The organism is Sphingomonas sp. RS6 (assembly GCF_054489705.1).
The window spans coordinates 339,186-394,013 of sequence record NZ_JBTMWM010000002.1 but is presented as its reverse complement, the minus strand read 5'-3'; the positions used below and the strand labels follow the sequence as shown (position 1 = coordinate 394,013).

The following is a 54,828-nucleotide window of genomic DNA, read 5'->3' as shown; positions in this document are numbered from 1 at the left end:
ACCCCCTTCACGCCCAATGGCTGGGGGATCATCGGCGTCGGCGGCGCCGCGGCGTCGATCTTCTTCGCCTATGTCGGCTTCGACGCGGTCTCGACCGCGGCCGAGGAGACCAAGAATCCGCAGCGCAACGTGCCGATCGGCCTGATCGGCAGCCTTGCGATCTGCACCATCTTCTACCTGCTGGTCGCCGCCGGCGCGATCGGCATGATCGGGGCGACCCCGGTCACCGGCGTCGACGGCCAGGTGCTAGCGCCGGGTTCGAGCGAACTCGCCGCGCGCTGCGCCGAAATCGTCAGCGGCGGCGCCACGCTGCCGCTCGCCTGCTCGAAGGAAGCGCTGGCGCATGTGCTCAAGGTCGGCGGTTATGACTGGGCGGGCTATTTCATGGGCCTCGCCGCCGGTCTGGCGCTGCCCTCGGTCATCCTGATGATGCTGTTCGGCCAGACGCGCATCTTCTTCGTGATGGCGCGCGACGGCCTACTTCCCGAAAAGCTGGCGGCGATCCACCCGAAGTGGAAGACCCCGCACGTCGTCACCTTCATCACCGGCGTGTTCGTCGCCGTCGCCGCGGCGTTCCTGCCGGTCGGCAAGCTGGCGGACGTGTCGAACTCGGGTACGCTGTTCGCCTTCTTCATGGTCGCGGTCGCGGTGCTGATCCTGCGCCGCACCGATCCCAACCGCCACCGGCCGTTCCGCACGCCGCTCGTCTACATCATCGCGCCGGTCGCGATCATCGGCTGCGTCAGCCTCTATCTGCTGCTGCCCTTCGATGCGAAGATGGTGCTGCCGATCTGGGGCGGCATCGGCCTGGTGATCTATTTCGCCTATGGCTATCGCCGCAGCCATGTCGGCCGCGGCCTCACCGAGGCGCATGAGGCCGATGACGATGTGCCGCCGCAGCCGGTGCCGCCGATCGGCACCGCCCATACGCCGGGCAACAAGGACGCCTGATCGCCGCCCGCTCGGCAAACGGCAAAAGGGGCCGGAGGATCGATCCTCCGGCCCCTTTTTCGTGGCTTGCAATGTAGGGGGTCGGCTGCTGCGATGCGCCTGTTCCCGGCTCGCCGGGGCCGCTCTTTCGCATCGCGATCGATTGCCCGCCCGCGCCTGCCGGGCAGTGTGAAGTTCACACGCGCATGAGTGTGAACTTCACAAACTTACGCGCCGGATGTCAGCCGATCTTGGCGGCGGCCAGTGCCTTCAGGTCCTTCTCGGCACGGGCGCCATAATGCTGGATGATCTCGGCTGCGCAGATCGCGCCGAGCTTCAACGACTCTTCCAGCCCCTTGCCCTGCGCCTGGCCGTGCAGGAAGCCGGCGGCAAACATGTCGCCCGCGCCCGTGGTGTCGACCAGCGCCGCGATCGGCTCGGCCGGAACCTCGACCCGCTGGTCGCCCTGGAGCGCCATCGCCCCCTTCTCGCTGCGGGTGACGACGAGTAGCGGCACCTTGCCATGAATGTGCTGCACCGCCGCCTCGAACGCCTCATGCGCGCACAGCGCCAGCAGCTCGGCCTCGTTGGCGAACAGGATGTCGATCAGGCCATCCTCGATCAGCTTGCGAAAATCGTCGCCGTGGCGCGAGATGCAGAACACGTCGGACAGGGTGAAGGCCACCTTGCGGCCTGCCGCCCGGGCGATGTCGATCGCCTTGCGCATCGCCGCGCGGGGCTCTTCCGGATCCCACAGATAGCCTTCGAGATACAGGATCGCGCCATTCGCGATCAGCGTCTCGTCGAGCGCGCTAGCGGGCAGGAACTGCGACGCGCCGAGAAAGGTGTTCATCGTCCGCTGGCCGTCGGGCGTGACGAAGATCAGGCAGCGCGCGGTGGTGGGCTGGCCGGGGCGGACCTCGGTGTCGAAATGGACGCCGGCGGCGCGGATGTCGTGCGCGAAGACGGTGCCGAGCTGGTCGTCGGCCACCTGGCCGATGAACGCCGCCTTGCCGCCCAGCGCCGCGATCCCGGCGACCGTGTTCGCCGCCGATCCGCCCGACACTTCACGGCCCGGCCCCATCTTGGCATAGAGCGCGTCCGCCTCCTCGGGGGAGAACATCAGCTGCATCGATCCCTTGGCGACGCCGATTTCTTCGATGAAGCTGTCTTCGGCCTGGGCGAGGATGTCGACGATGGCATTGCCGATCGCGACCACGTCAAAGCTGGGGCTGGTCAAGTTTCAGGGCTCCAATTGGGTAAGCCAACGCCCTAGAGAGGGGGCCACCCAAGTGCAACCAAGGGAAAAGACTTTGGCCGTTTCGCCTGTATCTCGCCGCGTACCCCTGTTGCTGTTGCCGCTGCTGCTTGCCGGCTGCGGCGGCGCGATCCCCGCCGCCCGGCCCGCGTCGGGCTATGCCCCGGCCCCCGCCGCTGCCTCGTCGGCCCAGCCGGCCAATCTCGCGGCGATCCGGGGTCGGGATGCCGCGCATCTGATCGCCCGGTTCGGCAAGCCGCATCTCGATCTGGCCGAAGGGCGCGGCCGCAAGCTCCAGTTCGCCGGCCCGATCTGCGTGCTCGACGCCTATCTCTATCCCCCGGCCTCGGGCCGCGGCGCCGCAGTCGTCACCTGGATCGACGCCCGCCAGCGCGACGGCAGCGCGATCGATCAGGCCAGCTGCGTCGCCGCGCTCACCCGGCGACGTTGAGCGGGGTCAAGGCACCAGGATCGTCGATCCGGTGGTCGTGCCCGCCTCGATCGCCCGGTGCGCCTCGGCCGCCTCGGAAAGTGCGAACCGCTGGCCGATCGCCGGCTTGATCGCGCCCTGCTCGATCAGCTCGAACAGCCGCGCGGCACCGGCGGCGCGCTCGTCGGGGCTGGTGTAGTAATCGTACAGCTTGGGCCGCGTGACGAACAGCGAGCCATGCTGGTTGAGCGTGGCGAGTTTGACGTCCGCCACCGGGCCGCTGGCATTGCCATAGCTGACGATCAGCCCGCGCCGCGAACAACTGGCCAGCGACGCTTCCCACGTCGCCTTGCCCACCCCGTCGAGCACCACCGGCACGCCCTCGCCGCCGGTGATTTCCCGGACGCGGCCGGCAATGTCGTCATTGCGGGAATGCAGCACATGGTCGACGCCCGCCGCCCTGGCGATTTCCACCTTCTCGTCGCTGCCCACCGTCCCGATCACCGTTGCGCCGATCGCCTTGAGCCACGCCGCCGCGATCTGCCCCACACCGCCGGCCGCTGCATGGAGCAGCACGGTCCAGCCGGGCCGGACGCGGGCGCATCGCTCGATCAGGAATTCGGCGGTGCAGCCCTTGAGCAGCACGGCGGCGGCATCCTCGGCGCCGATCGCGTCGGGCAGCTTGAACAGCGCGTCCGCGGGCAGCACCCGCGCCGTGGCATAGGCGCCCAGCGCGGGGCCATAGGTCGCCACCCGGTCGCCGACCGCGAACCGCTCCACCCCCGGCCCTACCGCCTCGATCACGCCGGCGCCTTCCAGCCCCAGCCCGCTCGGCAACGTCACCGGGTACAGGCCGGTGCGGTGATAGGTGTCGATGAAGTTGAGGCCCGCCGCCTGCGTCCGCATGCGGACTTCGCCCTCGCCCGGCTCGGCAAGCTCGGTCGCCACCCATTCGATCACCTCGGGCCCGCCGGTCCGCTCGATCCTCGCCGCATGTTCCATGTGATGCTCCTCGTGGCGGCTCAATGCACCGGCCATGTCCACAGAATCAATGGCGTGCCGGCCATCAGCACCAGCAGCGAAAGGGGCGCGCCGAGCCGGGCATAGTCGCCGAACTTGTAGCCGCCCGGCCCCATCACCAGCGTGTTGCACTGGTGGCCGATCGGCGTCAGGAAGTCGCAGCCCGCGCCCACGGCGGTCGCCATCAGGAACGCCTCGGGCCGATAGCCGAGCTGGCCGGCGAAGGTCGCGGCGATCGGCGCCATCACCAGCACCGTGGCGGCATTGTTGAGGAACGGCGTCACCGCCATCGCCGCCGCCATGATCAGCGCCACCGCCCCCCAGACCGGCAGGCTGGCGGCGACATGGCCCAGCCAGTCGCCGATCAGCACGGTGGTGCCGGTAGTACGCAGCGAATCGCTCACCGGGATCAGCGCACCGAGCATCACCAGGATCGGCCATTCGATATGGTCATAGGCTTCGCGGACCGGCAGCGCCCCGACCAGGATCGTCAATGCCGCCGCGGCGAAAAACGCCACCGCCACCGGCACCTGGCCCGTCGCGGTCGCCGCCATTGCCACGCCCAGGATCGCCAGCGGCAACAGCCCCTTGCGCGCGCTGCCCAGCCGCAGCTCGCGCTGCGCCAGCGGCAGGCAGCCCAGCTCGCCCAGGCGCTCGAACAGCAGCTCGGTCGGCCCCTGCAGCACGATGACGTCGCCGGCGCGCAGTTCGATGTCGCCCAGCCGGCGCGACAGCCGTTCGCCCTGCCGCGACACCGCGATCAGGTTCACGCCGAAGCGTTCGTGCAGCCCCAGCCGGCCGGCGGTACGACCCATCAGCGGCGAATCGGTTCCCACCACCGCTTCGAGCACGCCCATCTCGCCCGTCGCGCCCGCCGGCCGTTCGCGGGCCTGACCCTCCAGCTCGAAACTGTCCGAGGAGATCACGCGCTCCAGCGAGTCCGGCGCACCGGCCAGGATCAGCACGTCGTCGGCGCGCAGCCGGTTGTCAGGGAACGGCATGCTGCGAATGCCGCCGCGCAGGATCGCCGTCACCGACACGGCATGGTCGTGCCGTTCGCGAAACGCCGAGACGGTCTCGCCCACCGCCGGCGATTCGGCCGGAATCGCCGCTTCGGTGACATAATCCTCGATGTCCATCGCCTCGCCCAATGTCGGCGCAGCGCGGCGATCACGGGGAATGAGGCGATAGGCGAAGCGCAGGAACACCAGCCCGATCAGCGTGAGCCCCAGCCCCACCGGCGCATAATCGAACATGCCGAACGGCTGCCCGGTCATCTCCGCCCGCACGCGGCTGACGATGATGTTGGGCGAGGTGCCGATCAGCGTGATCAGCCCGCCGAGCAGCGATGCGAACGACATCGGCATCAGGAACACCGCCGGCGATGCGTTCGAGCGCTTGGCCATCTGGAACGCCACCGGCATCATCATCGCCAGCGCGCCGATATTCTTCACCAGCGCCGATGCGAAGCCGACGCTGGCACTCAGCAGCAACAACTGCGAACGGATCCGCGTCACCCGCCGCTGGAGCAGCAGCATCGCCCGCTCGATCACGCCCGATCGCTGCACCGCCGCCGAGAGCACGAGCGCCGACGCGACGATAATGACGATGTCGTCGGAGAAGCCGGTAAAGGCGTCGGCCGGCTTGACCACCCCCGTCGCCAGCGCCGCGAGCAGCGCCGCCACCGCGACGAGATCGTAGCGCAGCCTGCCCCAGATGAAGAGCAGCATCATGCCGACCAGCACGCCGACGGAGAGAAGTTGTGGTGTCGTCAAGCGCGCCTCACAGCTATGGTGCGCGCGGACAACTCCCGCCTGTTCGTTTGTGTCCGGCCGGACCCGGAAGATTGTGCCGGCGCGCGCGATTTGTGCCGCTTACCCGGGCGTCAGTGAACCGTGCCCAGCGCGCGCGAGACCGACAGTAGCAGCACCAGCCGCTCGATCTGGCGCCAGCGGCAGAAGTGAATATGGTTGCCCACATCGCGGCTGCGATCGGCGCGTGCCGCCGCTTCGTTTCCGGCATCCTCGCCGAACAAGCGGATCAGGTCGGCCGCGTCGGCGACTTCGCGGCGGTCGCCGAGATAGGGATAGAAGTCCATCGTCACTCCATGCGCGCCGGCGATCGGCCGGCAATCGCATCGTTACGCGAAGATGATTGTGCCGGAATGGACGATGGTGGTGAACGCCGCCGCAACCATGCCGGGTGGCGCAATGCCGCAATTCGTGGCAAGGGGGCGCGCATGGCGCAATCCGCAACCCGCACACCGATGGCCGGCGGCTTTCTGATGGGCATCAGCATCCTCGTCGGCGCGATCGTCGGCGCGACGCGCGGAGAGGCGTCGATGGGCGTGCTGATCGGTACAGGGATCGGGATTACGTTCGCGCTGTTTGTCTGGCTGATCGATCGCGCACGGCGCTGAGCGCTCAGCCAACCCCCAGGCTTGTCGCGCGCCGCGTGGCATCCCATCTAAAAGGTCCGCATGTCTATTACTAACCTTCCGCCGCGTCTCGCAGAGGCGCTCGGCCAGCGTGGCTATTCCACGCTCACGCCCGTCCAGTCCGCCGTGCTCGAGCCCGACGCGCTCGGCCGCGACCTCATCGTCTCGGCACAGACCGGATCGGGCAAGACCGTCGCGTTCGGCCTGGCCATGTCCGCCGAACTGCTCGCCGGCGAGGACCAGCTGCCGCCCGCCGGCACCCCGCTCGCGCTGATCATCGCGCCGACGCGCGAGTTGGCGCTTCAGGTCAGCCGCGAGCTGATCTGGCTCTATTCGCCCGCCGGTGCCCGGATCGCCACCTGCGTCGGCGGCATGGACGCATCGAAGGAGCGCCGCTCGCTCAACCACGGCGCACACATCGTCGTCGGCACGCCGGGCCGGCTGCGCGATCATCTCGAACGCGGCGCGCTCGACCTTTCGGCGCTGCGCGTCGCGGTGCTCGACGAAGCCGACGAGATGCTCGACATGGGCTTCCGCGAGGAGCTCGAGGCGATCCTCGACGCCACGCCGGACGATCGCCGCACGCTGCTCTTCTCGGCCACCATGCCGCGTCCGATCGTCGCGCTGGCGCGCCGCTATCAGAACTATGCGTTCCAGATCACGACCAAGGGCGAGGATCGCGGGCATGGCGACATCAGCTATCAGGCGGTCACCGTCGCACCGGCCGATATCGAGCATGTCGTCGTCAACCTGCTGCGGCTGCACGAGGCCGAAACCGCGATCCTGTTCTGCGCCACGCGCGAGAATGTCCGCCATCTCCACGCCAGCCTGATCGAGCGCGGCTTCGCGGCGGTGGCGCTCTCGGGCGAACATTCGCAGTCGGAGCGCAACCACGCGCTTCAGGCGCTGCGCGATCGCCGCGCGCGCGTCTGCGTCGCCACCGACGTCGCAGCGCGCGGCATCGATCTGCCGACGCTCACGCTCGTGATCCATGTCGAGCTGCCGCGCGATGCCGAGACGCTCCAGCATCGCTCGGGCCGCACCGGTCGCGCCGGCAAGAAGGGAACGGCGGTGCTGATCGTTCCCTATCCGCGCCGCCGCCGCGTCGAACAGGTGCTGAAGGGCGCGCGCATTCCCGCCGAATGGATCGAGGCGCCGACCGCCGAGGACATCCGCGCCGCTGATCGCGATCGCCTGCTCGCCGCGCTGTTGCAGCCGGTCGAGACCGATGAGGAAGATCAGGCGCTCGCCGAGCGGCTGCTTGCTGAAAAGACGCCGGCCGAAATCGCCGCCGCGCTGGTCCGCGCGCATCGTGCGGCGCTGCCCGCGCCCGAGGAGCTGATCGAGGCCACGCCCGAGGCGCGCCGCGCCGCGCAGCAGGAGCGCCACCGGCCGGGCTTCGAGGATACCGTCTGGTTCCGCATGGACATCGGCCGTCGCCAGAATGCCGATCCGCGCTGGGTGCTGCCGCTGATCTGCCGTCGCGGGCATGTTACTCGCAACGAGGTCGGCGCGATCCGCATCTCGGCGAACGAGACGCATTTCCAGATCCCGAAGCAGCTTGCGACCAAATTTGCCGCCGCGGTCGAAAAGTTCGCGCGCACCGCGGGCGACGATGACGACGGCATCCGCATCGAGCCGGTGCGCGATGGTCCGCCGCCAGCGGCACGCGGATCGAACGACGGCCCCGCCCGTCGCGGCCCGCCGCATCGCCCGGGCAACCGCCCGCCCCATCGCAAGGGGCCGCCGCGCGGGCGCTGACGCCCGGCTATTCCCACTCCCGCGCGACGTCGGGGTCGGTTTCCGCTGCGAGCCACCCCGCACGCTCGGCCTGCCATCGCGCCGGATCGAGCCGCGCCAGCGCCCATATGGCCGCCCCGCGCACCACCGGCGCAGGGTCGTCGATCAGCCGCGCAACTGCCGCGATCAGCGCGGGTTCGCCGCTGTTGCCGGCGGCGATCAGGCAGTTGCGCATCATCCGGTCGCGGCCGATCCGCTTGATCGGCGAACCGGCAAACACCGCGCGAAACGCCGTATCGTCGAGCGCCAGCAGATCGGCCAGCGCGGGCGCGGTCAGCTCGGCGCGGGGCTGGAAGGCCAGGTTCGCCTGCGCCGCCGCGGCAAATTTGTTCCAGGGGCAGACGGCCAGGCAATCGTCGCAGCCATAGATGCGATTGCCGATCGCGGGGCGCAGTTCGGCCGGAATCGGCCCCTTGGCCTCGATCGTCAGATAGGAGATGCAGCGCCGCGCATCGAGCCGGTAGGGCGCGGGAAAGGCGTCGGTCGGGCACGCCACCTGACACGCATCGCAGCTGCCGCACCCGCCCCGCCCCGGCCCGTCGGGCGCCAGATCGAGCGTGGTATAGATCGCGCCGAGGAACAGCCAGCTGCCGTGGCTGCGGCTGACCAGATTGGTATGCTTGCCCTGCCAGCCCAGACCGGCGGCTTCGGAAAGCGGCTTTTCCATCACCGGGGCGGTATCGACGAACACCTTGACGTCGGCGCCCGGTGCTTCCGCGACGATCCAGCGCGCAAGCTCCTTCAGCCTGCGCTTGACGACATCGTGATAATCGCCGCCCTGCGCATAGACCGAAATCCGCCCCACCTCGCCACGATCGGCCAGCGCCAGCGGGTCGGCGGCGGGCGCATAGCTCATGCCCAGCGCGATCACCGATCGTACCTCGGGCCACAGTCCCTGCGGGCTGCCGCGCTGCTCGGCACGCGCCTCCATCCACAGCATTTCGCCATGCGCGCCGGCGTCGAGCCATTCGCGCAGCCGCGCCGCGGCCTGCGGCGTCGCATCGGCACGCGCGATGCCGCACGCGGCAAAACCGATTTCGGTCGCTTTGGCCTTCAGCCGCGATTCGATGGGCTTGTCTTGTCGCACATCCCCCCGCTACCACGTTTGTCGATCAGGCAAGGGGGCCAATTTGCAGCAGAATCTTGCCGTCAGCGCGACGGCGCTCGTCAAACGCTTCGGCGACAAGCGCGCCGTGGACGGCGTCGGCATCGCCGTGCCCCGTGGCGACATTTACGGCGTGCTCGGCCCCAATGGCGCCGGCAAGACCACCACGCTCCGAATGCTGCTCGGCATCATCGAGCCCGATTCGGGCGAACGCACGTTGCTCGGCAGCGACGCGCCCCAGACGATGAGCGATCATGTCGGCTATCTGCCCGAAGAGCGCGGCCTTTATCCCGGTATGAAGTGCCGCGAGGCGATCGCCTTCATGGGCGCGCTGCGCGGCCTGCCCTGGTCCACCGGGCGCAAGCGCGCCGGCGAACTACTCGAAGGCGCCGGCCTCGGCCACGCGGTCGACGAAAAGATCCGCAAGCTTTCCAAGGGCATGGCACAGATCGTCCAGCTGCTCGGATCGGTCGTTCACCAGCCCGACCTGCTCGTACTCGACGAACCCTTTTCCGGGCTCGATCCGGTCAATCAGGAACGGCTCGAACAGCTGATCCGGGCCGAGCGCGATCGCGGCGCCACCGTGCTCTTCTCCACCCATGTGATGGCCCATGCCGAGCGGCTTTGCGAGCGCATCTCGATCATCGCCGGCGGCCAGGTGCGGTTCCAGGGCACGGTCGACGAAGCGCGCGCCACGCTGCCGCTGCGCGCCCGCTATACGCCGCATCACGACGCGATCGGCGTCGCGGCGATGCTTCCCGGCGATGCCGTTCGCGACAATGGCAGCTGGCGCTTCACCGTGCCTGACGAAGGGATCGAGGCGCTGCTCGTCCGGCTGATCGAGGCGGGCCATGGCATTTCGGGCCTGTCGATCGAGCGCCCGGGGCTGCACGACGCCTTTGTCCGCATCGTCGGCGCCGATGCCCAGCCCGCCGCCGAAGGGGAGCTTGCCGCATGACCCGGTTCCAGCGATTCGCCCGACAGGCGCTCACCATCGCCCGCCGCGATTTCACCGCCACGGTGGTGACGCCCACCTTCCTCCTGTTCCTGCTCAGCCCGCTGCTGATGATCGGCTTCGGCCTCGTCGGCAGCATGACGGCGCAGACCGCGACCGGCGCGGCGGAGGACAAGGCGCGCATGGTGATCATCGCGCCGCGTGCGCAGGCCCCGACGATCCACGCGGTCGACGCCGAGTTGCGCCAGCTCTTCTCGCGCGATTCGGCGCGTCCCGAGCTGCATGTCGAGCCGCCCGCCGCCGATCCCGCCGCCCAGGCCCGCGCCCTGCTCGCCACCGACGATTTTGACGTGACGGCCGTTCTCTATGGTCCGCTCACCCGGCCGCACATCCTGCGGGGTGCGACGGGTACGGCAGAGGGGCGCTATCTCGCCGCGCTTGCCGAACAGGTGCTGCGCGCCGATCGGGCCGGCGGCACCACCGCGCTCAGCGTCCCGCAATTCGAAACCGTGCGTCGCGAAACGCCCACCAACACCGGCCGGGGTGCCGCCGGCTATTTCGCCGCGCTCGGCGTGTTCTTCCTCACCCTGCTGCTCTCCGGCCAGGTCGTCGGCGCGATGGCCGAAGAGCGTTCGAACAAGGTGATCGAGGTGCTTGCCGCCGCAGTCCCGCTCGAAAGCGTGTTCTTCGGCAAGCTGCTTGGCGCGTTCGGATCGGCGCTGCTGTTCGTCGGCTTCTGGGGCACGCTGCTGGCGAACCTGCCCAAGCTGCTGCCGGGCCAGGCGGATGCGGTGTTCGCCGAACTGGGCGGCGCGGTCGGGCCGTTCTTCCCGCTGTTGTTCCTGCTCTATTTCACGATGGCCTATATGCTGCAAAGCGCGGTGTTCCTCGGCCTCGGCGCGCTCGCCTCCAGCCAGCGCGAGATCCAGATGCTGTCGCTGCCGATCACCATCTTTCAGTTCGCGATGCTCGGGCTCGGCTCCTATGCCGCCGGGCACCCGGACAGTTGGGTGATGTTGGTCGCCGAACTCTTCCCGTTCAGTTCGCCGCTGGCGATGGCGGCGCGGGCGGCGACCTCGTCGGTCCTCTGGCCGCATGTGCTGGCGCTGGCATGGCAGGCGCTGTGGGTCGCGATCATCGTCACCGTCGCGGCGCGGCTGTTCCGTCGCGGCGTGCTCAAATCGGGCGGGCGGCGTCGGCGCAGACCCGCCGCCGCGGCCTGATCGTCCGGCCGCAAGATTGTTGACACTGATGTAAGCATATGGCCTCTTTCCCGAACATACCGGGAGAGGATCGATGGCCACGTGCGTGACCGGGGGCATATCGGATCGCATCGTCGACCCGCTCGACGTCAGCCGCCCCGAACTCTATCGCGACGATAGTTGGCACGCGCCCTTCCGCGAACTGCGGCAGTGCAGCCCGGTCCGCCACACGCCCGAAAGCGCGTTCGGCGCCTATTGGTCGGTCTCCGCCTATCATCCGATCGTCGAGGTCGAATCGCGCCCCGATCTCTATTCGAGCGAGGCGGGCGGCATCACCATCGCCGATCTGCTCGAAGGCGATCTGAAGATGCCGATGTTCATCGCGATGGATCGGCCGCGTCATACCGGCCAGCGCCGCACCGTCGCCCCCGCCTTCACGCCCAGCGAGATGGTGCGGATGAGCGACGATATCCGGCGCCGCACCGGGGAAGTACTCGATCGGCTGCCGCTCGGCGAAACGTTCGACTGGGTCGATCGCGTCTCGATCGAACTCACCACCCAGATGCTGGCGATCCTGTTCGACTTTCCTTGGGAGGAACGCCGCCTGCTCACCCATTGGTCGGACTGGGCGGGCGATATCGAGATCGCCAACGATCCCGCGCGCAAGCAGCAGCGGCGGGACATATTGATGGAATGCGCCGCCTATTTCGGCACGCTATGGCAGGCGAAACTCGGAAAGCCCGCCACCCCCGATCTGATCTCGATGATGATCCATTCGGACGCGATGGCGCAGATGGACAAGATGGAGTTCCTCGGCAATCTCGTCCTGCTGATCGTCGGCGGCAACGATACGACGCGCAATTCGATGACCGCTTTCGCGTTCGGGCTCGACCGATTTCCCGACGAGCGCGCGAAGCTCGAAGCCGATCCGTCGCTCATTCCCAACGCGGTTCAGGAAATCATCCGCTGGCAGACGCCGCTCGCCCATATGCGGCGCACCGCCACCTGCGACACGATGCTGGAAGGGCAATCGGTCCGCGCCGGCGACAAGCTGATTCTCTGGTATCTATCCGCCAATCGCGACCAGCGCGTCTTTCCCGATGGCGATCGGATCATCGTCGATCGCCCGAATGCGCGGCGCCATCTCGCCTTCGGCCACGGCATCCATCGCTGCGTCGGTGCGCGGCTTGCCGAACTTCAGGTCGGCATCCTGATGGAGGAAATGGGCCGGCGGCGGCTGCGCGCGAACGTGGCCGGCCCGCCGCAGCGCGTCGCCGCATGCTTCGTCCACGGCTATCGCAGCCTGCCGGTCGAACTCAACCGCTACTGATTGCGCGCTCGCACGCCTGCGCCGTGCAACCTTTCGCCCCGGTCTTGCGAACCTATATCGTCACCGATGTCAGAAAGGGTCGCCATGACGCTCGATCGCCGCCAGTTGCTCGCCGCCGCCGGGCTGGGTCTTGCCGGGCTGCCGCTGTTCGCGTGCAGCAGCGCGCCCGCCGCCGCTGCGGGCGATTTTCCGTTCAAGCTCAGCGATGCCGAATGGAAGAAGCGGCTCAGCCCGGCCGCCTATAATGTGCTGCGGCGGGGCGGGACCGAATATCCGTTCACCAGCCCGCTCAACAAGGAGCATCGCGCCGGCCGGTTCGACTGTGCCGGCTGCGCGCTCCCGCTCTTTTCCTCGACGACGAAGTTCGACAGCGGCACCGGCTGGCCGAGCTTCTATGCGCCGCTGCCCAACGCCGTGCTCGAACGGGCCGACAACAGCCTGGGAATGCGCCGCACCGAGATCCTGTGCCGCCGCTGCGGGGGGCATCTGGGCCATGTCTTCGACGATGGCCCGCCGCCGACCGGCAAACGCTATTGCATGAACGGGGTGGCGCTACGCTTCACGCCTAGGGCGTAAGCGGCGCGATCAGTTGATCGAGGCGAGTTGGTCGAGCTGCGGAAGATCGAGCCGCGCCATCTGCACCGGCACCGATGCCCAGTCGTCGGCGGCCGGGGCTTCAGGATAGATGAAGCCGTTGACCGGATAGGTCGAGGTGCCGAGCCCGCCCACCGGCGCATACCACACACGCACTTCGCTCCAGTCGCCATTGGGCGACACGTCGACCGCGCGCACGTCCCGCTCGACGCCGCCGCGACGCGACCAGTTGGCATGGGTGAGCAGCACTTCGCGATCGCTGATGACCTGCGAAACCATCGCGACATGGCCCAGCGGCATCCGCGAGGTGCGCTGGAACGACATCACCGCGCCGACCTTGGGCGCATGGCCGCGGGCATATTGACCCTCGGCCTGGTTCCACCAGGTCCAGGCATTGCCGTGGATTTCGACGCCCGAAACCGAGCGGGCAAAGGTAACGCACTGCCAGAAGGTACCGCGCGCCTGAGCGGGAACGGTGGTCATCAGGGCGCACGCGGCCATCAGCGCAAAACGCGCTGCAAATCGTGTGAAACTCATGGACCCCCCGGTCAGGAAAGCGTTGGTGTGAGTGTTTGCTAGCCAGACTATAGGCGGGTCGTACACCCCTGCGGTCGGTCGATCCGACGAACCGTTGGATTGCGCAGGCGAGACGCGGTGAACCGCCGATGAACCCGGGAACCGCCCTTAAGCACATCCCCTGATGTGCTGCGCTGCGCCGCCGCTTGACCCCGCAAACCCGTCGCAAAGCCGTGCAGCATGGCCCCATTGTTGCGCGAATCCCGGGTTGTGAACAAGTTTCATGCCGAACGCTCGACTGGTCGCAAACCAATGTTGCATCGCAGCAGATTTTGCGTTCCAATGCCGGAGGGATACGGGGGGGTCATTAAGGTCCGCGTTAACCAATGCGGCGCATGATCGCTCCAAGGGTCGAATGATCGAGCGGGAGACGAGCAATGGCTGCACGTATGAGACCGGCGGAAGGCGCGATGACGCTGGCGGAAATGAAGGAATTTGCGGGCTTCACCGCAGCGACGCAGCGCTATGTGCGCCGTTCGCTCGACGTGGGCCTCGAACGCGAGGACGCGCTGACCCGCTGGTCGCGCGACGTCGTCGAAGCCGCCAGCATCCGCGCCCAGGCCCGCATCTACGAACGCCTGCCCGAAGTTCGCACGCTGATGCCCAACGACAGCGATCTCGGCGCGATCGAGCCATTCATGGCGCCGCTCGTCACGCTTTCGGCGTTCGATCTCGGCCAGGGCCGGCTCACCAGCTTCTCGGCCTATCGCTTCCTCTATGAGCGCCTGCTCGGCGCCGAGGTGCGGCCGTGGCTGCCCTCTGCCTTCTGCTCGGCGTCGGCGCTGCCGCATCTCCACCCGGATCTGCGCCGCAAGCTGCTCCAGTCGATCAGCGAAGCCGCGGCAACCGCCTCGGGCTGGTCGAACCGCCAGCCGTCCTTCTTCCCGCAATGGGTCGAAAAGATCGACACCAAGGCACTGCCGAACTGACCCCCCCGCCGCGTCAGCGGCAACTCCGCCACCCCATCTCGCCCCGAGCAGCCTGGTCGAGATGGAGGTGGTCGCGGTGCGCTTCATTGTAATCCGGCGACAGCACCGTCGAGAACAGCCGGCACGCGCCGTCGCGCACGCTGCGCAGGAAGGCACGCTCGTCCCCCTCGCCACCCCAGCCGTCCAGCACCGAAATCCGCCGGCCATCGGCAAGGACGAACGCCGCGATGTCGACGGCGTCGGCGGTCGCATGCTCGCTCCAGTCGCCCGCGCTGCGCCCGTACATGCGGCGGCACGAATAGCTGCCGAAATGCTCGATTCGCGCGACGCGGCTGCCAAACCGCGCCAGCGCCGCCGGCTGCACCACATGCCATTCCCACAGCGCCAGCGCCGCCGCGACCGGGCACGCCGTGCCCAGTTGCGGGCTGAACGCGATCGTTCGCGATCCCCCCGCCTCCAGCCGAACCGCGTCCTCATAGCCGCACGGCCCATCGCGCCGCACCGGCGGCAGCGCCTGGTATCGCACCCCGGCCTTGTCGAGCAGCGCGCGGCACTGCGCGGCGTCTTCGGTCAGCCCGGCAAGCTTGCGGCCGGTGAACGCGCCGATCGGCTGCGACAGGTCGAGCGGCGTCCACGGCACGTCCTGCGGCCGGTTGCGCGCCATCATCACCAGCAGGAACGTGACGCCCGCGATCAGGCAAAACGCGATCAGCACGACCAGCGTCTGGCGCAGCGCCTTCATCCGCGGCGCACGCTGTCCATCGGCTCCGCAGTCACGGGATAGCCGGCGTCTTCGGGGATGCAGAGATGCTCGATACCGTCACGTCGCTCGATCCAGGGGGTGATGGGCCGTACCGGATGGGCCTCGGCGTCGGCCAGTGCATCCTCGAAACTGGCGAAGCGCGCGAGTCGTTCCAGGTTGCGGCGCGTGGGATAGATCAGCCGCGCCGCGCCTGACGACGCCGCATCGAGCATGTCGGCCGCGCGCGCCCAGATCAGCCGCACATTCTCGCCACCGTCGACGGCCGGCTCGGCATCGCGCGGTGCGCGGGCCAGATAGAATCGGGTGTCGAACACACGGTGCGGCAGCCCGTGCGGCAGCCAGCGCGCGAACGGCACCAGCGACTCGAGATCGAGCCGCCCGGCAACCCGCTCCAGCAGCGCCCCCATCGTATCGCCCCGGTGGAGCCCGCGGCGCAGAGCCGCCAGCCGCTCCGGCGCCAGATCGAGCCCGATGGCAACGCCCGCCTCTTCGATCGTCTCGCGGATCGCCGCGATTCTTGCGGCGGTTTCGTCACGGTCGCCGTGCATCGCCGCCGCCAGCGCATGATCGCCGGGATCGACCCGCCCGCCCGGAAACACCATCGCCCCCGCCGCGAATCGCATCGCGCCCGCGCGTTCGACCATCAGCAGTTCGGGCGCGCCGCCACTGGTCTCGCGCATCACCACGATGGTTGCGGCGGGAATGACGGGCGGCGTGTCGGGCATGCCCCGCTCTTACGCGCAAGCATGCGCCGGGGCGAGCGGGGCGTTACGTGCCGCTGATGATCGGATGCACCACGCCCTCCAGCGCGGTTCGCCGGGCGATCGTCAACTGGGCGAGCAGGCTCGGCTCGGCGCGGATCTGCCCGGGGGTATAGCCCGTGAAGTGCTTGATCTCGCGGATCAGGTGCGACTGGTCGTAAAAGCCGCGGCTGACGACATCGTCGATCGATGCCCCTTCCGAAACCAGCGAAACGGCGGCGCGCAGCGCCCGGTATTTGCGCGCCAGTCCCTTGGGGCTTGCACCATACAGGGTCTTGCATTTCCGCTCGATCTGGCGGGCGGACATGCCGGCGGCGGCCACCAGCGACTCGATCTCGGGTGAGGCATCGTCGCTCAGCCACGCATCGACCATGTGGATGAAATCCACCTCGCGCGATCGCCGCACCCGCACCAGCCGCCGCACGATCGATTCGCCACACGCCACCATCTCGTCGAGCTCGGTAAGGCGGGCCATTTCCGCGACGCCCTCGTCGATCGTATCGCCGAACAGATCGGCCAGGTCGACGACGCGGTTCACCAGCGACGACGCATCGGAACCGATCAGCGCCATCCAGCCGAGCGGCGTGATGCCCGCGCCGAACAGCAGCACCGGCCCTTCCACCCGCACCCGGAACGCGCCCGTGGTCGGCCCGACGACATGGGCGGCGCCGGGCGTCTGCACATTGCCGTCGGCGAATCGATATTCGCCCGCCCCCGGCGTCAGGCGAAAGCGGATCTGCGCATGATCGGCGCGCTCGACATCCTCGAAAATCGGAACATTCGCCCGGAAGCGATAGAAAAGCGTCAGCAAATCTTCCGATTCATTGCCCGGAACCGCATAGTCCAGCTGAATATCCACCTTGAGCCCCTCTCTCCGGTGCAGATGGACACCTTCATACAGGGCATGAATTACTGAGGTAAGATGATCGTGCCGGCGCCGTGCTTTACTCGGCGCTTTTTAGTCGCAGGCGAACAACCATGTCGCTCGAGGTGATGAACAGCGTCTTGCCGTCCTCGCCGAAGCAGCAATTGGCGGCGGCCTTGCCGGTGGAAATCAGGCCGAGGCGGCGGCCGTCCGGGGCGATGACGTGGATGCCGCCCGGGCCGCTTGCGAACAGATGGCCGCTCCGCGCGACCTTCATCCCGTCGGGCAGCCCCGGCAGCTTGCGGGCGATGCCGGGGCGGAAGTCTGCGAAGATGCGGCGCGTCCCCGCCATGCCGTCGGCACCGAGCGGATAGGCGTGGATATAGGGCGCCTTTTCGTCGGAGACGGAGACGTAAAGGGTGCGCTCGTCGGGCGAGAGGCCGATGCCGTTCGGCCGGGTCAGCTGCTTGTCGATCAGCAAGACCGTGCCGTCAGGCGCAAGGCGATAGACGCCGTTGAACGCCAGTTCCTTGAGAGGGGACTGGTCGCCCTCGCTCAGGCCATAGGGCGGATCGGTGAAGTAGATCGCGCCGTCATTCGCCTGCACCAGATCGTTGCAGCTGTTGAAGCGCTTGCCCCCGAAACGGCTGGCCAGGATCGTCTTGTCCTTGCTGTCCAGGTCGATCGCGGCGATCGCGCGGGTGCCGCTGTCGGCGATCAGCAGTTCGCCGTGCCGCCCCTGGATCATCCCGTTCGCGCCCGCCTCGCGCACGCCGGCGGGGATCGGCCCCGCCAGCCCCGAAGGCTTCAGGAAGACACGCTTGTCCTCGCCGTCCCAGCGATAGGCGATGTTCGCCGGCGGATCGGAAAACAGCAGATAGCTGCGATCGAACGCGCCTGCCTGCCCGGACGAATCGGCGGGCACCACCGCCGCGTCGCGGATCCACACCGGCCCTTCGGCCCATTGGATGCCGGTGCAGATCACCTCGATCGGCGTGTCGACGTCGAGCAGTTGGTCGAGCTCGGGATCGAGCCGGGTGATTCCGCCGACCGTCTCGGCACGCGCAAGGCGCGGCAGCAGCGGCAACGTGGCGAAGCCGGCAATCACGGCGCGGCGGGTGGTGGCGATCTGCACGAACATCTCCCTCAAACAAACGGCCAAAGCATCAGCGCGATGGCGAAACTGGTGCCCCCGGCGATCGTCGCGCCCAGCGTCCAGCTGCGGAAGGTCTGTGCTTCCGTCAGCCCGAGATACTGTTTCACCAGCCAGAAGCCAGTGTCGTTGACATGGCTCGCGATCGTCGCGCCCGATCCGATCGCCACGGTGACGAGCGCGATCCGGTCCGGCCCCAGCCCAGCGGCGCCGATCAGCGGCGCGGCAAGGCCCGCCGCCGTCACCATCGCGACGGTCGCCGATCCCTGCGCGACGCGGACGAACGCGGCGAGCAGAAAGGCAAAGACCGGGATCGAGACCTGCGCCGCCTGCACCGCCTGGGTGATCTGCTGGCCCGCGCCCGACTGGATCAGCACTTCCTTGTACGCCGCGCCTGCCCCGACGATCAGCACCATCAGTCCGGCCGGCTCGAGCGCGCGGGTGCTGACCTTCGACAGCGTTTCGAACGGCGCGCCCGCCACCAGCCGCAGCCACAACATCGCGCCGACCACTGCGATCACCAGTGCGGCAAAGGGGTGGCCCACGAACATCAGCGTCGAACGCAGCGTGCCCGGCGCCATCGCCTCGCCCGCGATCGTGCCGATCAGGATCAGCCCCAGCGGCAGCAGCATCGCGGCAAGCGCGGGCGCAAAGCCGATCGCCCGGGTCTGCGGCGCGCCTTCGTCGAGCATCGGCGGTGCGCCGATCGCGCCGTAACCGGGCGCACCATGCGCCAGCCGGGCGAACACCGGCCCGGCCAGGATCGCCGCCGGAATGCCGCAGATCAGGCCAAAGATCGCCATCCGCCCATAATCGGTGCCAAGCAGTTCGGCGACCGCGACCGGGCCCGGGTGGGGCGGCAACAGCGCGTGCATCGTCATCAGGCCCGCGAGCAGCGGCAGCGCGAAATAGGTGATCCGCCGCTCGGCGCGCAGCGCCAGCGTTGTCAGCAGCGGCGCCAGGATGATGAAGGCGACGTCGAAGAACAGCGGCACGCCGACGACGATGCCGATCGCGGTCAGCGCCCAGGGCGCGCGCTTTTCCCCAAACAGGTCGAGCAGCCGTCTCGCGATCGCTTGGACGCCGCCCGACGCCTCGAGCATTCCGCCCAGCACCGCGCCGAGCCCGATCACCACCGCGACGAAGCCCAGCGCCTCGCCGGTGCCCTTGCGGATCGCGGCGATCACCGCCTGCGGGTCGCCGCCGAACACCAGCCCCGTCACCAGTGCGACGAGCAGCAGCGCGACGAACGGCTGGAGCTTGAGCCGCAGCACGAGCAGGATGACCGCGGCGATGCTGCCGGCGACGATCGCCAGCGTGGACCCGGGCTCTCCCATCAGCCGAGGGCGATCGCGCGGTGTTCGCGGGCCGAACGATAGATCGCCTCGATCAGCCGCATGTCGCGCAGCCCCTCCTCGCCCGGCACGATCGGCGTGCGCCCGGTCATCACGCACTCCGCCAGGTGATCGAGCTGGCGGACGAACTGGCTTTTGGCCGGCGCGGCCAGCTGCACCGCCTCGCGCTCGCCGCCGATCCGCTGCCACATCGCCTGCCCCTGATAGGAGGTTGCCGGCTCCAGCCCCACCCATCCCTTCGTGCCGGTGACGCGATAGGCATTGTGCGACGAGCTGTAGCTCGACACGCAGTTCGCGATCAGACCGCTGGGGAAGCGCAGCTGGAAGTCGATCCGGTCCTCCACCGTCTTGAACCGCGGATCGCGCCGGTCGGTATAGTCCATCGCGCTCACCTCGACCGGCTCCTCGCCCGACAGGTAGCGCGCGGCGTTGAGGCTATAGATGCCGATGTCCATCAGCGATCCGCCGCCCGACATCGCCCTGTCGAGCCGCCACTGGTCCGGCGCGATCGGAAAGCCATGTTCGGCAAAGATCAGCGTCGGGCGGCCGAGCGCGCCCGAACGCACCGTCTCGATCGCCTTCAGATTGTGCGGCTCGAACCGGCTGCGATACCCGATCATCAGCCTCTTGCCGGCCGTGCGGGCGGCGGCGATCATCGCCTCGCATTCGGCGGCGGAAACCGCCATCGGCTTTTCGCACAGCACATGCTTGCCGGCGCGGCTCGCCCGGATCGAATATTCGGCATGCATGCTGTTGGGAAGGACGACATAGACCAGGTCGATGTCGGGATTGTCGCGCATGCTGTCGTACGTCTGGTAATTGTACCAATGGCTGCGCGGCACGCCATATTGCGCGCCATAGCGTTCCAGCTTGGCCGGCGTGCCGCTGACGAGCGCGCGCAGTTCGGCGAATTCGCATTCCTTCAGGCGCGGCAGGATCTGGTTCGTGGCATAATTGCCCAGCCCGACCACGGCATAGCCCAGCTTGCGCTTTTCCGCCGCGCAGGCGGAGGACGACAGCGCCCCGGCCACCAGCCCCGCGCCGATCCCGCCCAGCAGTTCGCGTCGCGTTCGCATGATTCCTCTCCCCAGCACCGGCCTTTCCGCCGCGTTGCTGGTATCGCTATCAACAAACGCCCGTCCGGGCCAGCGAAACGCATCGCTTTCCGGTCCAAGTGACTGGCGTCAAAGCGGAAGCGTCACAATCGCCTTCAGCCCGCGGGTCGCCCGGTTCTCCAGCCTGATGTCGCCGCCATGCGCGCGCGCGGTGGCGCGGGCGCTCGCCAGCCCCAGCCCCATGCCGCCGGTATCGCGGTTGCGCGATCGCTCGCCGCGAAAGAACGGATCGAACACCAGGTCGAGCTGTTCGTCGGGAATGCCCGGACCCTGGTCGCGCACCGTCAGCACCGCCTCGTCATCGCGCCGCTCCAGCACCACCTCGGCACCGCCGGCATATTTGACCGCATTGCCGATCAGGTTGCCGAGCATCGCCTTCAGCGCGACCGGATCGGCCTCGATGACGAGCGGTTCGCCCGGCTCCAGCGACACGGCCTCGCCGCGATCGGCAGCATCGTCGATCACGGTTTCGGCAAGCGAGCGCAGGTCGAGCGGGCGGCGCACCCCCAGCTGGCTGGTATCGCGGACATAGCCCATCACCGCGGAAATCATCGCCTGCATCTCACGGACGTCGTTCTCGCAGTTGATCCGCGTCGTCGCGTCGGCGCTTTCGAGCCGCAGCCCCAGCCGCATCAGCGGCGTGCGCAGATCGTGCGCCAGCGCCGCCACCATCGTCGCGCGATCGTCGACATAGCGGTGCAGCCGCGCCTGCATCTGGTTGAACGCGCGCGCGGCATCGGCGATTTCGGGCGGCCCGCTCAGGTTGAGCGGATGCGCGCGCGGGTCGCGCCCCAGCCGCTCCGCCGCCGCCGCGAACGCGGCGATCGGCCGGGCGAAGCGCTGCGCCAGCGCCAGGGCGAACGGCGTCACCGCCAGGACGGAGAGCGCCAGCCAGCCGAACACGAACCAGCGCCACGGCTCGATCCCCTTGTTCGGCTTCACCGTCAGCCACTCGCCATTGGCGAGCCGGCGCGAGGCGATGAAGTCGCCGACGATCACGATGTCGTCGGCCTCGGCGACGCTCGCGGGATGCGGGATCGGCGGCACGCTCGATCGGTCGAACGTCTGTTCGCGCTGCAGGAACCCGGGGTCGAAGCTGACGACGATCTGGCCCGGATCGACGCCCAGCGAGGTCGCGATGCCGATGCTGATTCGTTCGGCGCGCGGGTTCCACGGCGGAATATGCACCTTCGCCACGCGCCGCACGCTGAAATCGCCCTTGCCCCCACCCGGCTGCCGCATCGCGCTGGCGACCTGCCCGACGGTGTAGAGCTTGGCGGTCGGTGCCTGCACCGCGATCAGCAACAGCAGGTTGAGCAGCTGGACCACGCCGACGCACGCCAGCATCAACAGAAAGATGCGGACGAACAGCGGCGACCGGACCGCCGCGCCGCGCAGCATCACGCGCGCGCGACTCGGGGTACGAACAGATAGCCTTCGTTGCGGACGGTGCGGATGATGTCGTCGCCGCCCGCCCGCAGCTTGCGGCGCAGGCGGCTCACCTGGACGTCGATCGCGCGATCATAGGCGTCCGAATCCGGCCCCCGCGCCGCCGCCAGCAGTGCTTCACGCGAAAGCACCCGGCGCGGCCGCTCGATGAACACGCGCAGCACCGCGAATTCGCCGTCGGTCAGGCCGACCAGCACGCCGTTGGGATCGAACAACTCGTGACTGCCGAGATCGATCCGCCATCCTTCGAACGCGAACACCTCGCCCTCGGTCGGCGCCGGGGCACCGCGCTTGCGCAGCGCCGCGCGCACCGTCGCCAGGATCTCGCGCGGGCTGCACGGCTTGGGCAGATAATGGCTCGCGCCCACCTCCAGCCCCAATATCCGGTCCTGTTCCTCGCCCAGCGCGCTCAGCAGGATCACCTCGGGGCCATCCGCCGTCGCGATCCGGCGGCAGGCGGACAGGCCGTCCTCGCCCGGCATCATGATGTCAAGGATCACCAGGTCGACCGGCATCGTCTCGAGGATCTGGTCCATGTCGCGCGCGTTCGCCGCCGTCTCGACGCGATAGCCGCGCGCGCCCAGGCTGTTCGCCAGGAGCAGCCGAATGTCGCGATCGTCGTCCACCACCAGCAGGGTGGCGGGGTCGTCCGGGATGGCATTGGTGGCGAGCATGGCGTTTACGACTCTATTGCGTTGAGGCTGACACCCGTTAGCGTCTTCTATGAACCCGGCGGGGCCGCCGTTCAATCGTTAGCGGCCGGGCGACCCGCGCCGGCCGAAGGTGACGAGGCTTTCCGCGCCGTCGGCGCCCAGCGCGGAGACGCCGACGAAATTGTCGTCGACGATGATCCCCTCCAGCGTCGCCGATGTCCTGTCGCCCGCGACATCGACATGGCGGGTCCAGCGATCGGCATCGGCGGGACGCCAATAGACGCGGTACTTCGCCGCCCCTGCCACCGCCGGCCATGATACATTGGTATCGGTGGCGAGCGCGCCGCCGATCGTCACCGCTTCGGGCGCGGCCGGCGCGCTCGCCAGACGGCGCAGCGTGGCGACGTTGAGTGCGGTGACCTTCGCCAGATAGGGAAAATCCACCCGATCCACCGTGTCGCCATAGACCTTGCCGTCCTCGGTCCGCAGATCCTGATGCTGCGCGTCGTAATTCTCGACGCCGACCGAGAAGCGCACCGCCGGATAGCCGAGCGCGAGGAAGGGCGAATGATCGCCGCCGCGCCCGAACCGATCGGGGCGACGCACCATCAGCACATTGAGCCCGCCCGGAATCGTGCCGGCGACACCCCGGATCGCCTTGGCGAGCGCGCGGCTGGGGCCGTCATCCTCGCCGCCGTCGGCGCGCCGCGCCTTGGCCTCGGCCAGCGTTTCCGAATCGGCGATGCCCTCGGAAAAGACGCGCACCCGATCGGCGACGCGGCGGCCGTCCTGCCCGATCGTGTTGCCGACAATGTCGTTGTTGAGCACCGCCGATACGGTCCAGCCGCGCGCCTTCGCCGTCTCGGCCAGCAGCTGCCCGCCATAGAGCCCCTGCTCCTCGCCCGAGAGTGCGGCATAGACGATGGTAGCGCGGAATTTCTGCTTCGACAGGATACGCGCAGCCTCCAGCACCAGCGCGACGCCCGAGGCATCGTCATTGGCGCCGGGCGCATCGGCGGTGGCGTTCATCACGTCGCTCACGCGGCTGTCGATATGGCCCATCACGATCACGACGCGGTTCGGATCGCTGCCGCGCTGGATGCCGAGCACGTCGACGATGTTCACCCCGTCGGGCGCGCGCGGCCCCTTGAACATGCGCGCGACCTCGCTCGTCTCGATGCAGCCGCCGCACGCCGAGCCGATCTTCGCCAGCTCGCCGCCGAACCAGCGCCGCGCCGCGCCGATGCCGCGCGTCGGATTGTGGGGATCGGACAGGGTGTGGCGGGTGCCGAAGCCGACCAGCGTCTCGACGCTCGCCTTCAGCCGGGCGGGATCGGGCCTGTCCTGCGCCGATGCGGGCAGGGCAAGCAGGGCGAGCGGAAAAAGAACGAGGGTGCGCATGCGCTTATGCTGGCCCGCCGGCCCCCTCGGGTCAATCGGATCAGCTCAGCCGGTCGATCGCTTCCATGTCGAGCGAGCCGGGGATGATCATCACCGGCACCGTCAGCTTGCCCGCATCGGCGCCGGTAAAATGGGCGACCAGCTTGCCCGGTGCGCCCGCCGGCGCGGCGCCCAGCACCAGCGCGGCGATGTCGCCATTCGCCTCGATCATCTCGCGGACCACCTTCGCCCCGTCGCCTTCGCGCACCGTGATCGACGGCGTCAGGCCGGATTCGGTGAACAGCGTGCCCGCCGCACGCGCCACCAGCGCCTCGGCACGCTCGCGCGCTTCTTCCTCGATCGTCGCCATCACGCCGCCCCATTGGACGAACTCGGGCGGCGGAATCAGCGCCAGAATTTCGACGTTGCCGCCGGTTTTCACCGCCCGCCGCGCGGCAAAGCGCAGCGCGATTTCCGCCTCGGGCTTGTCGTCGATCACCACCAGATAGGTGCGCATGGGTGCCTTCCTGCCGCTCGCGCGTTAGGTGGACCGTCGTCGCGCGAAGCGCAAGGCCGGGGCTTGACCCTTGGGAGCGTGGCGGCAAAGGAGGGGCCAGCCACCCCCAGGACCAACGACGGGAACCTTCATGGGAATCGAAATCAAGATGCCGGCACTTTCTCCCACCATGGAGGAGGGCACGCTTGCCAAGTGGCTCGTCAAGGAAGGCGACACGGTGAAATCCGGCGACCTGCTTGCCGAGATCGAAACCGACAAGGCGACGATGGAATTCGAAGCGGTCGACGAAGGCGTGATCGGGAAGATCCTGGTCGCCGAAGGGACCGATAACGTAAAGGTCGGCACCGTGATCGCGGTGATCGCCGGCGAAGGCGAGGACGTTTCCTCGACCGCCGCAGCGCCCGCGCCGAGCCCGACCCCTGCCCCCGCACCGGCACCGGCCGCGAGTGCGCCGGCGCCTGCGCCAACTCCGGCCCCTGCCCCGGCGCAGCCCGCCGCCGCATCGGGCTCGCGCGTCAAGGCGAGCCCGCTCGCCCGCCGCATCGCCGCAGACAAGGGCGTCGACCTGGCGGCCGTGAGCGGCTCCGGCCCGAACGGCCGCATCGTCAAGGCCGATGTCGAAGGCGCCAAGCCCGGTGCAGCCGCCGCCAAGCCCGTCGCCGCCCAGTCCGAAGCGGCTGCGCCCGCCGCGGTGTCGGCACCGGCTGCCGCCGCCGAAGCCAAGCCGGTCTGGTACGACGACTCGATCCCGCACGAGGAAGAGAAGCTCTCGAACATCCGCAAGACGATCGCGCGTCGCCTAACCGAGTCGAAGCAGACCGTCCCGCACATTTACCTCACGGTCGATATCCGCCTCGATGCGCTGCTCAAGCTGCGCGGCGAGCTCAACAAGGCGCTGGAGCCGCGCGGCGTGAAGCTGTCGGTCAACGATCTGCTGATCAAGGCGCTGGGCGTCGCACTTGCGCGCGCGCCGAAGTGCAACGTCACCTTCACCGGCGACAAGCTGATCAAGTATAGCCGCGCCGACGTGTCGGTCGCGGTGTCGACCCCGACCGGCCTGATCACCCCGATCATCAAGGACGCGGCGAACAAGAGCGTCTCCGCCATCTCGACCGAGATGAAGGACCTCGCCGCCCGCGCCCGCGAGGGCAAGCTGCAGCCGCACGAATATCAGGGCGGCACCGCCAGCCTGTCGAACATGGGCATGTACGGCATCAAGCAGTTCGAAGCCGTCATCAATCCGCCGCAGGGCATGATCATGGCGATCGGCGCGGGCGAGAAGCGCCCATACATCATCGACGATGCGTTGGGCGTGGCGACGGTGATGAGCGCCACGGGCAGCTTCGATCACCGCGCCATCGACGGTGCCGACGGGGCCGAGATGATGAAGATCTTCAAGGAACTCGTCGAAGCCCCGATGGGCATGATCGCCTGATCGGAGCCGGGCGGTGCGCGTGCTTGTAGAGGTTCTCCATATCGTCGCGGGGCTGATCGCGGCGGTGGTGATCGCGTCGCTCGCCGCCTGGTCCTATCGCCGCGCCACCGACGACATCTGGCTGGTCGCCTATGTCGCGATGGTCGCGGTGGTGCTGATGGGCATCGGCCCGCTGCGGCGGGCCTATGCGCTGGATCGCAAGACGCTGCGCCGGAACGAGGGGGCACGCAATGATTGACCAGAAAGCGGGCCCGCCCGATCGCCAGCCGGCGATCCGAGTGACCACCATGCCCGCCGACGCCAATCCCTATGGCGATATCTTCGGCGGCTGGCTGATGAGCCAGATGGACATGGCGGCCGGGCTCGTCGCCTCACGCTATTCGCGCGGCCGCGCGGTGACGATCGCGGTCGAGGGGATGAAGTTCCACTCGCCCGTCGCGGTCGGCGACGAAGTCTCGGTCTATGCCGAACTGGTGAAGGTCGGCCGCACCTCGATGACGATCGAAGTCCAGGCCTGGCGCCGCGGTCGCCATGTCGAGGAAAGCTGCCTGGTAACGCAGGCACAGTTCGTCTTCGTCGCCATCGACGCCGACAGGCGCCCGCGCCCGGTCGAGGCGATTGCGTGATGATGGGGGCATATGGTGCAACAGCACTTGCCCCTCTCCCCGGCCCTCCCCCGGTTGGGGGGAGGGAGCGCCGCATTGAAATGTCATCCCTGAACCCCTCTCCCCATCGGGGAGAGGGAGGGGCCCGCCGCGCAGCGGTGGGGGGGAGAGGGGCCGTCCGCCACTCCCTGATGCCCATATTCTCTCCCCAGCCCTTCCCCGCCACGGGAAGGGAGCAGAAGGAAGCACACCTTGGCTGAATCCTACGACGTCATCGTTCTCGGCTCGGGCCCCGGCGGCTATGTCGCGGCGATCCGGGCGGCCCAGCTGGGCCTGAAGACCGCCATTGTCGAGCGCGAGCTGCTCGGCGGCATCTGCCTCAACTGGGGCTGCATCCCCACCAAGGCGCTGCTGCGCTCGGCGGAAATCTTCCACTATATGCAGCACGCCAAGGACTACGGCCTGATCGCCAACCAGATCAGCGCCGATCTGGACGCAGTGGTGAAGCGCTCGCGCGGCGTTGCCAAGCAGCTCAATCAGGGCGTCACGCACCTGATGAAGAAGAACAAGATCGCGGTGCACATGGGCACCGGCGTGCTGACCGCGAAGGGCAAGCTCACCGTCACTGCCGCCGACGGCAAGAAGACCGACCTGGAGGCGAAGAACATCATCGTCGCCACCGGCGCGCGCGCCCGCGACCTGCCCTTCGCCAAGGCCGACGGCAAGCGCATCTGGACCTATCGCCACGCGATGACGCCCACCGAGATGCCGACCAAGCTGCTGGTCATCGGCTCGGGCGCGATCGGCGTGGAGTTCGCCAGCTTCTACAACGACATGGGCGCGAACGTGACGATCGTCGAGATGCTCGACCGGATCGTGCCGGTGGAAGACAAGGACATCTCCGCGCATCTGGAGAAGGCGTTCAAGAAGCAGGGGATGACCATCCTCACCCAGACCGGCGTCGAGAAGCTCGACGTGACGGCGAGCGGCGTGAAGGCGTCGATCAAGGGCAAGGACGGCAAGGTCACCGTCGAGGAATTCAGCCACGTCATCGTCGCGATCGGCATCGTGCCGAACACCGAGAATATCGGGCTCGAGACGCTCGGCGTGAAGACCGAGCGCGGCCATATCGTCACCGACGGCGCCTGCCGCACCAATGTCGAGGGCCTGTGGGCGATCGGCGACGTCACCGCCCCGCCCTGGCTCGCGCACAAGGCCAGTCATGAGGGCGTGATCGCGGCGGAGGCGATCAACGGCGGCCACCCGCATGCGATGGACGTGCGCAACATCCCGGGCTGCACCTATTGCCACCCGCAGATCGCCAGCGTCGGCCTGACCGAGGCCAAGGCCAAGGAAGCGGGCTATGAGGTCAAGGTCGGCAACTTCCCGTTCATCGGCAACGGCAAGGCGATTGCGCTCGGCGAGCCGGAAGGCTTTGTGAAGACGGTGTTCGACGCCAAGACCGGCGAGCTGCTCGGCGCGCACATGATCGGCGCCGAAGTGACCGAGATGATCCAGGGCTACACGATCGGCAAGACCGGCGAGCTGACCGAGGCCGAGCTGATGGAAACGGTGTTCCCGCACCCGACGATCAGCGAAGCGATGCACGAAGCGGTGCTCGGCGCCTATGGCCGCGCGCTCCATATCTGAATGACGACGGCGCGGGGGCATCCCCCCCCGCGCCGTCCGCTTGCGCCGGACGTCATCGCCGCAACGGCCAGTCGTTGCGCCTGCAGCTTCCTTCGGCACCCGCTTCGGGCTAGTCGTCGCCCGGCCCTCTGCTGCGAAGGCTGATCGATGACGAACACCTTCCCGCCTTCCACACCCTTCGCCGGTGCCGCGTCACCGGGTCGCCCGCGCCCGCTCCGTCGCCAACCCTTCGGCACGCGGCGCAAGGCCGTGTCGTCGCTCGTCGCGGCGCTGCTGCTCGCGGCGGCAACGCTCTTCCTGTTCTGGCCGGGCATCGCCAGCTATGACAGCGTCGTCCAGTATCAGCAGCTGCTCAGCGGTCGCTATGACGACTGGCACCCGCCGGCGATGGCGCGGCTCTGGTCGCTGTTCCACGCCGCCGGCTGGCACGGCCAGGCGCCAATGTTCGCGCTCCAGATCCTGCTTTACTGGGGCGGCATCGGCCTGTTCTCGGCTGCGTTGATCCGGTGCGGAAGGCCTGTGCTGGGGATTGCCGCGCTGCTGCTGGGGCTCTGGCCGCCGCTGCTCGGCTGGCAGGTGGTGGTGCTCAAGGATGCGCAGATGGCCGGCACGCTGGCGGCGGCGGTCGGCCTCGCGAGCCTCTGGCGGCTCAGCGACCGGGCGCCGCCGGGTTGGGCCAAGGCGCTCGTCCTGTTGCTCCTCGGCTATGCCACGCTGGTGCGCTTCAACGCCGCCTTCGCCAGCGTGCCGCTCGCGTTCGGCCTGGTCGGCGGCATCCGCTGGGATCGGTCGTGGCGCCACGGCGCGCTGCTGCTCGCGGCCACCGCGGCGACCTTGACGCTGCTCGGCCCGATCAACCACCGCCTGCTCGATGCCGAGCCGAGTGGCGTCGAGCGATCGCTGCCGCTGTTCGATCTGGCGGGAATCGTCCACCATGCCGGGCCGGCGGCCGTGCCGCAGGTGCCCCCGCGCCTGTGGCACCGCGCCGAGGCGAAGGGCTGCCTCACGCCGATCCTGTGGGATCCGCTCGGCGCCGATTCGCCCTGCGGCTATATCGACGACGCGCTCGCCCGCCGCGCACCGGGGAGCGAGCTCGAAAAGATGTGGGTCGGCGCGATCGCCGCGCACCCGCTCGCCCATGCGCAGCACCGGATCGCCCATTGGAACAGCGAGATGCGGCTCTGGGCCCCCGCGGCGATGCCCGGCACCGGCCCGCTCGCCGGATCGGAGCCGAACAGCCTCGGCCTCGCCTCGCCCCAACGGCGCATCGAGGGCTTTCAGCTCGCCGGCGCGCAGCTGGCCGCCTCCGTGCTCGGCGCACCGATCCTCTGGTTCGTCGCCGCGCTGGGGCTGCTCGTCTGCCTCTGGCCCGCGCGCGATGCGCGGAGCGGCATGGCCATCACGCTGGCCCTGTCTGCGCTCTTCACCGAAAGCGCCTTTGCGGTGATCGGCGTCGCATCCGATTACCGCTATCATTGCTGGAGCATGCTCGCGACCGGTCTCGCGCTGCTGGCGGGATGGCGCACCGCGCTGCCGCCGCTGCGCCACCGGCTGGCGGCGGCCGCCATCCTCGTGACCGCGTCCGTCGTCCTCGTCGCGCGGCTGACGCTGCCCGCGGCAGCGCCCCCGCTCTGACGCGGCGCTACAGCGTCCGCACCGCCCGCACGCCGGCATCCGCTTCCTGCGCCAGCGGGTTGCGCAGCGGCAGCGTGAACGGCGCCGCCTCGATCTCGAACACGTCGCCCGGCTGCGTCCGCACGCCATCGCTGAACGACAGCGTCGCGGTGCCGAAGAAATGGACATGCACATCGCCCGGCCGGCGGAACAGCCCATATTTGAAGTGATGATGCTCGAGATTGGCGAGCGTGTGCGACATGTTCGCCTCGCCAGAGAGGAACGGCTTTTCCCACAGCGTCGCGCCGCCGCGCACGATCCGGCTGGTCCCGCGCACGTCGGCGGGGGCATCACCGACCAGCAGCTCCGGCCCGAGCGCCGCCTGGCGCAGCTTCGAATGGGCGAGCCACAGATAATTGTGCCGCTCGGTCACATGGTCGCTGAACTCGTTGGCAAGGCACAGCCCGATCCGCCACGGCGTCCCGTCCGGCCCGATCAGATAGATGCCGGCAAGCTCCGGCTCCTCGCCGCCATCCTGTGCGAAGCCGGGAATGGTCAGCGCCGCGCCGGGGCCGACCAGATGATGGCCATTGCCCTTGTAGAACCATTCGGGCTGCTGGCCGATCGCGCCCGGTGCCGGCTTGCCACCCTCGACGCCTTCGAGGAACATCCGCATCGAATCGGTCTTGTGCTCGGCGGCGGCGGCGTCGCGGTGCATCTTGTCGCGCCCCTCGGCCGATCCGAGATGCGTCAGGCCCGTGCCGGTCAGGATCAGGTGCGCGGGATCCTCATGGTCGATCGGCGCGAGCAACCGGCCCTCCGCCAGCGCCGCCTTGGGGTCGGCCGGACCCGCCGCGCCGAGTCGCGCAACGGCGGCGGCGATGCTTTCCCCCCGCTCGATCGCGTCGAGCGCAATGCCCCGGATATCGGTGACGCCGGCAACGAATACAGCCGCTTCGCCATCATCGGCGATCACCCGCCGCACCCCATCCTCGCCACGATATTGCATCAGTCGCAGTGTCATCACTCACCTGTCCCTTGCTATTAGTCCGACATATTGACACGCTGCTCGAAACGCAATCTTGGTTGGTTGGCCAAAGAGCGTGGGGAGCGCTAGAAGGCGCGACCGGGAGGAGGGCGGCGGACATGGCATCGCAGCGAGACGACGAAGACGAAACCATTGGCGAGGTCGCTCCGATCACGCGCAGCCCCAAGGGTTCGGGGCGGCGGCTCCGCGGCGCCATCGCCCATTTCCTCGGCACCGAGATCGTGTCGGGCCGCATCGCGCCGGGCGAAAAGCTTACCGGCGAAGTCGCCAATGCCGAAGCGCTCGATGTCTCGCGCAGCGCCTATCGTGAGGCGGTGCAGGTGTTGACCGCGAAGGGACTGGTCGAAAGCCGTCCCAAGGCCGGCACGCGCGTGCTGCCGCGCAGCCGCTGGAACATGCTCGATCCACAGGTGCTCGCCTGGGCCTTTTCGGGCGAACCCGACACCGATTTCGTGCGCGACCTGTTCGAACTGCGCGCCGTGGTCGAGCCGGCCGCCGCGCGGCTCGCCGCCGAACGCCGCGAGCGCGAGGACGTCAAGGCGATGCGCGACGCGCTCGCCAAGATGCGCCGCTTCACGCTGGCGACCGACGAGGGCCGCGCCGCCGATCGCGATTTCCACGATGCGCTGCTCGGCGCGACGCACAACAACGCGATGATCGCGCTCAGCGCCAGCATCGGCGCGGCGGTGAGCTGGACGACCAAGTACAAGCAGCGCGCCCGCGCCCTGCCCCGCGATCCCGTGCCCGATCACATCCGGGTGTTCGACGCGATCGCCGCGGGTGACGGCGATGCGGCGGCGGCGGCGATGCGAACGCTGGTCGATCTCGCGCTCGAGGATACCCGCCTCTCGATGTGATCGCACGGATGCCTGGATGGCGCCGCTCGGCTGAATAGGCTTCCCTACATCGCTTGTTTATGATTTGTTCTCTTCCCGTCGGTTCCGACTCGACGCGGGGGGGGGGGGCGGGCTCATGTCGTTTTCCCGGAACTTTCGGAACCTTTGGGGGGCGGCATGGGCGATGGTGAAGATCGGCCCGACGGGGGGCCGCGCGGGAACGGCGGGTCGGTGCCGCCTCCCCCGGGCCGAACCCGGGGGAGACGGGCAGCCGCTCAGTCCGCGATCGCGTTGGTCGGCTTGGCGCCCCACAGCGCGTAGAACAGGATGTAGAGTTCGCACACGGCGGTCAGCAGGAACGACAGCTGGAGGCCATACAAATCGGCGATCCGGCCCTGGACGACGACCAGCGCGCCGCCCGCAATGGCCATGATGAGAAGGCCCGAGCCTTCCTCGGTCAGCGGGCCGAGCCCCTTGATGCCGAGCGAGAAGATCGTCGGGAACATGATCGAATGGAACAGGCCCACCAGAATCAGCGACCACATCGCCGCTGGCCCCGTCAGGAAGGTCGCCCCCAGCATCACGATGAATGCGCCGATCGAGAAGCCGGCCAGCACCGTTTCGGCAGGCACCTTCTGCATGATGAAGGAGCCGGCGAAGCGCCCGACCATCATCCCGCCCCACAGGACCGCCAGATAACGCGACGCTTCGTTCTGGGTGATGTTGGCGATGTCGGGCTGCGACACGAAGTTGATGAACAGGTTGGCGACGCCGATCTCGGCGATCAGGTAGATGAAGATCGCCGGCACGCCGAAGACGAGGTTGCGGTGGCGCCACAGCGAGTGGTTCTTGCGGTCTTCCTTGGCGACGCGGCTCGTGGCCGAACCCATTGCCGGCAGCGGGAAGCGTGCAATGACGATGGCGAGCACCACCAGCACGACGGCGACCAGCGCATAGGGCAGGATGACCGACTGCGCGTCGGCCAGACGTTCGGCCTGGGTGAGCGCCGCTGCGCCGGCTTCCGCCGTGCCGCCCTTCGAACGGCCGAGGATCAGATAGCCCGCGAACAGCGGTGCCAGCGTGGTGCCGAGCGAATTGAACGCCTGAACCAGGTTGAGGCGCGACGATCCCGTCTCCGGCGGACCGATCACGGTGACATAGGGATTGGCTGCCACCTGAAGCAGCGTGATCCCGCTGGCGATGACGAACAGCATCGCCAGCGTGACGCCGTAAGAGGGCAGGCTCGCCGCCAGCGTCATCCCCGCTGCGCCGCCCGCCATGACGAGCAGACCGACGACCAGCGACTTCTGATAGCCGATCCGCTCGATCAGCTTGGCCGACGGGATCGAGGCGACGAAATAGGCGATGAACCACACGCTCTCGATCAGCGTCGTCTTGGTATAGTTGAGTTCGAACACGCTGCGCAGATGTGGCAGCAGCGTGTTGTTGATGACGGTGATGAAACCCCACATGAAGAACAGCGTCGCGAGCAGCGTAAGCGCCCGGCCATATGGAGTGGGTTGAGACGCAGGCCCGGCCCCCGCCGGGGCAGCACTGGATGTGGGCATGACCGCCATGCTCGGGTGATCCTCTCGATTTTGCCGCGCTTGTTGTGCGGCGGGGTTGCTCTTCGCTTTCTAGTCGGAGTATTAAACCCCATGCCACCCGTCAACGGGCGTTGGGGCAATTGCGGCATGGATAGCCGATTGGGAGGGGATTTAAATGAATAATATGATAAAGGCCGCGTTGATGGTCGCCACCATGATTCCTGCCACGGCCTTTGCCGGCGATGCGACTCGCGCGAACTTCGGCACGCTGCCCGACGGCCGTGCAGTGGAGGCGATCACGCTGACCAACAGCCACGGTATGCGCGCGACGATCATCAATTATGGCGCCATCCTCCAGTCGCTTTCGGTGCCGGACCGCGCCGGCAAGTCCGAAGACGTGACGCTCGGCTATAACGACATGAAGGGCTATCTGGTCGCCCCCAATTATTTCGGCGCCACCGTCGGCCGCTACGCCAATCGCATCAAGGGCGCGACCTTCGCCATCGACGGCAAGACCTATACGCTCGCCAAGAACAACGGCCCGAACGCGCTGCACGGCGGCCCCCAGGGCTTCGACAAGCGGCTGTGGACGGTCGAAAAGGTGAGCGACGGCGACACCCCCAGCGTCACGCTGCGCTACGTTTCGGCGGACGGCGAGGAAGGCTATCCGGGCCAGCTCACCGTCACCGCCACCTATTCGCTCAACGAGAAGAACGAGCTGTCGGTCGACTATCGCGCGACGACCACCAAGCCGACGATCGTCAACATCACCAATCACAGCTTCTTCAATCTCGCCGGCGAAGCGTCGCAGCGCTCGATCTACGATCATCTCGTGACGATCCCGGCCGAGACGACGACGCCGGTCGACAAGACGCTGATCCCCACCGGCGAGCTTCGCCCGGTGGAAGGCACGCCGTTCGATTTCCGCAAGGCTACGCCGATCGGCGCGCGCATCCGCGACGGGCGCGATCCGCAGATCGTGTTCGGCCAGGGCTATGACGAGAATTTCGTGATCGCCAAGGCGCCGTCGACCCAGCCGATGCTCCATGCCCGTGTCGAGGATCCGTCGAGCGGCCGGGTGATGGAGATCCTCTCCAACCAGCCGGGCGTGCAATTCTACACCGGCAATTTCCTCGACGGCACCGCGATCGGCAAATCGCAGCACGCCTATCGACAGGGCGACGGCCTCGCGCTCGAGCCCCAGCTGTTCCCGGATACGCCCAACCAGCCGGCGTTCGGCTCGGCGCGGCTCAACCCCGGCCAGACCTATCACAACGTGATCGTCTACCGTTTCTCGACGACCAACTGATCTTTCCTCCCGCAAGGCACTTCAATGACCGAAACCGCCCCCAAACTGCGCAGCCGCGCCTGGTTCGACAATCCCGACAATGTCGACATGACCGCCCTCTATCTGGAGCGGTATCTCAACTATGGGTTGAGCCTGGAAGAGCTGCGTTCGGGCAAGCCGATCATCGGCATCGCCCAGACGGGGTCGGACCTGAGCCCCTGCAACCGCCACCACCTCGTGCTTGCCGAGCGCATCCGCGAAGGCATTCGCGAGGCGGGCGGGATCGCGATCGAGTTCCCGGTGCATCCGATCCAGGAAACCGGCAAGCGGCCCACCGCCGCGCTCGATCGCAACCTCGCCTATCTCGGGCTGGTCGAGCTGATCTACGGCTATCCGATCGACGGCGTGGTGCTCACCACCGGCTGTGACAAGACCACGCCGGCCTGCCTGATGGCGGCGGCGACGGTGAACATCCCCGCCATCGCGCTGTCGGTCGGCCCGATGCTCAACGGCTGGCATCGCGGCGAGCGCACGGGTTCGGGCACCATCGTGTGGAAGGCGCGCCAGCTGCTCGCGGCGGGCGAGATCGACGATGAAGGCTTTATCCGCCTCGTCAGCTCCTCGGCGCCGTCGACCGGCTATTGCAACACGATGGGCACGGCGACGACGATGAACAGCCTAGCCGAGGCGCTGGGCATGATGCTGCCGGGCTCGGCGGCGATCCCGGCGCCCTATCGCGACCGGCAGGAATCGGCCTATCGCACCGGCAAGCGCATCGTCGACATGGTGCGCGAGGATCTCAAGCCCTCCGACATCATGACGCGCGAGGCGTTCCTCAACGCGATCGTCGTCAATTCGGCGATCGGCGGGTCGACCAACGCACCGATCCACCTCGCGGCGATTGCCCGCCATGTCGGTGCCGAACTGTCGCTCGACGACTGGCAGACGCACGGCCACAAGGTGCCGCTGCTGGTGAACCTTCAGCCGGCCGGCGAATATCTGGGCGAGGATTATTACCGGGCGGGCGGCGTCCCCGCCGTGGTCGCCCAGCTGATGGAACAGGGGCTGATCCACGAAAATGCGCTCACCGCCAATGGCAAGACCATCGGCGAGAATTGCCGGGGTGCCGTGATCGAGGACGAGAAGGTCATCCGCCGCTATGCCGAACCGCTGGTCGAGGAAGCCGGCTTCGTCGTGCTGCGCGGCAATCTGTTCGACGCGGCGATCATGAAGACGAGCGTGATCGGCCCCGAATTCCGCGATCGCTATCTCTCCAATCCGGACGATCCCGATGCCTTTGAAGGCCCGGTGGTCGTGTTCGACGGCCCCGAGGACTATCACCACCGCATCGACGATCCGGCCGTGGGCATCACGCCGGATACGCTGCTGGTGATGCGCGGTGCCGGCCCGATCGGCTATCCGGGTGCGGCGGAAGTGGTGAACATGCGCCCGCCCGCCTATCTGATCCGCGAGGGCGTCCATGCGCTGCCGTGCATCGGCGACGGTCGCCAGTCGGGCACCTCGGCCTCGCCGTCGATCCTCAACGCCTCGCCCGAGGCGGCGGCGATGGGCGGTCTCGCGCTGCTCAAGACCGGCGACCGGGTGCGGATCGATCTCAAGCGCGGCACCGCCGATGTGCTGATCCCCGACGACGAACTCGCCGAGCGCCGCCGCGTGCTGGCCGACGCGGGCGGCTATCCGTTCCCGGACTCGCAGACGCCCTGGCAGAAGATCCAGCGCGCGATGGTCGGTCAGATGAACACCGGCGCCATCCTGGAGGGCGCGGAGACCTTCCAGCGCATCGCCCAGACCCACGGCATCCCCCGCGACAACCACTGATCCTCGCGGCCGGTGCGGCGACGCACCGGCCGGCCTGGCGGCGGCAGCGCCTGTTCCGCGGCGGAAAAGCAAAAACCCCGCCAAGCCGTTGGGCTGGCGGGGTTTTAAATGGTGGGCGCGGCAAGGATTGAACTTGCGACCCCTGCGATGTCAACACAGTGCTCTACCACTGAGCTACGCGCCCGAAACTCGGGAAGCGCGCCTTTAGCGAGGGTAGCGAAGGCGCGCAAGTGTCGATTTCAATTTCGTCCAACATTCTCCGCTTCGAACATCCGGTCGACCTCGAGGACCAGGTCGCGCAGATGGAACGGCTTGGACAGCACCCGCGCCTGCGGCACCTGCTTGCCCGCACGCAGCGTCACCGCCGCGAAGCCGGTGATGAACATCACCCGCATGTCGGGCGCGATCTCGCTGGCGCGCTGGGCCAGTTCGATCCCGTCCATCTCGGGCATGACGATGTCGGTCAGCAGCAGATCGAATCGCTCCGATTCGAGCAGCGGCACGGCGGCGGTACCACGGTCGACCGCGCTGACCGCGTAACCCGACCGCTCGAGCGCCCGCGTGAGGTATTCCCGCATCACGCGGTCGTCCTCGGCCAGCAGAATCCGGATCATCACCACCCCATAGAGCCCAAGCGGGTGACATCTTATGATCGAAGCCATTAAGATTTTCCAGCACCATGCGGCAGACGGCGTTGCTCCGCCCGCGTGCCGTGCCTAAGCTGCCGCCGTGACGAGCGACGGACCTTTCGTGCGGCACGGCGCGCTGGCCCCCGTGAGCCCGGTAGTCCTGTCCGTGCCGCATGCCGGGCGCGACTATCCGCTGCCGCTACGGGCAGCGCTCCGCGTGCCGTTTGCTTCGATGCGGCTGCTCGAGGATCGCCATATCGATGCCGTCGCGATCGCAGCCCGCCGCGATGAGACGCTGTTTGCGGCGACGCGCGCGCGTGCCTGGATCGATCTCAACCGCGCCGAGCATGATCGCGATCCGCAGATTGACGAGGGCGCCCAGATCACCGGCCGTCCGCTTTCGGCCAAGGTGCGCAGCGGCCTTGGGCTGGTGCCCCGCCGCGCCGGGAAAAGCGGCGATCTGTGGGCGAGGCGGTTCGCCGATGACGATGTGATCGCGCGAATCAGGGCCGATCACCGCCCCTATCACGCCGCGCTCGGCGCGGCACTTGAGGCGGCGCAGCAACGCTTCGGCCTGGCGATTCTGATCGACGTCCATTCGATGCCGCCGCTTCCGCAGCGTGCGCCGCCCCGGCTGGTGATCGGGGATCGTTTCGGCCGGTCGGCGGGGGGGCGCTTTGTCGGCCGCATCGAAGCCGTGGCGCGCGCCCGCGGCATCGCGATTGCCGTGAACAATCCCTATGCGGGCGGCCATATCCTCGATCGCCATGGCGCCCCACGGCGGGGCATACACGCGGTTCAACTCGAATTCGATCGCAGCCTCTATCTGGACGCCGCGCTCGACGCGCTTGGCCCCGGCGCCGCCGACACGACGGCACTGCTGCGGGGCATCATCGATGCGGTTACCGACGAAGCGCTGCCCGCACCCCTCGCCGCCGAATAACCCCCTCCAGCGGCGCACATAAAAAAACCACCTCGCAGTCGCCCGCGAGGTGGCCAAGGTTCAGGGAGGAGACACACCCGAGGGCGTGTCGCACGGCGCCGCGAAAGGGGGGACACGACACCGTACTCTGCCAATATAGGCGGGCGGAAACCGGCTTCAAGCGGTGGGGGATGCGGAAAAATACGGTTCGGCGCGCGGGGCGCTCCGCCGGTCGGTCAGCGACGCGGCATCATCCGCAGCATGACCGCGTCGCGCAGCAGCAGGTGGTGGCGAAGCGCGGCTGCGACGTGGATCGCAACCAGCAGCAGCATGGCCCAGCCGAGCAGCTCATGCGCTTCGTGCGCGCCGCCTGAAAGCCCGGGGGTGGAGGGCAAGGGCGGCACCCGGAAAAGGCCGAACCACGACAGCGGCCGAAGCCGTTCCGGATTCGATCCCATCAGCCACCCCGTAAGCGGCAGGATCAGCGTCGCCGCATAGAGGGCCAGATGCATGATGGTCGCCGAGGCCTTTTCCCAGGCGGGCGATGCGGCGGGCAGCGGCGGCGGGCGATGGGTCAGCCGCCAGAGAATCCGGGCGAAGGTCAGTGCCAGCACGGTGATGCCGATCGACTTGTGCAGCGGCATCACCTGCCACCCGCGCGGGAGCGATTCGTGAAGGATGCCGATCGCCAGATTGATCAGCACCAGCAGCGCGATCACCCAGTGAAAGGCGATCGCCCCGGTCGAATAACGCTCGGCGCGCGGGCGGCGGGCGTTCATGCTCAGCCGGCCAGCTGAACTTCGGGCTGCCAGCCCGAGCGCATCTGACGCGCGAACAGCTCGCGCATCTGCGCCAGCGAGAACAGGTGCGCGTAGATCAGCGGCAGCATGCCGTTCTGGACGATCTTGCGCAGCTGGTCGCCGCGCATCTCGTTCAGCTTCTTCTCGTCGACCATCATGAAGCCGCGATAGATGAAGGGCTGCGGCGCGCCGTCGGGCTGGATCGAGACCTCGCCGTCGATGAGCAGGCCGAGTTCCTTCAGCTCCTTCATGAACTGCGTCGTGCGGAGCCCTGCCTGTTCGAACTGCTCGTTGAACTGCAGGATGTTCTTGGTGACCTCGCTCGGTTCGCCATTGTCGAAGAGCGGCTGGCCATCCTCGAACGCGCCGACCATGTTCGAGGTCGGATCGAAGCACAGCGACAGCTCGTCGCTGTCCTGGCGCAGCCGCGCGAGCAGATAGGGGTAGCGGCGGATATAGGCCGGCACATAGAAATTCGGCTCGGTCAGCGTGCCTTCGGCGTCGAAGAACGCGTTATAGCCTTCGTTGAGCGCCATCAGAGCCAGCGGCACGGGATCGTCGCCCACCGAGAAGACGATCGGCATGAAGCGCTGGATGATCGGGAATTCCTCGACCGTCACCGGCACCGCATGCTGCTTGGCAAGGAACGGCGCGCGGTCGACCGAACGGGTGCGGAAATCGGCGTGCACCTGGCTCGAAAGCGGTTCGATCTGATTGTAAAACAGGGGAAACGACTGCGGCGCGCTGGCCATTATGATCTCCTGACGGCGGGTTTCGGTCGAAACATTGTGTGGAACTGGGGGTCTATGGCCTGCCCGGCTCCGGCGCAAGCGCGACCAGCTTTCCCGGATTGAGAATCGCCTTGGGATCAAGCGCAGCCTTGATCGCACGCAATGCCGTCATGCGCGCCGGCGGGCTCAGCCGGGCCAGTTCATCGCGCTTCATCTGGCCGATTCCGTGCTCGGCGGAAATCGATCCGCCCGCCGTGACCACCATGTCATGGACGAGCCGGGTGATCTGCGGCCCCTCCTCCGCATACCAGCGGTCGCGGTCGACGCCCTTGGGCGCGCGCACATGGAAATGGACGTTGCCGTCGCCGAGATGGCCATAGGCGATCGCATGCGTGCCGGGAAAGCGCGCCTCTGCCGCGGCCCCGCCTTCGATCATGAAGCGCGGCATGTCCTCGACGGGCACCGAAATGTCGTGCTGCACCGCCGGCCCGGACGCGCGTTCGGCCTCGGAGATGGAATGGCGGATGCGCCAGAATGCCTCGGCCTGCGCCTCGCTCGCGGCGATCACCGCGTCCTGCGCCAGCCCCGCCTCGAACGCCTGCGCCAGCATTCGCTCCAGCATCGCTGCCGGCGCCTCCGCAGCGGAGTCGCCGGTCACCGCCTCGATCAGGACGTGCCAGCGATGCGAGCCTGCCAGCGGCAGGCGGGTGCCAGGAACATGCGACAGCACCAGCGCGACGGTATCGTCGGGCATGATCTCGAAGCTCTCGACCATGTCGGTCGCCGCCTGCAGCCGGCGCAGCAGGCTGAGCGCCTTGGCCGGGCTCTCCAGCCCCACCCAAGCCACCGCGCGCGCCGCCGCCGCCGGCACCAGCCGCAGCGTGGCGGCCGTGACGATGCCCAGCGTCCCCTCGGCGCCGATCAGCAGCTGGTTCAGATCATAGCCGCGATTGTCCTTCTTGAGCGCCGACAGGCCGTCATGCACCGATCCGTCGGGCAGAACCGCCTCCACCCCTGCAACAAGCGCGCGCATCGTGCCGAACCGGAGCACCTGCACGCCGCCCGCATTGGTGGACACCAGCCCGCCGATCGTGGCGCTGCCGCGCGCACCCAGATCGAGCGGAAAACGGCGCCCGGCCGCCTCGGCAGCATCGCGGAACGTGGCGAGAATCACGCCCGCCTCGGCCACCGCAAGGTTCGCATCGGGAATGATCGACCGAATATGATCCATCCGCCGGGTCGACAGCAGCAGCGCGGACCCGTCGGTCGACGGCACCGCCCCGCCCACCATGCCGGTATTGCCGCCCTGGGGGACGACCGGCACCCCCAGTTCGTTGGCGAGCGCAATCAGTGCGCTGGTTTCCGCCGTGGATGCCGGCGACAGGATCGCCGGCGTCTGCCCACGATAACGGCCGCGCCAGTCGGTCAGCCACGGCTCAATCGTTGCGGGATCGGTAATCGCGGCCTTTTCGCCGAAGCGTTCGCGGGCAAAGTCGACGATGCGTTGCTGTTCGGGTGTCATCGGGGTTGCGCAATAGCATGGGGTCCGGCAGTTCATCCAGTGTTCAAGCCAGCGCGATAAAAGCATAACCCGTCATGTTGCACCCGTCGCTCGCCGCACCCGGCCTGATGCTGTTGCTCGCCGCACCCGCGGCGCTGCCCTCGGCCGGCGCCCAGCCTCCGGCGGTCGCGTTTCAGCAGCGCGTGACGATCCATGTTCCGCGCATGTCGGTATCGACGACGACAGTGATCATCCGCCGCGAAAGCGCCCGTCCGCTGGTCGAGCGCAAGGCGAACGACTGCGTCAAGGCGAGCAGGATTCAGGGTTTCACCGTCAACACGGCCGACAGTGTCGACCTGATCCTCGACGACGGCAGTCTGTTGCGTGCCAAATTGGGCGCGGAATGCCCGGCGCTTGGCTTTTATTCCGGCGCCTATATTCGTGAGACGCGCGATCGGAAGCTGTGCGCCGGCCGCGATTCGCTTCGCTCGCGCTCCGGCCGTGCCTGCCCGGTCCAGGCATTCAGGACGCTGGCACACGCACGATAGGCACATGCCCGACGTGCCGGGCGCGACAATAATCGCGCCCGCAACGCGCTGAACCGGCATGAAAACAGGCATTAGACTTGACTTTTTTGCGTGAATCCGCAAGCGCCATAACCTCTTCGAGGTGCGAATGAACGCGCCCCTTTTCCGGACATTTGCATGAGCTTTGCCGATCTCGGCCTTTCCGATGAACTTCTCCGCGCGGTCACCGACGCTGGCTATACGGAGCCGACGCCGATTCAGCGACAGGCCATTCCATCGGTGCTGATGGGCAAGGACCTGATCGGCATCGCCCAGACGGGCACGGGCAAGACTGCTGCGTTCGTGCTGCCGATGATCGATATTCTGGGTGAGGGCCGCACTCGCGCGCTGATGCCGCGCTCGCTGATCCTGGAGCCGACGCGCGAGCTTGCCGCCCAGGTCGCCGAGAATTTCGAGAAATACGGTCTCCATCACAAGCTTTCGATGGCGCTGCTGATCGGCGGCGTTCAGATGGGCGATCAGGTCAAGGCGCTGGAAAAGGGCGTCGATGTGCTGATCGCCACGCCGGGCCGGTTGATGGACCTGTTCGGCCGCGGCAAGATTCTGCTCACCGGCTGCAACCTGCTGGTGATCGACGAGGCGGACCGGATGCTCGACATGGGGTTCATCCCCGACATCGAGGAAATCTGCACCAAGCTGCCCAAGACACGGCAGACACTGCTCTTCTCGGCGACGATGCCGCCGCCGATCAAGAAGCTGGCCGACAAGTTCCTGGTCGATCCGAAGACGATCGAGGTCGCGCGGCCGGCAAGCACCAACATCAACATCACCCAGCGGATCGTTACCGTCCCCGCCGCATCGCATGCCAAGCGCCGGGTGCTGCGCACGTTGCTGCGCGAGGAAGAGGTCAGCACCGCGATCATCTTCTGCAATCGCAAGACGACGGTCCGCGAACTCAACAAGAGCCTCAAGAAGCACGGCTTCCGCTCAGCCGAGATCCACGGCGACATGGACCAGTCGGCGCGCATCGCCGAGCTCGACCGGTTCAAGAATGGCGACGTCAACATTCTCGTCGCGTCCGACGTCGCAGCACGCGGCCTGGACGTGAAGGGCGTCAGCCACGTCTTCAATTTCGATGCCCCATGGCATCCCGATGATTATGTCCACCGCATTGGCCGCACCGGCCGCGGCGGCGCGACGGGCACCGCCTATACGCTGGTCGCCCCCGACGATGCAGAAAACATCGCCGAGATCGAGAAACTGACCGGGCAGAAGATCCAGCGCGTTGCACTGGCCGGCGGCGAGGCGCCCGAGGACGAACCCGCGCCCAGGCGTGAGCGCGCCCGCAAGCGCCCGTCCAAGGCGGGCGCACCGCAGCCGGACTCGCCTGCCGAATCGTCGGGCCGGACCAGGCGCTCCGGCCGATCGGACGAACGGAAGGAACCGAGCCGCGGCAGATCGCCCGAAGCAGCGGAACAGGATGCCGCCAGCACCGACTCCCCCGCGCCCAAACGCGGCCGGGCTGCGGCGCCCGCTCGTACCGAAACCCGCGAGCACAAACCTGCGAACGAAGGCCGCCGCGACGATCGGCGGCGCGATCAGGCACCGCAGGGCGCCCGCCCGCGCCATGCACGCCGCGATCAGGATGACGGTCCCGATGACGGCTGGAACGGGCCGGTTCCCGACTTCCTGAACTACACGATCGAGGCCTGAACAACATCGATTCTGCCCGGCCGGTCGGCCCCGCCGACCGGCGACTTGCGATGACGCTGCCATGCAATTCGCGCATGCCCCGGCGAGCACCGGTGGTTCGCCGCATTAAACACTAGCTATCTTGTAGGGATTGACGCGTCGTCGCATGTTCTGCCGGTCACTCGGGCAGAATGAGGATGGCGACGTTGGACGGTATCACGATAGCCGAACTGCTGCCTTACATCGCCGTCGGCTTTGCCGCGCAGTTGGTGGACGGCGCGCTCGGCATGGCGTTCGGCGTCATTTCGTCGACCTTGCTCGTCAGCGTGATCGGGATCTCTCCGGCAACGGCGTCTGCCGGTGTGCATCTGGTGGAAACCGCGACGACGGGCGTGTCCGGGCTGAGCCATTTGCTTCACCGGAATGTCGATTCCCGGCTTTTCCTTCGGCTGCTGGTTCCGGGCGTCATCGGTGGCGTTCTGGGCGCCTATGTGCTGACCGAACTCGACGCATCGGTCACCAGGCCGTTCGTCGTGGCCTATCTCGCCGCGATCGGCCTGTATCTGCTGGTCCGCGCCGTCCGATTCCCCCCTCGCCCGCGCAAGCCTGGCGTCGTCGAACCGCTTGGCCTGGTGGGGGGATTTCTCGACGCGGCGGGCGGCGGCGGCTGGGGACCGGTGGTCACCAGCAACCTGCTGGTCCAGGGGGCGCAGCCACGGACGACGATCGGCACGGTGAATACCGTCGAGTTCTTCCTGACGCTCACCATCTCGGCAACCTTCCTGTCGCAGATCGGCCGGCAGGGCTTCACACCGGAATTCTGGCACCCGGTTCTGGGCCTGCTGATCGGGGGCGTGGTGGCGGCGCCGTTCGGTGCGATGTTCGCCAAACGCATGCCGACGCGGCTGCTGTTGGCGCTCGTGGGCGTGGTGCTGACCGCAACCAGCCTGTTCAGCCTGTATCGCGCGCTCGCTTGACCTGGCACCGCCCATGAATTTTCGGTCGGACCGATCAGTTCCGAGCGATTGAGTGAGTTAATCGATCACGCCGAGCGGGTCTTCCAATTTCACATTGCGCCGCAGCGACCATATATCCCGCATTGCAACAGCAACCCCTCGCGGAGGAACGAAAACATGGCTCTCATCGGCAGCACGATCAAACCGTTCACCACCCAGGCCTATAAGCAGGGCAAGTTCGTCGAAGTCAGCGATTCCGACGTCAAGGGCAAGTGGGCAGTCTTCTTCTTCTATCCGGCAGACTTCACCTTCGTGTGCCCGACCGAGCTCGAAGACCTCGCCGACATCTATCCTCAGCTTCAGAAGATGGGCGTCGAGGTGTATTCGGTTTCGACCGACACGCATTTCAGCCACAAGGCGTGGCATGACACCTCGCCCGCGATCGGCAAGATCGACTATTATATGCTGGGCGACCAGAACCACACGCTGTCGACTAACTTCGACGTGCTCCGCGCCGGCCAGGGCCTCGCCGATCGCGGCACCTTCGTCGTCGATCCCGAAGGCGTGATCCAGCTGGTCGAGATCACGTCGGAAGGCGTCGGCCGCAACGCCGCCGAGCTGCTCCGCAAGATCAAGGCCGCGCAGTATATCGCCGCGCATCCGGGCGAAGTGTGCCCGGCCAAGTGGGAAGAAGGCGAAGAGACGCTTGCGCCGTCGCTGGACCTCGTCGGCAAGATCTAAGGCGCCCCCTGCCCCCTGACGGGCGCCCATGCGGCCCGGGGCGGATCCCCTCCCGCCCCGGGCCGTTTTTGTGAAGGATACAGGAGTTTCCCCATGCTCGACGCCAATTTGACGCAGCAGCTCAAAGGCTATCTCGTGAACATCCGCGAGCCGATCGAGCTCGTCGCCAGCCTGGGTGACGATGCCAAGTCGCTCGAGCTGGGTGAACTGCTCGACCAGATCGCCTCGCTTTCGGACAAGATCACACTCGTCACCGCCGACGATCAGCGCAAGCCCAGCTTCATGATCCGCCGCACGGGCACCGATATCGGCGTGCGCTTTGCCGGCATCCCAATGGGCCATGAATTCACCTCGCTGGTGCTGGCGCTGCTTCAGGTCGGCGGCCATCCCAGCAAGGCCGCACAGGATCTGATCGAACAGATCCGCAATATCGACGGCGACTTCGCGTTCGAGACCTATTTCTCGCTGTCGTGCCAGAACTGCCCGGACGTCGTGCAGGCGCTGAACCTGATGGCGGTGCTCAATCCCCGCATCCGCCACACCGCGATCGACGGCGCACTGTTCAAGGCGGAGGTCGAGGCGCGCAAGGTGATGGCGGTGCCGACGGTCTATCTGAACGGCGAGCCCTTTGCCTCGGGCCGCATGGAGCTGGAGCAGATCGTCGCCAAGATCGACCGCGGTTCCGAGACGCGCGCAGCCGAAAAAATCGCGGCGAAGGACCCTTTTGACGTCCTCGTCGTCGGTGGCGGGCCGGCTGGCGCGGCAGCGGCCATCTATGCCGCGCGCAAGGGCATTCGCGTCGGTGTCGCTGCCGAGCGGTTCGGCGGCCAGGTGCTCGATACGATGGGCATCGAAAACTTCATCTCCGTGCCTCACACCGAAGGGCCGAAGCTGGTCGCGCAGCTCGAACAACATGTGAAGGATTACGACGTCGACGTGATGAACCTTCAGCGTGCCGAATCGCTGATTCCGGCCAAACACGAAGGCGGTTATCACGAACTGGTGCTCGCCAATGGCGCCAGCCTGAAGGCGAAAACCGTCATCCTTTCGACCGGTGCTCGCTGGCGTCAGATGAACGTGCCCGGCGAGGACGAGTATCGCAACAAGGGCGTTGCCTATTGCCCGCATTGCGACGGTCCGCTGTTCAAGGGCAAGCGGGTTGCGGTGATCGGCGGCGGCAATTCGGGTGTCGAGGCGGCGATCGACCTCGCTGGCATCGTCGCGCACGTCACACTGATCGAATATGACAGCCAGCTTCGCGCCGATGCGGTGCTGCAGCGCAAGCTGGCCAGCCTGCCCAACGTCAAGATCCTCACTTCGGCGATGACCACCCGCGTCAACGGCGACGGCGAGAAGGTGTCGGGGCTGAGCTACAAGGACCGCAATTCGGGCGTCGAGCATGACGTCGAGCTGGAAGGCATTTTCGTCCAGATCGGCCTCGTGCCGAACACCGAATGGCTGAAGGACACGGTGGGCCTCACTGCGCGCGGCGAGATCGAGATCGACGCACGCGGCGAAACCAGCCAGCCGGGTATTTTCGCGGCCGGCGACTGCACCACCGTGCCCTACAAGCAGATCGTGATCGCGATGGGCGCCGGTTCGACCGCGGCACTCTCCGCTTTCGATTACATGATCCGGCTTCCCGCCAAGACGATCCAGGCCGAAGCGGCCTGATAAAACGCGCTCCCCTGTCGCATATGGCAGGGGAGCCGCTTTGCCTGATCGCCACACTCACTATATGATTCTCGTATTATCGAGAGAGGCGATCAATGGCGCAAACCTATCTCCCTACGCTCAAGCAGCTGCAATATCTGGTCGCGCTGCGCGACGCGGGCCATTTCGGCCGAGCAGCCGAAGCCTGTTTCGTGACGCAATCGACGCTGTCCGCCGGCATTCGCGAGCTGGAGACGCTGATCGGCGTCGTCCTTGTCGAGCGCACGCGGCGGGTGGTCCGTTTCACACCGCTGGGCGAACGAATCGTCGAAAAGGCGCGGCGCGTGTTGCGCGAGGCGGATGAGCTGGGCGACCTCGCCCGCGCCGCTGGCCGGCCGCTTTCGGGCGAGATGCGGATGAGCGTGATCCCGACGATTGCACCGTTCCTGCTGCCGCGCATCCTGCCGCGACTGCGCGCCCAATATCCGGACCTGAAACTTTACCTGCGCGAGGAGACGAGCGGGCAGGCCTGCGAGGCGCTGAGCCACGGCCGCACTGATTGCGTGCTGCTGGCGCTCCCCTTTTCCTGCGGCGAGGTGGAAAGCGCCCGCCTGTTCGACGACGGGCTGTACGTCGCCTTTCGCGAGGGCGAGATGGCACCGGACGCGAGCATCCGGCCCGACGCGATCGACGAGACCCGCCTGCTGATGCTGGAGGACGGGCACTGCCTGAAGGACCATGCGCTCGCCGCCTGCAATCGCCCCGAACTCCGCGCCGAAGCGATGATGCTTGGCACGTCGCTGCACACGATGGTGCAGATGGTCGACAACGGCCTGGGTGTGACGATGCTGCCGCAGATGGCGGTCGAGTCGGGCATCCTCGAACATACGCACGTCACCGCGCGACCGCTCGATGCGCCCAACGCCGCCCGGCAGATCGCGCTCGTATGGCGCAAGGCGAGCCCGCGCGAGCGCGACTTCAGGCTGCTCGCGGACGTGCTCGCGCTGGCGCAGCCCTGACCCCCGTCAGGGCTGCGATCAGTTCTTCTCGTCGAGAACCGCGTTGATCTGGCGCGTCACCGAATCGATATCGGCCATGCCGTCGACACGGCGAACCAGCCCCTTCGCCTCGTAGAAGGGCAGGATCGGCGCGGTCTTGGCGCGATACTCGGCCATCCGCGTCCGCACCGTCTCCGCATTGTCGTCGGGCCGGCGCTTGAACTCGGTCGAACCGCAGACGTCGCACACGCCGTCCACCTTGGGCAGCTTGTACTTGTCATGATAGCCTTCACCGCATTTGGCGCAGGTGAAGCGGCCCTCGACACGGTCGACCAGCGCCTCTTCGTCGACGAGCAATTCGATCACATAGTCGAGCTGGCGGCCGCGCTCCGCAAGCAGGCCCTCAAGCGATTCGGCCTGGGCGACGGTGCGCGGATAGCCGTCGAAAATCGCGCCGCTGGCGGTGTCGGCCATGTCGAGCCGCTCGCCGATGATGCCGGAGACGATCTCGTCGGAAACCAGCTGGCCCGCATCCATCACCGCCTTCGCCTGCAGGCCGGTGGGCGTCCCTGCCTTCACCGCGGCGCGCAGCATGTCGCCGGTCGACAGCTGCACCATGCCGCGAGCGACCTCGAGCCGCTTGGCCTGGGTGCCCTTGCCTGCGCCTGGCGGGCCCAACAGAATGATATTCAAAACCGTCTCCCCGTTGGCCCGTGCGTCTTAGCGCATGCGACCCTTGAGCTTCGCCTTCTTGATCAGGTCGCCATACTGGTGGGCCAGCAGGTGCGACTGGATCTGCGTCACCGTGTCCATGGTTACGTTCACGACGATCAGAAGGCTAGTGCCGCCCATCAGAAACGGGATGCTCATCGCCGAAAAGGCATATTCGGGCACCAGGCAAATGATCGTCAGATAGGCCGCGCCGATCACGGTGATGCGGGTCAGCACGTAATCGAAGTAGAGTTCGGTGTTCTTGCCCGGGCGAATCCCGGGGATGAACCCGCCATAGCGCTTCAGATTGTCGGCCGTCTCCTCGGGGTTGAACACCACCGCGGTGTAGAAGAACGAGAAGAAGATGATCCCGGCGGCATAGAGCGACATGTAGATCGGCGAGCCGTGGCGCAGCCAGATGTTCAGGTTGCTGATGAAATCGCCCCACCAGCTTTCGCCCACCGTCGCCTGGCCGGCGAACTGGGTGATCGTCAGCGGCAGCAGCAGCAGCGACGAGGCGAAGATCGGCGGAATGACGCCGGCGGTGTTGAGCTTGAGCGGCAGGTGGCTGCGCTCAGCCTGGACGCCGCGCGCGGTCTGACGCTTCGGATACTGGATCAGGATGCGGCGCTGGGCGCGTTCCATGAAGCAGATGAACAGCACCAGCGCGATGACGCCGCCGATCACGAAGATCAGGCGCAGCGGATCGATCGAACCGGTGCGACCGCTTTCAAACAGCTGGACCAGCGTGACCGGCAGGCGGGCGACGATGCCGGCCATGATGATCAGCGAAATGCCGTTGCCGATGCCGCGGCTGGTGATCTGCTCGCCGATCCACATCAGGAACATGGTGCCGCCGATCAGACTGACCACGGCCGTCGCGGTGAAAGTCCAGCCGGGCTCGACCACGGGGCTGAGCCCGGTCGATGCGCCAGCGGCTTCAAGCCCCTGAACGAGGAAGAAGCCCTGGATCGCCGTGAGCCCGACGGTGCCATAGCGGGTATATTGGTTGAGCCGCTTGCGACCGCTCTCGCCTTCCTTCTTGATCGCGGCAAGCTGCGGCGACAGCGAGGTGGCAAGCTGAACGACGATCGACGCGGTGATATAGGGCATCACGCCCATCGCCACGATCGACATGCGCGACAGCGCGCCGCCGGTAAAATTGTTGAAGAAATCGAGCACCCCGCCCTGCGTCTGCTGCGCGAGCAGGCCAAGCTGCGTCGGATCGATACCGGGCAGCGGCACATAGCTCAGCATGCGGAACACGATCAGCGCACCGAGCGTAAACCACAGGCGCTTCTTGAGGTCGGTTGCCTGGCCGAACTTCGCCAGGTTGATGCTGGAAGCCAGCTGATCGGCTGCGGATGCCATTTCGATTCTTCGTCCCGGATGAGTGACGGGCGCTCCCCCGCCCTAACGGAGTCGCATATAGGGTCTGTGTGCGGCTTGTCTAATAGCTGTCGGCGCCGAATGGAACCGCAGGTCGCCCCGCCCCGTCATTGCGGCAAAGGCCGAAGCGCATCGGCGTCACCGAAACAACGCTGTCCGTGAGGTCGGGAAGACCGGATCTCCGACGTCGCCGCGATGACGATCGCTGGCGAAGGAAGCGCTCGACGCCCACGCAAGCCCAGCACGAAGGAAGGCGGAACCTTGCCGGCCCCGCCTTCGCTTGTCGTCAGCCCTGCTGGCCGGCCTTCTTGGCGGCCTGGGCCGTGCGGTGCTTGGCCTTGGCCTTCTCGGCAGCCGGCACGACCTCGATCACGTTGACCGTACCGCCGGCCTTCTCGATCGCCTCACGCGCCGAGGCGGAAACGCCGGCGACGGTGAAGCTGAGCTTCGCGGTCAGCTCGCCCTTGCCGAGGATGCGGACGCCGTCCTTGCCGCCACGGGCCAGGCCAGCAGCCTTCAGCGCGGCGTGGTCGATGTCGGTCGCGGTCAGCTTGCCGGCATCGACGGCCTTCTGGATCGCACCCAGATTCACCTCGGCATAGTCCTTGGCGAAGATGTTGTTGAAGCCACGCTTCGGCAGACGCATGTGGAGCGGCATCTGACCGCCCTCGAAGCCGTTGATCGAAACGCCTTCGCGGCTCTTCTGACCCTTGACGCCGCGACCGCCGGTCTTGCCCTTGCCGGAACCGATACCACGGCCCACGCGCATGCGGCGATGACGGGCGCCCTGGTTGTCGTTGAGTTCGTTCAGCTTCATGATGTGTGCACTCGCTTTCGCTGTGTTCGCGCGTTGATGGGAAGCGCGGGCACATAGCGGCGAGCGGGGGGAATGTCGAGACTTGTTTGCGCTGCTGTACTGCAGCGTCTTCCTATCGTCGCGTGGTTGCGCAAACCAAAGGCTCAGCCCTCGATGAGTTCGTCCATGTAACCACGCTATTTCGGCGAGCGGCCGGAAAGTGATGGTATCGCGATCCCGAGGTGGTCGGCGGTGTCTTTCAATCGCCGATCGCGCGTCCATAACAGAGCGTCGGGTGTCAGCCGCACCGAAGCGAGCAGGTGCGCATCAACATAGCCGATGCCTCTCCCGTGCAGCGATTGGTGGGCGATGAGCGCCAGCACCTCGGCGTCATCAGCGACGATCGCCTTGGGCAAATCCTGCAGAGCGCCGATGATCTCTTCCCGCTGGCGGAGGCTGCCCAGCGCCAGTTCCCCAATCACGAAAGCGTGGGCGAGCACTTGCCCGCGATAAAGCAGATCCGCCAGCGCGGCATCCTGGCTGCGCAGGTGATCAATCCAGATCGAGCTATCGGCGAGGATCAAGCGTCGCCAGCATCCGAACGGCGGCGCGGGGTGAGCGTGGCATCCGGTTCGCTGCCACCCAGCCGTGCAAGCCGCCGCGCACTTTCGCGCTCGATCAAGGCGGTCAGCGCCTCTCGAACGAGCGCAGACTTCTCCCTCAGCCCGGTGAAGGCTTGGGCTTTGGCGACAAGTTCGTCATCAAGGGCAAGGGTTGTGCGCATCTCAATGCTCCATCATTGTCATGTTCGTAGCACCGATTGATGCGGTACCCAATGCCGGTGCGGGCGACCCTCGCGGGATGCACACACCCAACACCAACGCGCGATCCCTTGGCCTTGCACCGTCGTGTCGACTTCAGACCTGCGCACTCGAGACCAAACGAAAAAGGGCGGTGGTTGCCCACCGCCCTCTTCGTCTTGTCGCCCGGTCAGCAACCCGAAGGCTCAGCCCTCGATCACCTCGACCATGTGCGGCAGCTTGCGGATCATGCCGCGGACCTCGGGGGTGTCCTCGAGCTCCGAAACCTTGTGCATCTTGTTGAGGCCAAGGCCGATCAGCGTCGCGCGCTGATCCTTGGTGCGGCGGATCGGCGAGCCGATCTGCTTGATCTTGATCTTCGCCATGATCGATTACTCCGTGACGGCCGCTGCATCCGCCTCGGCGGTCTGCGAACCACCGCGGCCGAGCAGGTCGGCGATCTTCTTGCCACGACGCTGCGCGACCGACTTCGGCGAAGTCTGCTCGTTCAGCGCTTCGAACGTGGCGCGGATCATGTTGTAGGGGTTCGACGTCCCGACGGACTTGGTCACCACATCGGCAACGCCAAGCGATTCGAAGATGGCGCGCATCGGGCCACCCGCGATGATGCCGGTACCGGCAGGCGCTGTACGAACCGTCACGCGGCCGGCACCGAAGTGGCCGTTGCCGTCGTGATGCAGCGTGCGGCCTTCCTTGAGCGGAATGCGGACCATCGCCTTCTTCGCGGCAGCCGTCGCCTTCGAGATGGCTTCCGGCACTTCGCGCGCCTTGCCATGGCCGAAGCCTGCACGGCCCTTGCCGTCGCCGACGACGACGAGTGCTGCGAAGCCGAAGCGCTTGCCGCCCTTCACCGTCTTCGAGACGCGGTTGATGTGGACGAGCTTTTCGATCAGCTCCTCGCCGCCATCGTCCTGACCGCCGCGGCGATCGTCACGACGGCCACGATTGCCGTCACGGCCGCCGCGACCGCGGTTGTCACCGCCGCCGGGACCGCCCCGACCACGGCCGCCGCGCGGGCCACGGCCCTGCTGCTCGGGAGCAGCCTGACCGGCGTCCTGCGCCTCGACCGGGTTTTCGGTCGTGTTGTTTTCATCGGCCATCGTTTAGAACTCCAATCCGCTTTCACGCGCGGCATCCGCCAGCGCCTTGACGCGACCATGGTAGAGGAAGCCGCCACGATCGAAGACGACCGCAGTGATGCCGGCGGCCTTGGCCGCTTCGGCAACGCGCTTGCCCACTTCCTGTGCCGCCGCGATGGTCGCGCCGGTCTTGCCGCGCACGTCCTTCTCGAGCGTGGAGGCCGAGACGAGCGTGCGACCCTGGGCGTCGTCGATCACCTGGGCATAGATATGCTTGCCCGAACGATGAACCGACAGACGCGGACGGCCACCGGCACGCGCACGAAGCGCGGTACGGTTGCGGCGACGACGCTTTTCGAAAAGCGAAAGACCCTTGGTGCTGATCACTTCTTCTTCCCTTCCTTGCGGAAGATGAATTCGCCATCGTACTTGATGCCCTTGCCCTTATAGGGCTCCGGCTTGCGCCAACGGCGGATTTCCGCGGCCACCTGGCCGACCTTCTGCTTGTCGATGCCCGAGATCTCGACCGTCGTCTGATCCGGCGTCTTGATCTCGATTCCCTCGGGAATGTCGAAGTTGACGTCGTGCGAATAGCCGAGCTGCAGCTTCAGAACCTTGCCCTGCGACGCGGCGCGGTAGCCCACGCCGGTGATCAGCAGCTTCTTGGTGAAGCCGGTGGTCACGCCGGTGACGAGGTTCTGAACCAGCGTACGCTGCATGCCCCAGAAGGCACGCGCGCGCTTGGTTTCGTTCGCGGGCAGCACCGAAATGCCGCCATCGACCATTTCATACTTGATATCGTCGGCGAGCGGCATGGTGAGCGTGCCCTTAGGCCCCTTCACCGAAATCTGCCCGCCGTCGATGTTCGCCGTCACGCCTGCGGGGACGGGAACCGGCTTTTTGCCGATGCGGCTCATCAGAACACCTCCGCAAGCACTTCGCCGCCGACATTCTGTTCCCGCGCTTCCGCGTCGGACAGAACGCCGCGAGGCGTCGAGACGATGGTGATGCCGAGGCCGTTGCGGACGCGCGGGAGTTCCTGCGCACCCGAATAGATGCGGCGACCAGGCTTCGACACGCGAGCGACGTGCTTGATGGCCGGCTGGCCTTCAAAATACTTCAGCTCGATGCGGATGCCGGCGGCGGGGCCCATCTGCTCTTCGGAATAACCACGGATATAGCCCTCGCGCTGAAGCACGTCGAGGACGCGGGCACGCAGCTTCGACGCGGGCGTCAGGACGCTGTCCTTGCGCGCACGCTGGCCGTTGCGGATGCGGGTGAGCATATCACCCAGGGGATCGGTCACTGCCATCTTGCGTGTCCTTTACCAGCTCGACTTCGTGACACCCGGGATCAGGCCCTTGTTGGCCAGATCGCGCAGCATGACACGTGCGAGACGGAACTTGCGGTAATAAGCGCGGGGACGACCCGTCAGCTCACACCGGTTGCGAATGCGGGTCGGGTTCCCGTTGCGGGGAATCTCGGCCATCTTGAGGCGCGCGATGAGACGCTCGGTCTCATCCAGGCTCTCGTCGTTCGCAATCGCCTTGAGCTTCGCGTACTTGCCGGCATACTTCTTCACCAGCTGCTTGCGACGCTCGTTCTTGTTGATCGAACTCAGTTTCGCCATGACTTAAGTTCTTCCTTCCTTACGCCGCCTGCTTCGTTTCGCCGTCCGCCTGCGGGAACGGGAAACCGAAAAGACGGAGAAGCTCGCGAGCCTCCTCATCCGTCTTGGCAGTGGTGGTAACAATCACATCCATGCCGCGCACCTTGTCGATGCGGTCATAGTTGATCTCGGGGAACACGAGCTGTTCCTTGATGCCGCAGGCATAGTTGCCGCGACCGTCGAACGACTTCGGGTTCAGACCGCGAAAGTCGCGGACGCGGGGCAGCGCGATCGTGATGAAACGATCGAGAAACTCGTACATCCGTTCACGACGCAGCGTGACCTTGCAGCCGATCGGCATGCCTTCACGCAGCTTGAACTGCGCGATCGACTTCTTCGCCTTGGTGACGACCGGCTTCTGGCCAGCGATCAGCTCCATTTCAGAAGCGGCCTGCTCGACCTTCTTCTTGTCCTGGGTGGCTTCGCCAACGCCCATGTTCAGCACAATCTTTTCGATGCGCGGAATTTCCATGACGTTCTTGTAGCCGAACTTCTCGGTCATCGCCTTGACGATCTTGTCGTCATACAGCTTCCGCATCCGCGGCGTGTAGGTATCAGCCATTGATGACCTCCCCGGTCTTGACGGCGACGCGAACCTTCTTGCCGTCGCGCGTCTCGAAACGAACGCGGGTCGCCTTGCCGTCGGCGGTCACGTGCGCGACCTTCGACACATGCAGCGGCGCTTCGGCACGGATCAGACCACCCTGGGGATCGCCCTGGGTCGGCTTCTTGTGGCGAACGGCGATGTTCACGCCGGAAACGACGACCTTGTCG

59 protein-coding genes and 1 tRNA gene (2 of these 60 running past the window's edge) are annotated in these 54,828 nt (G+C 67.1%); 24 read left to right on the top strand and 36 right to left on the bottom strand.

Translation table 11 applies throughout. From position 1 onward, the window contains the following. Positions 1-951, top strand: the 3' portion of a protein-coding gene (locus ACX40Y_RS06635) for an amino acid permease (RefSeq protein WP_459118751.1). Its footprint begins 621 nt before the window's first position; only the last 951 of its 1,572 coding nucleotides appear in the window; its start codon lies beyond the left edge, outside the window; it ends in the stop codon at positions 949-951. Positions 952-1,171: 220 nt separating this feature from the next. Here the strand turns inward: ACX40Y_RS06635 and ACX40Y_RS06630 are convergent, their stop codons facing one another. Beyond that, positions 1,172-2,170 (bottom strand): adenosine kinase, encoded by a 999-nt coding sequence (locus ACX40Y_RS06630; RefSeq protein WP_459118750.1) that lies wholly within the window; start codon positions 2,168-2,170, stop codon positions 1,172-1,174. A gap of 109 nt (positions 2,171-2,279) precedes the next feature. Here ACX40Y_RS06630 and ACX40Y_RS06625 point away from each other — a divergent pair, with 109 nt between their 5' ends. Further along, entirely contained in the window at positions 2,280-2,639 is a 360-nt protein-coding gene (locus tag ACX40Y_RS06625) for a hypothetical protein (protein ID WP_459118749.1), read from the top strand. A 6-nt stretch (positions 2,640-2,645) separates the two neighbouring features. On the opposite strand, the gene ACX40Y_RS06620 is transcribed toward ACX40Y_RS06625, so the two are convergent. The 3 genes from ACX40Y_RS06620 to ACX40Y_RS06610 all read right to left on the bottom strand — a co-directional run bounded on the left by ACX40Y_RS06620 (position 2,646) and on the right by ACX40Y_RS06610 (position 5,736). Further along, positions 2,646-3,620, bottom strand: a complete 975-nt coding sequence (locus ACX40Y_RS06620; protein ID WP_459118881.1) for a quinone oxidoreductase family protein — start codon at positions 3,618-3,620, stop codon at positions 2,646-2,648. A 20-nt stretch (positions 3,621-3,640) separates the two neighbouring features. Next, on the bottom strand, positions 3,641-5,413 hold the full coding sequence (locus ACX40Y_RS06615; RefSeq protein ID WP_459118748.1) for an SLC13 family permease: 1,773 nt from the start codon (positions 5,411-5,413) through the stop codon (positions 3,641-3,643). A 110-nt stretch (positions 5,414-5,523) separates the two neighbouring features. Continuing rightward, the gene (locus ACX40Y_RS06610) at positions 5,524-5,736 is read right to left on the bottom strand and encodes a hypothetical protein (RefSeq protein ID WP_459118747.1); all 213 of its coding nucleotides are present in this window, start codon (positions 5,734-5,736) and stop codon (positions 5,524-5,526) included. Positions 5,737-5,877: 141 nt separating this feature from the next. Here ACX40Y_RS06610 and ACX40Y_RS06605 point away from each other — a divergent pair, with 141 nt between their 5' ends. Together ACX40Y_RS06605 and ACX40Y_RS06600 are read left to right on the top strand one after the other, a co-directional pair. Further along, positions 5,878-6,057, top strand: a complete 180-nt coding sequence (locus tag ACX40Y_RS06605) for a hypothetical protein (protein ID WP_459118746.1) — start codon at positions 5,878-5,880, stop codon at positions 6,055-6,057. Between the two features lie 60 nt (positions 6,058-6,117). Next, on the top strand, positions 6,118-7,836 hold the full coding sequence (locus ACX40Y_RS06600) for a DEAD/DEAH box helicase (protein WP_459118745.1): 1,719 nt from the start codon (positions 6,118-6,120) through the stop codon (positions 7,834-7,836). Between the two features lie 7 nt (positions 7,837-7,843). Here the strand turns inward: ACX40Y_RS06600 and queG are convergent, their stop codons facing one another. After that, positions 7,844-8,962, bottom strand: a complete 1,119-nt coding sequence (gene queG, locus ACX40Y_RS06595) for a tRNA epoxyqueuosine(34) reductase QueG (RefSeq protein WP_459118744.1) — start codon at positions 8,960-8,962, stop codon at positions 7,844-7,846. 43 nt (positions 8,963-9,005) lie between these two features. Between queG and ACX40Y_RS06590 the strand changes: the two genes are divergently transcribed. The 4 genes from ACX40Y_RS06590 (at position 9,006) to msrB (ending at position 13,043) form a co-directional block, all read left to right on the top strand. Next, on the top strand, positions 9,006-9,938 hold the full coding sequence (locus ACX40Y_RS06590; protein WP_459118743.1) for an ABC transporter ATP-binding protein: 933 nt from the start codon (positions 9,006-9,008) through the stop codon (positions 9,936-9,938). Next, positions 9,935-11,158 (top strand): ABC transporter permease, encoded by a 1,224-nt coding sequence (locus ACX40Y_RS06585; protein WP_459118742.1) that lies wholly within the window; start codon positions 9,935-9,937, stop codon positions 11,156-11,158. Before ACX40Y_RS06590 ends, ACX40Y_RS06585 begins: the two co-directional genes overlap by 4 nt. 85 nt (positions 11,159-11,243) lie before the next feature. Continuing rightward, complete coding sequence (locus ACX40Y_RS06580; protein WP_459118741.1) at positions 11,244-12,467, top strand: cytochrome P450; 1,224 nt, start codon at positions 11,244-11,246, stop codon at positions 12,465-12,467. 66 nt (positions 12,468-12,533) lie between these two features. Then, on the top strand, positions 12,534-13,043 hold the full coding sequence (gene msrB, locus ACX40Y_RS06575; protein ID WP_459118740.1) for a peptide-methionine (R)-S-oxide reductase MsrB: 510 nt from the start codon (positions 12,534-12,536) through the stop codon (positions 13,041-13,043). Positions 13,044-13,052: 9 nt separating this feature from the next. Here msrB and ACX40Y_RS06570 read toward each other — a convergent pair whose 3' ends face one another. After that, entirely contained in the window at positions 13,053-13,598 is a 546-nt protein-coding gene (locus ACX40Y_RS06570) for a CHAP domain-containing protein (protein ID WP_459118739.1), read from the bottom strand. Positions 13,599-14,014: 416 nt separating this feature from the next. Between ACX40Y_RS06570 and ACX40Y_RS06565 the strand changes: the two genes are divergently transcribed. After that, the gene (locus tag ACX40Y_RS06565) at positions 14,015-14,566 is read left to right on the top strand and encodes a hypothetical protein (protein WP_459118738.1); all 552 of its coding nucleotides are present in this window, start codon (positions 14,015-14,017) and stop codon (positions 14,564-14,566) included. Positions 14,567-14,579: 13 nt separating this feature from the next. On the opposite strand, the gene ACX40Y_RS06560 is transcribed toward ACX40Y_RS06565, so the two are convergent. From ACX40Y_RS06560 to ACX40Y_RS06515, 10 genes are all read right to left on the bottom strand, one after another. Then, complete coding sequence (locus ACX40Y_RS06560; protein ID WP_459118737.1) at positions 14,580-15,308, bottom strand: extensin-like domain-containing protein; 729 nt, start codon at positions 15,306-15,308, stop codon at positions 14,580-14,582. Next, entirely contained in the window at positions 15,305-16,054 is a 750-nt protein-coding gene (locus ACX40Y_RS06555; protein ID WP_459118736.1) for an NUDIX hydrolase, read from the bottom strand. Before ACX40Y_RS06555 ends, ACX40Y_RS06560 begins: the two co-directional genes overlap by 4 nt. 43 nt (positions 16,055-16,097) lie before the next feature. Further along, on the bottom strand, positions 16,098-16,949 hold the full coding sequence (locus ACX40Y_RS06550; RefSeq protein ID WP_459118735.1) for a helix-turn-helix transcriptional regulator: 852 nt from the start codon (positions 16,947-16,949) through the stop codon (positions 16,098-16,100). Positions 16,950-17,034: 85 nt separating this feature from the next. Continuing rightward, the gene (locus ACX40Y_RS06545; RefSeq protein WP_459118734.1) at positions 17,035-18,090 is read right to left on the bottom strand and encodes an SMP-30/gluconolactonase/LRE family protein; all 1,056 of its coding nucleotides are present in this window, start codon (positions 18,088-18,090) and stop codon (positions 17,035-17,037) included. An 11-nt stretch (positions 18,091-18,101) separates the two neighbouring features. Continuing rightward, entirely contained in the window at positions 18,102-19,445 is a 1,344-nt protein-coding gene (locus ACX40Y_RS06540) for a GntT/GntP/DsdX family permease (protein WP_459118733.1), read from the bottom strand. Continuing rightward, a complete protein-coding gene (locus ACX40Y_RS06535) occupies positions 19,445-20,539 on the bottom strand; it encodes a Gfo/Idh/MocA family protein (RefSeq protein WP_459118732.1) in 1,095 nt (364 codons plus the stop codon). The genes ACX40Y_RS06540 and ACX40Y_RS06535 overlap by 1 nt, the downstream gene beginning before the upstream one ends. A gap of 108 nt (positions 20,540-20,647) precedes the next feature. After that, positions 20,648-21,979 (bottom strand): sensor histidine kinase, encoded by a 1,332-nt coding sequence (locus ACX40Y_RS06530; protein WP_459118731.1) that lies wholly within the window; start codon positions 21,977-21,979, stop codon positions 20,648-20,650. Then, positions 21,979-22,701 carry a response regulator gene (locus ACX40Y_RS06525; RefSeq protein ID WP_459118730.1) on the bottom strand — a complete coding sequence of 241 codons (723 nt, stop codon included), beginning with the start codon at positions 22,699-22,701 and terminating at the stop codon, positions 21,979-21,981. Before ACX40Y_RS06525 ends, ACX40Y_RS06530 begins: the two co-directional genes overlap by 1 nt. Positions 22,702-22,779: 78 nt before the next feature. Then, positions 22,780-24,081: a M28 family metallopeptidase gene (locus tag ACX40Y_RS06520; RefSeq protein ID WP_459118729.1), complete on the bottom strand. Its 1,302-nt coding sequence runs from the start codon at positions 24,079-24,081 to the stop codon at positions 22,780-22,782. Between the two features lie 40 nt (positions 24,082-24,121). Next, complete coding sequence (locus ACX40Y_RS06515) at positions 24,122-24,577, bottom strand: universal stress protein (RefSeq protein WP_459118728.1); 456 nt, start codon at positions 24,575-24,577, stop codon at positions 24,122-24,124. A 130-nt stretch (positions 24,578-24,707) separates the two neighbouring features. Here ACX40Y_RS06515 and ACX40Y_RS06510 point away from each other — a divergent pair, with 130 nt between their 5' ends. The 5 genes from ACX40Y_RS06510 (at position 24,708) to ACX40Y_RS06490 (ending at position 29,902) form a co-directional block, all read left to right on the top strand. After that, positions 24,708-26,012 carry a pyruvate dehydrogenase complex dihydrolipoamide acetyltransferase gene (locus tag ACX40Y_RS06510; RefSeq protein ID WP_459118727.1) on the top strand — a complete coding sequence of 435 codons (1,305 nt, stop codon included), beginning with the start codon at positions 24,708-24,710 and terminating at the stop codon, positions 26,010-26,012. A 13-nt stretch (positions 26,013-26,025) separates the two neighbouring features. Beyond that, positions 26,026-26,250 carry a hypothetical protein gene (locus ACX40Y_RS06505; protein WP_459118726.1) on the top strand — a complete coding sequence of 75 codons (225 nt, stop codon included), beginning with the start codon at positions 26,026-26,028 and terminating at the stop codon, positions 26,248-26,250. Beyond that, positions 26,243-26,638 (top strand): acyl-CoA thioesterase, encoded by a 396-nt coding sequence (locus tag ACX40Y_RS06500; protein ID WP_459118725.1) that lies wholly within the window; start codon positions 26,243-26,245, stop codon positions 26,636-26,638. Before ACX40Y_RS06505 ends, ACX40Y_RS06500 begins: the two co-directional genes overlap by 8 nt. 231 nt (positions 26,639-26,869) lie before the next feature. Next, positions 26,870-28,267, top strand: a complete 1,398-nt coding sequence (gene lpdA, locus ACX40Y_RS06495; protein WP_459118724.1) for a dihydrolipoyl dehydrogenase — start codon at positions 26,870-26,872, stop codon at positions 28,265-28,267. Between the two features lie 147 nt (positions 28,268-28,414). Then, entirely contained in the window at positions 28,415-29,902 is a 1,488-nt protein-coding gene (locus tag ACX40Y_RS06490) for a hypothetical protein (RefSeq protein ID WP_459118723.1), read from the top strand. Positions 29,903-29,909: 7 nt separating this feature from the next. On the opposite strand, the gene araD1 is transcribed toward ACX40Y_RS06490, so the two are convergent. Then, positions 29,910-30,905: an AraD1 family protein gene (araD1, locus tag ACX40Y_RS06485; RefSeq protein WP_459118722.1), complete on the bottom strand. Its 996-nt coding sequence runs from the start codon at positions 30,903-30,905 to the stop codon at positions 29,910-29,912. 122 nt (positions 30,906-31,027) lie between these two features. Between araD1 and ACX40Y_RS06480 the strand changes: the two genes are divergently transcribed. After that, on the top strand, positions 31,028-31,786 hold the full coding sequence (locus ACX40Y_RS06480; RefSeq protein ID WP_459118721.1) for a FadR/GntR family transcriptional regulator: 759 nt from the start codon (positions 31,028-31,030) through the stop codon (positions 31,784-31,786). 254 nt (positions 31,787-32,040) lie between these two features. Here the strand turns inward: ACX40Y_RS06480 and ACX40Y_RS06475 are convergent, their stop codons facing one another. After that, positions 32,041-33,333 carry a sugar MFS transporter gene (locus ACX40Y_RS06475; protein ID WP_459118880.1) on the bottom strand — a complete coding sequence of 431 codons (1,293 nt, stop codon included), beginning with the start codon at positions 33,331-33,333 and terminating at the stop codon, positions 32,041-32,043. A 154-nt stretch (positions 33,334-33,487) separates the two neighbouring features. On the opposite strand from ACX40Y_RS06475, the gene ACX40Y_RS06470 reads away from it, so the two are divergent. Together ACX40Y_RS06470 and ACX40Y_RS06465 are read left to right on the top strand one after the other, a co-directional pair. Continuing rightward, the gene (locus ACX40Y_RS06470; RefSeq protein ID WP_459118720.1) at positions 33,488-34,621 is read left to right on the top strand and encodes an aldose epimerase family protein; all 1,134 of its coding nucleotides are present in this window, start codon (positions 33,488-33,490) and stop codon (positions 34,619-34,621) included. Positions 34,622-34,645: 24 nt separating this feature from the next. After that, positions 34,646-36,439: an IlvD/Edd family dehydratase gene (locus ACX40Y_RS06465; protein ID WP_459118719.1), complete on the top strand. Its 1,794-nt coding sequence runs from the start codon at positions 34,646-34,648 to the stop codon at positions 36,437-36,439. A gap of 109 nt (positions 36,440-36,548) precedes the next feature. Here the strand turns inward: ACX40Y_RS06465 and ACX40Y_RS06460 are convergent. Continuing rightward, positions 36,549-36,623 (bottom strand) — tRNA-Val (locus ACX40Y_RS06460). Positions 36,624-36,678: 55 nt separating this feature from the next. Then, the gene (gene cpdR, locus ACX40Y_RS06455) at positions 36,679-37,053 is read right to left on the bottom strand and encodes a cell cycle two-component system response regulator CpdR (protein ID WP_459118718.1); all 375 of its coding nucleotides are present in this window, start codon (positions 37,051-37,053) and stop codon (positions 36,679-36,681) included. A gap of 160 nt (positions 37,054-37,213) precedes the next feature. On the opposite strand from cpdR, the gene ACX40Y_RS06450 reads away from it, so the two are divergent. Further along, a complete protein-coding gene (locus ACX40Y_RS06450; protein WP_459118717.1) occupies positions 37,214-38,011 on the top strand; it encodes an N-formylglutamate amidohydrolase in 798 nt (265 codons plus the stop codon). Positions 38,012-38,226: 215 nt separating this feature from the next. Here the strand turns inward: ACX40Y_RS06450 and ACX40Y_RS06445 are convergent, their stop codons facing one another. The 3 genes from ACX40Y_RS06445 to ACX40Y_RS06435 are packed head-to-tail and all read right to left on the bottom strand — an operon-like array spanning position 38,227 to position 41,043. Beyond that, positions 38,227-38,769, bottom strand: a complete 543-nt coding sequence (locus ACX40Y_RS06445) for a cytochrome b (RefSeq protein ID WP_459118716.1) — start codon at positions 38,767-38,769, stop codon at positions 38,227-38,229. A gap of 2 nt (positions 38,770-38,771) precedes the next feature. Further along, on the bottom strand, positions 38,772-39,542 hold the full coding sequence (locus ACX40Y_RS06440; protein ID WP_459118715.1) for a SapC family protein: 771 nt from the start codon (positions 39,540-39,542) through the stop codon (positions 38,772-38,774). Positions 39,543-39,594: 52 nt separating this feature from the next. Beyond that, positions 39,595-41,043: an FAD-binding oxidoreductase gene (locus tag ACX40Y_RS06435; RefSeq protein WP_459118714.1), complete on the bottom strand. Its 1,449-nt coding sequence runs from the start codon at positions 41,041-41,043 to the stop codon at positions 39,595-39,597. 107 nt (positions 41,044-41,150) lie between these two features. Between ACX40Y_RS06435 and ACX40Y_RS06430 the strand changes: the two genes are divergently transcribed. From ACX40Y_RS06430 to ACX40Y_RS06405, 6 genes are all read left to right on the top strand, one after another. After that, positions 41,151-41,570, top strand: a complete 420-nt coding sequence (locus tag ACX40Y_RS06430) for a hypothetical protein (protein ID WP_459118713.1) — start codon at positions 41,151-41,153, stop codon at positions 41,568-41,570. Positions 41,571-41,726: 156 nt separating this feature from the next. Next, entirely contained in the window at positions 41,727-43,262 is a 1,536-nt protein-coding gene (locus tag ACX40Y_RS06425) for a DEAD/DEAH box helicase (protein WP_459118712.1), read from the top strand. Between the two features lie 176 nt (positions 43,263-43,438). After that, entirely contained in the window at positions 43,439-44,218 is a 780-nt protein-coding gene (locus ACX40Y_RS06420; RefSeq protein WP_459118711.1) for a sulfite exporter TauE/SafE family protein, read from the top strand. Between the two features lie 156 nt (positions 44,219-44,374). Beyond that, entirely contained in the window at positions 44,375-44,938 is a 564-nt protein-coding gene (gene ahpC, locus ACX40Y_RS06415; protein ID WP_459118710.1) for an alkyl hydroperoxide reductase subunit C, read from the top strand. A 93-nt stretch (positions 44,939-45,031) separates the two neighbouring features. After that, the gene (gene ahpF / locus ACX40Y_RS06410; RefSeq protein ID WP_459118709.1) at positions 45,032-46,612 is read left to right on the top strand and encodes an alkyl hydroperoxide reductase subunit F; all 1,581 of its coding nucleotides are present in this window, start codon (positions 45,032-45,034) and stop codon (positions 46,610-46,612) included. Between the two features lie 95 nt (positions 46,613-46,707). Next, positions 46,708-47,610 (top strand): hydrogen peroxide-inducible genes activator, encoded by a 903-nt coding sequence (locus ACX40Y_RS06405; RefSeq protein WP_459118708.1) that lies wholly within the window; start codon positions 46,708-46,710, stop codon positions 47,608-47,610. Between the two features lie 18 nt (positions 47,611-47,628). Here ACX40Y_RS06405 and ACX40Y_RS06400 read toward each other — a convergent pair whose 3' ends face one another. The 13 genes from ACX40Y_RS06400 to rplX form a co-directional block, all read right to left on the bottom strand. Beyond that, a complete protein-coding gene (locus ACX40Y_RS06400; RefSeq protein WP_459118707.1) occupies positions 47,629-48,282 on the bottom strand; it encodes an adenylate kinase in 654 nt (217 codons plus the stop codon). Between the two features lie 27 nt (positions 48,283-48,309). Then, complete coding sequence (secY, locus tag ACX40Y_RS06395) at positions 48,310-49,671, bottom strand: preprotein translocase subunit SecY (protein WP_459118706.1); 1,362 nt, start codon at positions 49,669-49,671, stop codon at positions 48,310-48,312. 304 nt (positions 49,672-49,975) lie between these two features. Beyond that, positions 49,976-50,506, bottom strand: coding sequence for a 50S ribosomal protein L15 (gene rplO, locus ACX40Y_RS06390; protein ID WP_459118705.1), 531 nt, complete (start codon positions 50,504-50,506; stop codon positions 49,976-49,978). 176 nt (positions 50,507-50,682) lie between these two features. After that, entirely contained in the window at positions 50,683-51,069 is a 387-nt protein-coding gene (locus ACX40Y_RS06385) for a type II toxin-antitoxin system VapC family toxin (RefSeq protein WP_459118704.1), read from the bottom strand. Next, positions 51,066-51,269, bottom strand: coding sequence for a type II toxin-antitoxin system VapB family antitoxin (locus ACX40Y_RS06380; RefSeq protein WP_459118703.1), 204 nt, complete (start codon positions 51,267-51,269; stop codon positions 51,066-51,068). Before ACX40Y_RS06380 ends, ACX40Y_RS06385 begins: the two co-directional genes overlap by 4 nt. Before the next feature lie 222 nt (positions 51,270-51,491). Continuing rightward, positions 51,492-51,671, bottom strand: coding sequence for a 50S ribosomal protein L30 (rpmD, locus tag ACX40Y_RS06375; RefSeq protein WP_010545738.1), 180 nt, complete (start codon positions 51,669-51,671; stop codon positions 51,492-51,494). Between the two features lie 6 nt (positions 51,672-51,677). After that, positions 51,678-52,406 (bottom strand): 30S ribosomal protein S5, encoded by a 729-nt coding sequence (gene rpsE / locus ACX40Y_RS06370; protein ID WP_459118702.1) that lies wholly within the window; start codon positions 52,404-52,406, stop codon positions 51,678-51,680. A 3-nt stretch (positions 52,407-52,409) separates the two neighbouring features. Then, complete coding sequence (gene rplR / locus ACX40Y_RS06365) at positions 52,410-52,769, bottom strand: 50S ribosomal protein L18 (protein WP_459118879.1); 360 nt, start codon at positions 52,767-52,769, stop codon at positions 52,410-52,412. Further along, positions 52,769-53,302 (bottom strand): 50S ribosomal protein L6, encoded by a 534-nt coding sequence (gene rplF, locus ACX40Y_RS06360; RefSeq protein ID WP_459118701.1) that lies wholly within the window; start codon positions 53,300-53,302, stop codon positions 52,769-52,771. Before rplF ends, rplR begins: the two co-directional genes overlap by 1 nt. Beyond that, positions 53,302-53,697 (bottom strand): 30S ribosomal protein S8, encoded by a 396-nt coding sequence (gene rpsH, locus ACX40Y_RS06355; RefSeq protein WP_459118700.1) that lies wholly within the window; start codon positions 53,695-53,697, stop codon positions 53,302-53,304. Before rpsH ends, rplF begins: the two co-directional genes overlap by 1 nt. 12 nt (positions 53,698-53,709) lie before the next feature. Next, positions 53,710-54,015 (bottom strand): 30S ribosomal protein S14, encoded by a 306-nt coding sequence (gene rpsN, locus ACX40Y_RS06350; protein WP_010545733.1) that lies wholly within the window; start codon positions 54,013-54,015, stop codon positions 53,710-53,712. A gap of 19 nt (positions 54,016-54,034) precedes the next feature. Then, complete coding sequence (gene rplE, locus ACX40Y_RS06345; RefSeq protein ID WP_459118699.1) at positions 54,035-54,616, bottom strand: 50S ribosomal protein L5; 582 nt, start codon at positions 54,614-54,616, stop codon at positions 54,035-54,037. Further along, on the bottom strand, positions 54,609-54,828 hold the 3' portion of the coding sequence (gene rplX / locus ACX40Y_RS06340) for a 50S ribosomal protein L24 (protein WP_459118698.1). 98 nt of this gene lie beyond the right edge of the window; 220 of the gene's 318 nt are visible here — the last part of the coding sequence; its start codon lies off the right edge, out of view — the gene reads right to left on this strand; its stop codon occupies positions 54,609-54,611. The genes rplE and rplX overlap by 8 nt, the downstream gene beginning before the upstream one ends.

Bases quoted from the DNA above. Each gene is read 5' to 3' on its own strand.
- rpmD (WP_010545738.1), bottom strand. From the start codon at position 51,671: ATGGCGAAGATCAAGATCAAGCAGATCGGCTCGCCGATCCGCCGCACC.
- cpdR (WP_459118718.1), bottom strand. From the start codon at position 37,053: ATGATCCGGATTCTGCTGGCCGAGGACGACCGCGTGATGCGGGAATAC.
- secY (WP_459118706.1), bottom strand. From the start codon at position 49,671: ATGGCATCCGCAGCCGATCAGCTGGCTTCCAGCATCAACCTGGCGAAG.
- ACX40Y_RS06440 (WP_459118715.1), bottom strand. From the start codon at position 39,542: ATGGCCAGCGCGCCGCAGTCGTTTCCCCTGTTTTACAATCAGATCGAA.
- ACX40Y_RS06500 (WP_459118725.1), top strand. From the start codon at position 26,243: ATGATTGACCAGAAAGCGGGCCCGCCCGATCGCCAGCCGGCGATCCGA.
- ACX40Y_RS06420 (WP_459118711.1), top strand. From the start codon at position 43,439: ATGGCGACGTTGGACGGTATCACGATAGCCGAACTGCTGCCTTACATC.
- ACX40Y_RS06605 (WP_459118746.1), top strand. From the start codon at position 5,878: ATGGCGCAATCCGCAACCCGCACACCGATGGCCGGCGGCTTTCTGATG.
- ACX40Y_RS06510 (WP_459118727.1), top strand. From the start codon at position 24,708: ATGGGAATCGAAATCAAGATGCCGGCACTTTCTCCCACCATGGAGGAG.
- ahpF (WP_459118709.1), top strand. From the start codon at position 45,032: ATGCTCGACGCCAATTTGACGCAGCAGCTCAAAGGCTATCTCGTGAAC.
- ACX40Y_RS06430 (WP_459118713.1), top strand. From the start codon at position 41,151: ATGCTGTTGCTCGCCGCACCCGCGGCGCTGCCCTCGGCCGGCGCCCAG.
- ACX40Y_RS06480 (WP_459118721.1), top strand. From the start codon at position 31,028: ATGGCATCGCAGCGAGACGACGAAGACGAAACCATTGGCGAGGTCGCT.
- ACX40Y_RS06380 (WP_459118703.1), bottom strand. From the start codon at position 51,269: ATGCGCACAACCCTTGCCCTTGATGACGAACTTGTCGCCAAAGCCCAA.
- ACX40Y_RS06600 (WP_459118745.1), top strand. From the start codon at position 6,118: ATGTCTATTACTAACCTTCCGCCGCGTCTCGCAGAGGCGCTCGGCCAG.
- araD1 (WP_459118722.1), bottom strand. From the start codon at position 30,905: ATGACACTGCGACTGATGCAATATCGTGGCGAGGATGGGGTGCGGCGG.
- ACX40Y_RS06520 (WP_459118729.1), bottom strand. From the start codon at position 24,081: ATGCGCACCCTCGTTCTTTTTCCGCTCGCCCTGCTTGCCCTGCCCGCA.
- ACX40Y_RS06435 (WP_459118714.1), bottom strand. From the start codon at position 41,043: ATGACACCCGAACAGCAACGCATCGTCGACTTTGCCCGCGAACGCTTC.
- ACX40Y_RS06535 (WP_459118732.1), bottom strand. From the start codon at position 20,539: ATGCGAACGCGACGCGAACTGCTGGGCGGGATCGGCGCGGGGCTGGTG.
- ACX40Y_RS06405 (WP_459118708.1), top strand. From the start codon at position 46,708: ATGGCGCAAACCTATCTCCCTACGCTCAAGCAGCTGCAATATCTGGTC.
- ACX40Y_RS06540 (WP_459118733.1), bottom strand. From the start codon at position 19,445: ATGGGAGAGCCCGGGTCCACGCTGGCGATCGTCGCCGGCAGCATCGCC.
- ACX40Y_RS06555 (WP_459118736.1), bottom strand. From the start codon at position 16,054: ATGCCCGACACGCCGCCCGTCATTCCCGCCGCAACCATCGTGGTGATG.
- ACX40Y_RS06475 (WP_459118880.1), bottom strand. From the start codon at position 33,333: ATGCCCACATCCAGTGCTGCCCCGGCGGGGGCCGGGCCTGCGTCTCAA.
- ACX40Y_RS06610 (WP_459118747.1), bottom strand. From the start codon at position 5,736: ATGGACTTCTATCCCTATCTCGGCGACCGCCGCGAAGTCGCCGACGCG.
- ahpC (WP_459118710.1), top strand. From the start codon at position 44,375: ATGGCTCTCATCGGCAGCACGATCAAACCGTTCACCACCCAGGCCTAT.
- ACX40Y_RS06620 (WP_459118881.1), bottom strand. From the start codon at position 3,620: ATGGAACATGCGGCGAGGATCGAGCGGACCGGCGGGCCCGAGGTGATC.
- rplO (WP_459118705.1), bottom strand. From the start codon at position 50,506: ATGAAGCTGAACGAACTCAACGACAACCAGGGCGCCCGTCATCGCCGC.
- ACX40Y_RS06445 (WP_459118716.1), bottom strand. From the start codon at position 38,769: ATGAACGCCCGCCGCCCGCGCGCCGAGCGTTATTCGACCGGGGCGATC.
- rpsN (WP_010545733.1), bottom strand. From the start codon at position 54,015: ATGGCGAAACTGAGTTCGATCAACAAGAACGAGCGTCGCAAGCAGCTG.
- ACX40Y_RS06565 (WP_459118738.1), top strand. From the start codon at position 14,015: ATGGCTGCACGTATGAGACCGGCGGAAGGCGCGATGACGCTGGCGGAA.
- ACX40Y_RS06425 (WP_459118712.1), top strand. From the start codon at position 41,727: ATGAGCTTTGCCGATCTCGGCCTTTCCGATGAACTTCTCCGCGCGGTC.
- ACX40Y_RS06560 (WP_459118737.1), bottom strand. From the start codon at position 15,308: ATGAAGGCGCTGCGCCAGACGCTGGTCGTGCTGATCGCGTTTTGCCTG.
- ACX40Y_RS06470 (WP_459118720.1), top strand. From the start codon at position 33,488: ATGAATAATATGATAAAGGCCGCGTTGATGGTCGCCACCATGATTCCT.
- ACX40Y_RS06530 (WP_459118731.1), bottom strand. From the start codon at position 21,979: ATGCTGCGCGGCGCGGCGGTCCGGTCGCCGCTGTTCGTCCGCATCTTT.
- ACX40Y_RS06570 (WP_459118739.1), bottom strand. From the start codon at position 13,598: ATGAGTTTCACACGATTTGCAGCGCGTTTTGCGCTGATGGCCGCGTGC.
- rpsH (WP_459118700.1), bottom strand. From the start codon at position 53,697: ATGGCAGTGACCGATCCCCTGGGTGATATGCTCACCCGCATCCGCAAC.
- ACX40Y_RS06490 (WP_459118723.1), top strand. From the start codon at position 28,415: ATGACGAACACCTTCCCGCCTTCCACACCCTTCGCCGGTGCCGCGTCA.
- rplF (WP_459118701.1), bottom strand. From the start codon at position 53,302: ATGAGCCGCATCGGCAAAAAGCCGGTTCCCGTCCCCGCAGGCGTGACG.
- msrB (WP_459118740.1), top strand. From the start codon at position 12,534: ATGTCAGAAAGGGTCGCCATGACGCTCGATCGCCGCCAGTTGCTCGCC.
- ACX40Y_RS06515 (WP_459118728.1), bottom strand. From the start codon at position 24,577: ATGCGCACCTATCTGGTGGTGATCGACGACAAGCCCGAGGCGGAAATC.
- rpsE (WP_459118702.1), bottom strand. From the start codon at position 52,406: ATGGCCGATGAAAACAACACGACCGAAAACCCGGTCGAGGCGCAGGAC.
- rplE (WP_459118699.1), bottom strand. From the start codon at position 54,616: ATGGCTGATACCTACACGCCGCGGATGCGGAAGCTGTATGACGACAAG.
- ACX40Y_RS06525 (WP_459118730.1), bottom strand. From the start codon at position 22,701: ATGCTCGCCACCAATGCCATCCCGGACGACCCCGCCACCCTGCTGGTG.
- ACX40Y_RS06465 (WP_459118719.1), top strand. From the start codon at position 34,646: ATGACCGAAACCGCCCCCAAACTGCGCAGCCGCGCCTGGTTCGACAAT.
- ACX40Y_RS06585 (WP_459118742.1), top strand. From the start codon at position 9,935: ATGACCCGGTTCCAGCGATTCGCCCGACAGGCGCTCACCATCGCCCGC.